At 45.4% G+C, this 57,671-nt stretch carries 43 protein-coding genes, 1 other RNA gene, 1 pseudogene and 1 other annotated feature (1 of these 46 only partly in view); of the genes and pseudogenes, 40 read left to right on the forward strand and 5 right to left on the reverse strand.

Going from position 1 to position 57,671, the window contains the following annotated elements; translation table 11 throughout:
- Positions 1 to 36 precede the first annotated feature (36 nt).
- From WJQ40_RS05435 to WJQ40_RS05500, 14 genes and pseudogenes are all read left to right on the forward strand, one after another.
- Positions 37 to 423, forward strand: coding sequence for an AAA family ATPase (locus WJQ40_RS05435; protein ID WP_337538441.1), 387 nt, complete (start codon positions 37 to 39; stop codon positions 421 to 423).
- Positions 424 to 488: 65 nt separating this feature from the next.
- Positions 489 to 728, forward strand: coding sequence for a DUF4143 domain-containing protein (locus WJQ40_RS05440; RefSeq protein WP_337538873.1), 240 nt, complete (start codon positions 489 to 491; stop codon positions 726 to 728).
- Positions 729 to 811: 83 nt separating this feature from the next.
- A complete protein-coding gene (locus tag WJQ40_RS05445; protein ID WP_337538443.1) occupies positions 812 to 2,281 on the forward strand; it encodes a TIGR02677 family protein in 1,470 nt (489 codons plus the stop codon).
- A 2-nt stretch (positions 2,282 to 2,283) separates the two neighbouring features.
- A complete protein-coding gene (locus WJQ40_RS05450; protein ID WP_337538447.1) occupies positions 2,284 to 3,420 on the forward strand; it encodes a TIGR02678 family protein in 1,137 nt (378 codons plus the stop codon).
- Complete coding sequence (locus WJQ40_RS05455) at positions 3,417 to 7,460, forward strand: TIGR02680 family protein (protein ID WP_337538449.1); 4,044 nt, start codon at positions 3,417 to 3,419, stop codon at positions 7,458 to 7,460. The genes WJQ40_RS05450 and WJQ40_RS05455 overlap by 4 nt, the downstream gene beginning before the upstream one ends.
- Positions 7,450 to 8,769: a TIGR02679 family protein gene (locus tag WJQ40_RS05460; protein ID WP_337538450.1), complete on the forward strand. Its 1,320-nt coding sequence runs from the start codon at positions 7,450 to 7,452 to the stop codon at positions 8,767 to 8,769. Before WJQ40_RS05455 ends, WJQ40_RS05460 begins: the two co-directional genes overlap by 11 nt.
- A 146-nt stretch (positions 8,770 to 8,915) precedes the next feature.
- Positions 8,916 to 10,664, forward strand: a complete 1,749-nt coding sequence (locus WJQ40_RS05465; protein ID WP_337538453.1) for an MATE family efflux transporter — start codon at positions 8,916 to 8,918, stop codon at positions 10,662 to 10,664.
- A gap of 12 nt (positions 10,665 to 10,676) precedes the next feature.
- Complete coding sequence (locus WJQ40_RS05470) at positions 10,677 to 19,661, forward strand: amino acid adenylation domain-containing protein (protein ID WP_337538456.1); 8,985 nt, start codon at positions 10,677 to 10,679, stop codon at positions 19,659 to 19,661.
- 24 nt (positions 19,662 to 19,685) lie between these two features.
- Positions 19,686 to 19,985, forward strand: a complete 300-nt coding sequence (locus WJQ40_RS05475; RefSeq protein ID WP_337538459.1) for an STAS domain-containing protein — start codon at positions 19,686 to 19,688, stop codon at positions 19,983 to 19,985.
- 147 nt (positions 19,986 to 20,132) lie between these two features.
- Positions 20,133 to 20,522 (forward strand): annotated as a pseudogene (locus WJQ40_RS05480) (4'-phosphopantetheinyl transferase superfamily protein); the annotation flags it as partial.
- 180 nt (positions 20,523 to 20,702) lie between these two features.
- On the forward strand, positions 20,703 to 21,362 hold the full coding sequence (gene cmk / locus WJQ40_RS05485; protein WP_337538874.1) for a (d)CMP kinase: 660 nt from the start codon (positions 20,703 to 20,705) through the stop codon (positions 21,360 to 21,362).
- A 13-nt stretch (positions 21,363 to 21,375) separates the two neighbouring features.
- Positions 21,376 to 22,224 carry a 4-hydroxy-3-methylbut-2-enyl diphosphate reductase gene (ispH, locus tag WJQ40_RS05490; protein ID WP_118796824.1) on the forward strand — a complete coding sequence of 283 codons (849 nt, stop codon included), beginning with the start codon at positions 21,376 to 21,378 and terminating at the stop codon, positions 22,222 to 22,224.
- Positions 22,205 to 23,341 (forward strand): 30S ribosomal protein S1, encoded by a 1,137-nt coding sequence (gene rpsA, locus WJQ40_RS05495; RefSeq protein ID WP_118796825.1) that lies wholly within the window; start codon positions 22,205 to 22,207, stop codon positions 23,339 to 23,341. Before ispH ends, rpsA begins: the two co-directional genes overlap by 20 nt.
- Before the next feature lie 106 nt (positions 23,342 to 23,447).
- The gene (locus WJQ40_RS05500) at positions 23,448 to 24,230 is read left to right on the forward strand and encodes a protein-glutamate O-methyltransferase CheR (protein ID WP_262573319.1); all 783 of its coding nucleotides are present in this window, start codon (positions 23,448 to 23,450) and stop codon (positions 24,228 to 24,230) included.
- 57 nt (positions 24,231 to 24,287) lie between these two features.
- Here the strand turns inward: WJQ40_RS05500 and WJQ40_RS05505 are convergent, their stop codons facing one another.
- Positions 24,288 to 25,391, reverse strand: a complete 1,104-nt coding sequence (locus WJQ40_RS05505; RefSeq protein ID WP_337404457.1) for a ribonuclease H-like domain-containing protein — start codon at positions 25,389 to 25,391, stop codon at positions 24,288 to 24,290.
- Positions 25,392 to 25,544: 153 nt separating this feature from the next.
- Here WJQ40_RS05505 and rsxC point away from each other — a divergent pair, with 153 nt between their 5' ends.
- Genes rsxC through WJQ40_RS05540 form a run of 7 tightly spaced genes read left to right on the forward strand, consistent with a single transcriptional unit; the run spans position 25,545 to position 31,535 of the window.
- Positions 25,545 to 26,864, forward strand: a complete 1,320-nt coding sequence (gene rsxC / locus WJQ40_RS05510) for an electron transport complex subunit RsxC (protein ID WP_337538463.1) — start codon at positions 25,545 to 25,547, stop codon at positions 26,862 to 26,864.
- Positions 26,865 to 26,876: 12 nt separating this feature from the next.
- Positions 26,877 to 27,809, forward strand: coding sequence for an RnfABCDGE type electron transport complex subunit D (locus WJQ40_RS05515; RefSeq protein ID WP_118796828.1), 933 nt, complete (start codon positions 26,877 to 26,879; stop codon positions 27,807 to 27,809).
- Entirely contained in the window at positions 27,806 to 28,417 is a 612-nt protein-coding gene (locus WJQ40_RS05520; protein WP_337538466.1) for an RnfABCDGE type electron transport complex subunit G, read from the forward strand. The genes WJQ40_RS05515 and WJQ40_RS05520 overlap by 4 nt, the downstream gene beginning before the upstream one ends.
- On the forward strand, positions 28,417 to 29,109 hold the full coding sequence (locus WJQ40_RS05525; RefSeq protein WP_118796829.1) for an electron transport complex subunit E: 693 nt from the start codon (positions 28,417 to 28,419) through the stop codon (positions 29,107 to 29,109). The genes WJQ40_RS05520 and WJQ40_RS05525 overlap by 1 nt, the downstream gene beginning before the upstream one ends.
- A complete protein-coding gene (rsxA, locus tag WJQ40_RS05530; RefSeq protein WP_118796830.1) occupies positions 29,096 to 29,680 on the forward strand; it encodes an electron transport complex subunit RsxA in 585 nt (194 codons plus the stop codon). Before WJQ40_RS05525 ends, rsxA begins: the two co-directional genes overlap by 14 nt.
- Before the next feature lie 12 nt (positions 29,681 to 29,692).
- A complete protein-coding gene (locus tag WJQ40_RS05535) occupies positions 29,693 to 30,493 on the forward strand; it encodes an RnfABCDGE type electron transport complex subunit B (RefSeq protein WP_337538470.1) in 801 nt (266 codons plus the stop codon).
- Positions 30,494 to 30,506: 13 nt separating this feature from the next.
- Complete coding sequence (locus tag WJQ40_RS05540; protein ID WP_337538473.1) at positions 30,507 to 31,535, forward strand: aldo/keto reductase; 1,029 nt, start codon at positions 30,507 to 30,509, stop codon at positions 31,533 to 31,535.
- A 12-nt stretch (positions 31,536 to 31,547) separates the two neighbouring features.
- Here the strand turns inward: WJQ40_RS05540 and WJQ40_RS05545 are convergent, their stop codons facing one another.
- Positions 31,548 to 32,522 carry an FAD:protein FMN transferase gene (locus tag WJQ40_RS05545; RefSeq protein ID WP_337538475.1) on the reverse strand — a complete coding sequence of 325 codons (975 nt, stop codon included), beginning with the start codon at positions 32,520 to 32,522 and terminating at the stop codon, positions 31,548 to 31,550.
- A 159-nt stretch (positions 32,523 to 32,681) separates the two neighbouring features.
- On the opposite strand from WJQ40_RS05545, the gene WJQ40_RS05550 reads away from it, so the two are divergent.
- Positions 32,682 to 33,833 (forward strand): GH25 family lysozyme, encoded by a 1,152-nt coding sequence (locus tag WJQ40_RS05550; RefSeq protein WP_337538478.1) that lies wholly within the window; start codon positions 32,682 to 32,684, stop codon positions 33,831 to 33,833.
- Positions 33,834 to 33,843: 10 nt separating this feature from the next.
- Here the strand turns inward: WJQ40_RS05550 and WJQ40_RS05555 are convergent, their stop codons facing one another.
- On the reverse strand, positions 33,844 to 34,638 hold the full coding sequence (locus WJQ40_RS05555) for a hypothetical protein (protein ID WP_262573302.1): 795 nt from the start codon (positions 34,636 to 34,638) through the stop codon (positions 33,844 to 33,846).
- Between the two features lie 122 nt (positions 34,639 to 34,760).
- On the opposite strand from WJQ40_RS05555, the gene WJQ40_RS05560 reads away from it, so the two are divergent.
- On the forward strand, positions 34,761 to 35,384 hold the full coding sequence (locus WJQ40_RS05560) for a cell wall hydrolase (protein ID WP_118796835.1): 624 nt from the start codon (positions 34,761 to 34,763) through the stop codon (positions 35,382 to 35,384).
- Positions 35,385 to 35,480: 96 nt separating this feature from the next.
- A complete protein-coding gene (thrC, locus tag WJQ40_RS05565; RefSeq protein ID WP_262573296.1) occupies positions 35,481 to 36,968 on the forward strand; it encodes a threonine synthase in 1,488 nt (495 codons plus the stop codon).
- Positions 36,969 to 37,043: 75 nt separating this feature from the next.
- Here thrC and WJQ40_RS05570 read toward each other — a convergent pair whose 3' ends face one another.
- Positions 37,044 to 38,411, reverse strand: a complete 1,368-nt coding sequence (locus WJQ40_RS05570; RefSeq protein WP_337538482.1) for a citrate/2-methylcitrate synthase — start codon at positions 38,409 to 38,411, stop codon at positions 37,044 to 37,046.
- Positions 38,412 to 38,704: 293 nt separating this feature from the next.
- On the opposite strand from WJQ40_RS05570, the gene WJQ40_RS05575 reads away from it, so the two are divergent.
- From WJQ40_RS05575 to WJQ40_RS05620, 10 genes are all read left to right on the forward strand, one after another.
- The gene (locus WJQ40_RS05575; protein ID WP_337538485.1) at positions 38,705 to 40,354 is read left to right on the forward strand and encodes a DUF5722 domain-containing protein; all 1,650 of its coding nucleotides are present in this window, start codon (positions 38,705 to 38,707) and stop codon (positions 40,352 to 40,354) included.
- A gap of 82 nt (positions 40,355 to 40,436) precedes the next feature.
- Positions 40,437 to 40,636, forward strand: a non-coding RNA gene (ssrS, locus tag WJQ40_RS05580) — 6S RNA.
- 121 nt (positions 40,637 to 40,757) lie between these two features.
- On the forward strand, positions 40,758 to 42,995 hold the full coding sequence (locus WJQ40_RS05585) for a SpoIID/LytB domain-containing protein (RefSeq protein ID WP_337538488.1): 2,238 nt from the start codon (positions 40,758 to 40,760) through the stop codon (positions 42,993 to 42,995).
- Between the two features lie 21 nt (positions 42,996 to 43,016).
- Positions 43,017 to 43,865: a YihY/virulence factor BrkB family protein gene (locus tag WJQ40_RS05590; protein ID WP_118796840.1), complete on the forward strand. Its 849-nt coding sequence runs from the start codon at positions 43,017 to 43,019 to the stop codon at positions 43,863 to 43,865.
- Between the two features lie 48 nt (positions 43,866 to 43,913).
- Positions 43,914 to 44,142: a binding site (T-box leader), on the forward strand.
- Positions 44,143 to 44,212: 70 nt separating this feature from the next.
- Positions 44,213 to 45,256 (forward strand): phenylalanine--tRNA ligase subunit alpha, encoded by a 1,044-nt coding sequence (pheS, locus tag WJQ40_RS05595; protein WP_118796841.1) that lies wholly within the window; start codon positions 44,213 to 44,215, stop codon positions 45,254 to 45,256.
- A 19-nt stretch (positions 45,257 to 45,275) separates the two neighbouring features.
- Positions 45,276 to 47,720, forward strand: coding sequence for a phenylalanine--tRNA ligase subunit beta (gene pheT / locus WJQ40_RS05600; RefSeq protein ID WP_337538493.1), 2,445 nt, complete (start codon positions 45,276 to 45,278; stop codon positions 47,718 to 47,720).
- Between the two features lie 16 nt (positions 47,721 to 47,736).
- Positions 47,737 to 49,149, forward strand: coding sequence for an aminopeptidase (locus tag WJQ40_RS05605; RefSeq protein WP_337538495.1), 1,413 nt, complete (start codon positions 47,737 to 47,739; stop codon positions 49,147 to 49,149).
- Positions 49,149 to 50,210 carry a tRNA preQ1(34) S-adenosylmethionine ribosyltransferase-isomerase QueA gene (queA, locus tag WJQ40_RS05610; protein ID WP_337538499.1) on the forward strand — a complete coding sequence of 354 codons (1,062 nt, stop codon included), beginning with the start codon at positions 49,149 to 49,151 and terminating at the stop codon, positions 50,208 to 50,210. Before WJQ40_RS05605 ends, queA begins: the two co-directional genes overlap by 1 nt.
- A gap of 40 nt (positions 50,211 to 50,250) precedes the next feature.
- Complete coding sequence (locus WJQ40_RS05615; RefSeq protein ID WP_337538503.1) at positions 50,251 to 50,595, forward strand: PilZ domain-containing protein; 345 nt, start codon at positions 50,251 to 50,253, stop codon at positions 50,593 to 50,595.
- A 32-nt stretch (positions 50,596 to 50,627) separates the two neighbouring features.
- Positions 50,628 to 51,101 (forward strand): VanZ family protein, encoded by a 474-nt coding sequence (locus tag WJQ40_RS05620; protein ID WP_337538505.1) that lies wholly within the window; start codon positions 50,628 to 50,630, stop codon positions 51,099 to 51,101.
- Here WJQ40_RS05620 and WJQ40_RS05625 read toward each other — a convergent pair.
- Positions 51,091 to 52,038 carry a LysR family transcriptional regulator gene (locus WJQ40_RS05625; protein ID WP_337538507.1) on the reverse strand — a complete coding sequence of 316 codons (948 nt, stop codon included), beginning with the start codon at positions 52,036 to 52,038 and terminating at the stop codon, positions 51,091 to 51,093. The two genes, WJQ40_RS05620 and WJQ40_RS05625, sit on opposite strands and share 11 nt — an antisense overlap.
- Positions 52,039 to 52,190: 152 nt before the next feature.
- Between WJQ40_RS05625 and WJQ40_RS05630 the strand changes: the two genes are divergently transcribed.
- The 6 genes in view from WJQ40_RS05630 to atpD are tightly spaced (at most 34 nt apart) and all read left to right on the forward strand, a layout consistent with a single transcriptional unit that may run on beyond the window.
- On the forward strand, positions 52,191 to 52,868 hold the full coding sequence (locus WJQ40_RS05630; RefSeq protein ID WP_118796848.1) for a F0F1 ATP synthase subunit A: 678 nt from the start codon (positions 52,191 to 52,193) through the stop codon (positions 52,866 to 52,868).
- A gap of 34 nt (positions 52,869 to 52,902) precedes the next feature.
- A complete protein-coding gene (gene atpE / locus WJQ40_RS05635; protein WP_118796849.1) occupies positions 52,903 to 53,130 on the forward strand; it encodes an ATP synthase F0 subunit C in 228 nt (75 codons plus the stop codon).
- A gap of 26 nt (positions 53,131 to 53,156) precedes the next feature.
- Positions 53,157 to 53,645, forward strand: coding sequence for an ATP synthase F0 subunit B (locus tag WJQ40_RS05640; RefSeq protein WP_262573271.1), 489 nt, complete (start codon positions 53,157 to 53,159; stop codon positions 53,643 to 53,645).
- Positions 53,632 to 55,650 (forward strand): F0F1 ATP synthase subunit alpha, encoded by a 2,019-nt coding sequence (gene atpA / locus WJQ40_RS05645; RefSeq protein ID WP_262573270.1) that lies wholly within the window; start codon positions 53,632 to 53,634, stop codon positions 55,648 to 55,650. Before WJQ40_RS05640 ends, atpA begins: the two co-directional genes overlap by 14 nt.
- A 1-nt stretch (position 55,651) precedes the next feature.
- Positions 55,652 to 56,587 carry an ATP synthase F1 subunit gamma gene (atpG, locus tag WJQ40_RS05650; RefSeq protein ID WP_118796852.1) on the forward strand — a complete coding sequence of 312 codons (936 nt, stop codon included), beginning with the start codon at positions 55,652 to 55,654 and terminating at the stop codon, positions 56,585 to 56,587.
- Positions 56,587 to 57,671, forward strand: partial view of a F0F1 ATP synthase subunit beta gene (gene atpD / locus WJQ40_RS05655; RefSeq protein WP_262573268.1) — the 5' portion only. It continues 313 nt past the right edge of the window; the window shows 1,085 of its 1,398 coding nt (coding positions 1–1,085); it begins with the start codon at positions 56,587 to 56,589; the stop codon falls past the right edge of the window. The genes atpG and atpD overlap by 1 nt, the downstream gene beginning before the upstream one ends.

Genomic DNA, 57,671 nt, shown 5'->3' on the forward strand with positions numbered 1-57,671 from the left:
TTAGACATCTCCTTAATAGAGAGTATCAGAGACCATGTGGATGTTTATATCACAGGTTCCAATGCATATATGCTGTCAAGTGAGCTTGCAACGCTTTTGTCAGGAAGGTACACAGAGATCAAGATGCTGCCGCTTTCTTTCCGCGAGTATATGACGGTGACAGGTATGGCAAAAGAGGAAGCTTTTGCAGCGTTTATGAAAACTGGCGGAATTCCGTATGTGGCAGTAATGAACCGAACGGATGAAAAAATAGATCAGTATTTGGAGGGAATCTACAATACCGTCATTGTAAAAGAAATTGAGCAGCGTCAGGCAAGAAGAGAAAAAGAGGGTGGAAAAAGAAAAATCACAGATATTGCGTTACTGAAGACAATTGCCAGGTATCTGGTAGGCGTTATCGGTAGCATATTATTCAAGTGTTGAATGGCTGGTTCGGGCAGATATGGTGCAATTATGTAAACTTGTGACGGATGTCAGATTTGACTTGGATGATTATGCAAGAGATGATTTTTTTCAGGGCATATACAACCGATTTATCACTGCTGATGGCGATGAATGATTTTTCTTTAAAACAGCATATTGTGGAAAACACATTAACAGGAAACTCAAAAGGTGGTATTTACGAATGTGCAATAGCTGATGCTCTTTATAAGAAGGGATATCCAATCTATTTCTATAAAAATAAGACAACGAAAAGAGAAGTTGAAAATTTGTGGATGGTAATATAGGTGTGAGCGAAGAGAGGATCGTAACGCTGCCATTGTATATGATTGCGTTTATTTAGCAGGATACTTGAGAGAGGAACAAACGGATGGATCATTTCGAACAGATCAACGAAACTTCCTACCTATCGGTACAGAATGCACCGGTATACCGGAAAATCATGAGATGCTTTTACCGGGAATATGAAAAGATGCATTTTCAACTATATAAAGAGGACGTTTTCAGGCTTTTAAAAGAGGATGAAGCATTTGACATGTATTCCATGGAGCAGCTGGTTCTGGATCTGGAAGCACTTGTAAAGTGGAAAAATCTTACGCCGATACAGGATCCGGGAAAGGTGTACACAATAGCGGATTACAAAAATAAGCAATATCGCTATACGATGTCGGAATACGCCGTGGAGATTGAACGTCTGACAGTACGTCTGGAAAATTTATTCCTGGAGTCAGGTAATCTGTCGATGAATTTCTTTGTCCGTCTGGAAAGAAGTCTGGATGAGACGGAGAGCATGGAGAATGCAGAGCTTCGTACTGTGAACGAATGGTGGCAGACGCTGCAGGAAGATTTCAAGCGGCTCAACCAGAACTATCAGGATTATCTGCGGGACTTCTATTCCGGGAAAACGGAAAAACTGATGAAATCGGTGGAATTCATGGTTCATAAGGATAAATTTATCAAATATCTGAATGAATTTGTGCAGGAATTGCAGCGGCATTCCAAACGGATGGAGCAGCTGTTGGAAAAGAATACGGAGCGTATGGAGAATATGATTCTGGAGCGGGTCGTAGAAAGCGAACTGGATATTCCTCATGCACTGCTGGAAATGCATGGTAATGCGGAACCAAGTGTTCGGGAAAATGTATATGGAAAATGGCATTCCCTGAAAAACTGGTTTGTGGACGGGCAGGGTCAGGAATGTGAAGCTAAAAAAGTATTGAAAATCACCAGTGATATCATACGCAATATTATTCAGAATGCGGCGTTGATCGTACAGGTCCAGAACTGGGGCATCAGTAGAAAAGATGATTATAAAAAGTTTCTGGAGCTGTTTTTGAAATGTGAGGATCTGGAGGAGGCTCATAAATTATCGGCTCATGTCTTTGGTGTGCAGCAGATCGAACATTATAAGATCAATTTTCCGAGAGAAGAAGACGGTATCAACAACAGTGTTTACCAGGAAGATCCCTCAATGTTTTTGCTGAAGCCTCACACGAGAGGGTATCGAGAGAAAAAAGACAGAACAGGATTTGCTGATAAATCATTGGAAAAGATGGCACAGCGGGAAAGCTACCTGCGCCGGGCACAGAGGCAGAAGGAAGTGGTACTCCGGTATATCAGGGAGCAGAAGATCCGGTTTGCAGAGATTGATGAAGTGGTTTCTGAAGACACAAGGACCATTTTCCTGCAGTGGATCGCACAGGCCAATATGAGTTCGGAAAAGACAGGGCGGACGGAATATGGGCAGGAGTATCGTCTGAAGAAAAAGGAAGGCAGTTGTGTCCTGAAATGCGAGGATGGAAATCTGAAAATGCCGGATTATATATTGGAGTTTAAATAAATATGAATGAAATCAGAACCTTAATGGAGAAATTCTGGATCTGCCGGGACAGTGACAAAGAGACTTTCTATAAAGTAAAGAGAGACATTCCGAACTTTCAACGATTTATCAGAGAACAACTGGGATGGAAGCTGATACATACAGAGAAGCTGTTAAAACTGGAAAAGAAGCCGGCACATGCAGAAGCATTTATGGGAATCAGCGAGTTTACGGACATTCGGGATTACTGCATACTATGTGTGGTGCTGATGTATCTGGAGGATGCCGAGGAGGGCCGACAATTCCTGCTGTCGGAACTGATTGACTATGTGGAGACGCAGCTGAAAAATTACATGCCGGTGGATTGGACTTCTTTTACACAGAGGAAATCACTGGTGCGGGTATTGCAGTATATGGAACGGCTGCAGATGATCCGGGTATATGAAGGGAAAAGTGAATCCTTCAGTCAGGAAGCAGGGCAGGAAGTACTGTATGAAAATACAGGATATTCGAAATATTTTACCAGCAGCTTTACAACAGATATTTCCGGCTATGAATCCTTTAGAGATTTTGAAAAAACCGATTTTGAAGAAGTCCAGGAGAACAGAGGAGCCCGGCGTATTAACCGGGTATACAGACAGTTGGCGGTCTGCCCGGCACTTTATTGGGACAGTGCTGAAGATGCCGATGCCTTATATCTGAAAAATCAGAGGCAGTGGGTTGGCAGATATTTGCGGGAAAATATGGGTGGTAATCTGGATATTTACCGCAATGCAGCCTTTCTTACACTGGATGCAGATGACTGTTACGGAACCGTACATCCCCGGGATGCCCAGATCTCGGAAAGTGTCCTGATCGTCTGTTCAGAGATACAGAGGCAGCTGGCAGAGGGAAAATTAAAATTACAGGAAGATGAAAGTATTGTCATGACAATACAGGCGCTTTCCGGGATTATCATAAACTGCAGAAACAAGTGGAAGAATGCATGGAGCAAGGAATACTGTGAAATGGACGAAGAAAGGCTTGTGGAAACTGTTTTAAAATATATGACAGACTGGATGATGGTGCGCTGTGAGGAGGAGTGGATCATCGTGTTGCCCGCTGTGGGCAGGCTGGCAGGACAGTATCCTTCTGATTACAAGGGAGACGGAGAAGAATGAACGAACGCTGGAAAATGAACCGGATCGGTTTTGTGAATTTCTGGTTATATGATGAAGAGGACTTTGAATTTGAGGATGGAAAATTGCTTTTGCGTGGGCAGAACGGTTCCGGAAAATCCATTACAACACAGAGCTTTATTCCGTTTGTACTGGATGGAGACCGTACACCCAGCCGTCTGGATCCTTTTGGATCCAGTGATCGCCGGATGGAATATTATTTTCTGGGAGAAGAGGGTAAGGAGGAGTCTACCGGCTATCTTTTCCTGGAACTTTGGAAAGAGGATTCCGGAGAGTATCGCACCATTGGAATCGGACAAAAAGCAAAGCGTGGGAAACCAATGGATTTCTGGGGCTTTGTGATTCTGGACGGACGCAGGGTAGGATATGATCTGTGGCTGTATAGGGAAGTGGGATCAAACAAAATTCCCAGGGATAAGCGGGAGATGAAAGCGGAACTGGGCGAAGATAATTTTTTTACAGACAGTCCGTCGGAATACAAGAAGCATGTCAACCAGTATATTTTCGGTTTTCGTAAGGAGGAGCAGTATGAGCAGTTTATCAAACTGCTTGTGAAGGTGCGTGCTCCCAAGCTTTCCAAGGAGTTTAAACCCACCAAAGTGTATGACATTCTGAATGATTCCCTGCAGACCTTGACGGACGAGGATCTGCGCCCTATGGTAGATGCCATGGAAAAGATGGATGAGATCCAGGACAGCCTGGAGATGCTCAATCGTGCCTTTGATGATGTGAAGATCATCCGCAATGAGTATACCCGTTACAATCAGTATATGCTGGCGAAAAAGGCTGTGGGTTACCTGAATAAGAAGCAGGAAGTGGAGAAAGAACAGGCAGTACTGGCAGAGCAGGAACAGCGGCAGAGTGAGGCACAGGAAGAACTGAGCAGGGCAGCACAGGATACGGAGAGACTTGCTACGGAGAAAAAGCTGAAAGAAACGGAGCGCAGCGCTCTCCTTGATCCGGAACTCGAGGATGCAGACCGGAAGCTTGGAAAACTAAAGACAGAGCACAAGGAGGCTGCAGAAGGAGAACATCGCTGGGAGAAAAAGATCGAAGATGGAAGAGAACGGATCCGGGAAGAGGAGACGACTCTGAAAAAGCTGGAGGAGCAGCTGGAACTCCGCCGGGATACCTTGAAGGAAAAACGGGAAGAACTGGAAGAACAGCAGGAGATCCTGCAATGGGAACATCATGAGAAGGCAAAAGAGAAAATCAGTCTGGAAGAATATAAAGAAAAAGATGAGATTGCAGAGTGGCTGCAGATATGGAAAAATCAACTGACAGCAGGAAGAACAGCGCTCAGACAGTATGAACTGATTTTAGGACAGTACGAGGAAGCTGCCAGTCGTCTGGAAGAGACAAAGAAGAAAAAAGCAGAGGAAGAACAGCATCTGGAAATGGCAGAAGAACAGGTGTCTGACAGAATTGATGCATGGATCACAGAGGTCTTTCACAGAGCGGAGTTATCCACAGAATGGCATCCGGAACGAGAAATTCTGCTGCGGGCAGAGCAAAAAGCAAGACAATACGAGACCGTAGCGGATGGTATGGAAATACAGCGGGATTTCCAGGCAGATTATGAAAGGCAGCGGCAGCTGCTTGTGGACGAAAAAAATGAGAAGCAGTATCAGCGGGAGATCAAGGAAGGAGACCTGAAAGAGATCTGCGGAAAGCTTAAGAAGATTCAGGAGCAGCAGGAACTGGAGCCGGAACGGGATGAGGCAGTCGAAAAATCCAGAGCATCCCTGGCACAGGCGGGGATCACAGCCGTTCCGTTTTACAGAACGGTAGAGTTTGCAAAGGATCTGGAGGAAACAGTCTGTGCGAGACTGGAGGCACAATTACAGATGTCCGGAATACTCGATGCTTTGGTTGTTACGAGAAAGGATTTCGCCAAAATAAAAGCAGAGCATCCGGAATTTCTGGATGCTGTTTTGCAGACAGACGGATCGGGCAGCAGCCAATTCTCCAAATTGACAGTAAGTGATGATCTGCCACAGGAATTAAGAACCCAGGTGCAGGAAATCCTCAGCAATATTTATGAAGAGGAAGGAAAGACACAGGGAATCTGTTTCGGCGCGGACGGCAGCTTCCGGCAGGGAATCTTAGCTGGTAAAGCAGATAAGCAGGCTGCTGAATATGTGGGATACCTGGCGAGAAAACGTAGAAAAGAACAGAAAATCCGGGAATTGCAGGAACAGGTAGAAAGTACCGGCAGGATCATAGAAGGCTTGAATTCCGAAATCGCGCAATTACAGGAACGCATGGAAAGATTACAGGTGGAATACCGGGAGATTCCTGATTTTTCGGAGATTCAGACCGCATTGTCAGAGAAAAGAGAACTGGAACGTATTCTGGAGGTGCTGGAGAATGAATATCTGAAACAGAAGGATCAGGAGCATAGACTTTCCGAACAGAAGAACCGGCAATATCAGGAGGTATTGAAGCTTTGTAAAATGCTGCCCTATGGCAGAACGGCAGAGGCGTATGAGGAAGCCTGCAATGCCGTAGAAGAATATGGAAGGATATGGCAAAGCACAAGGCAGGAGCTGCTGCATATACAGACGGAACAGATCAACTGCCGGGACAGAAAAGAACGGATAGAGCAATATCAGGAGAATCTGGAGGAAGCCTATACGGAAAAAAGGACTTACAGTACCCGTGCAAAAGCCTGTGAGATCCAGATCCGCCAGCTGGAAGAGTATTTGATGAGTCCGGAGCTGCAGGAAAAGGCAAATCGGCTGAAACGTTTGAAGGAGGAACTGGATCAGATCGACGAGGAACTGGAGAATCTGAAGCTTCTGGGGGCAACCTTGAAAGAGAGATTAGAGACATTACAAAAAGACCTCCCGCAACAAAAAGAAAAGCTGCAACGGTTCATTATAGAAGAAACCACACTCAGAAATTATTTTGAAGAAGAACTTGATCTGAAACTGATCCTGAACCGGGAAGGACGGACAGTCTATGAATGTGCCAGAGAAGCGGTGAAAATATTGCGGGAAAGTGATAGAAACAGGGAACCCGGGGAACTGCTTCAGGCATTACATACTGTATATCTGAAGCATAACGGAAGTCTTGCAAGCTATGGAACAGCCATGGAAGAGTGCTTTGGTGATACGGGGAACATAGATGCTGTACGTAAGCGGGTACGGATTCTCTCTACCTGGAATGGAAAAAAGGTATATCTGGAAGAGTTTTACAATATTCTGAAGGCTGCAATCGAAGAGACAGAACTGCTGATACAGAAAAAGGACAGGGAGCTTTTCGAAGATATCCTATCCCAGACGATCAGCCAGCAGCTTACGGACCGCATAGCAGAGAGCAGAAAGTGGGCGAAGGATATGTCTAAGCTCATGCAGGAAATCGATACCTCTATGGGACTTCGTTTTTCACTGGAATGGAGACCCTGCAAAGCCGACAATGACAAAGAACTGGATACAGCGGATCTGGAGCAGATCCTTCTACGCGACCGGGAACTGCTTACCCTGGATGATATTGAGAAAGTAGCAGGTCATTTCCGCAGCAAGATACGTGCAGAAAAGACAAAGCTGGAAGAGACGGGAACGATTATCAATTACATGGAGCTGGTAAGAGATGCTTTGGACTACCGGAAATGGTTTGAATTCCAGATGTTTTTCCGGCGTGGAGAAGAGACAAAAAAGCCACTGACCAATGCTGCGTTTAACAGGTTCAGCGGAGGCGAAAAAGCAATGGCTATGTATGTACCGCTGTTCGGAGCGGTAAATGCGCAGTACAAAAAGGCAGAGAATAAAGACCATCCCAGGATTATTGCGCTGGATGAAGCATTTGCCGGTGTTGATGACAAGAATATCAAAAGTATGTTTGAATTGGTTCATAAACTGGATTTCGACTATATCATGAATTCCCAGGCACTATGGGGATGCTTTGAAACGGTAAAGGGTCTCAGGATCGCGGAGCTGCATCGACCGGAGAACTCTCAGGTGGTATCGGTAATCCGGTATACATGGAACGGACATGAGAGGATTTTGGATGAACAATAATGAAGCATGTGCGGCATATTTTAAAGAAAATCCGGCGTACCAAAGGTGCTTTTCGGAATTTGAAAAGAAATGGAATTCTTACGGAAGAGTAACAGGAATCATTACACTGAAAAATACCTTCGAAGAAGAGCGGAGAGCTATAGGCGGAATACTGGGCAAGACATTTTATGAAGATACCGTGCGTTTTTCTTTTATAGAATTTGAAAAAGGACTGCAATGCACAAAATTTGCTCCTGTAAATTTTGAAGAAGTACTGGAAGTATATTTTGGCAGAAAAATGATAACCACGCAGGAAAAACAGAGGGAGGCAGAGCGGGAAAAGACAGAATTTTTTGAAAATGTGAAGAACTGTCTGACAGAGTGTGCAGATCCGGATTCAGCTGGTGTTTCCTGGCTTCGGGAAATGTTTTTTCAAAAAAAGTATGGCTATCAGACAGTAATCAGAGAATATGGAAGAGACAGAGAAAAGACAGAAAAACTACTGAAAACCGTGGGAAAGGCACTTCTTTTGCTGGAAGATATTCGAGAGACGGAGGAGGAATATCCGCTGGCGGTATTTTCCGCAGAAATATCCGGCAATCCTCATTACTTTGATCAGGGAACTACTGCGGGGCAATTATTAGTCCATGGAATGTGCTATGCTGCGCAGACAGATTATCCGGAAAATGCCCATCAATGGAGAGAATTACTGCTGTCTGGCGGAATTGTGCCGGATAATATCTCTTCTATCGTGCATATTTATGGATTGCGTCTACAGGTTCGCGGCGAATGGCACCCGGCATACGATGCCTTTTGCAGGAGGCAGGAGCCCTGTGCTGTAACCATGGAAAATCTGCAGGAGCTGACAGCGGTACAGCCGACAGGGGACAAGGTTTATATTGTAGAAAATGAGATGGTGTTCAGCTATCTGCTAAAGCATCTGAAACAAAAGAAGGTAACGTTACTATGTACTTCCGGCCAGCTGCGGAGTGCTGCCGTGAAACTGATACCCTTTTTGCTGGATAGCGGAGCGGAAATCTACTATAGCGGCGATGCTGATCCGGATGGGATCCGGATCGCCGACAGACTTTGGAAAAAGTATGGAGACCGGATTCATGTGTGGAGAATGTCAGTGGAGGATTACGTGAAAAGCCTTTCGGAGGAAGAAATTGGAAATGTATCCATAAAAAAGCTGGAAACTGTTGAGAATCCCGTTCTTCGTAAGACAGCGAAAGAGGTAAGAAAGAAGAAAAGGGCAGGGTATCAGGAGAATATATTAAAAGATCTGCTGGAAGATATGGAGCTTGAAAGGCCAAGCTGGAAGCAATGAAGGTAAAGAGTGCTGGAATTTACTGTATTTCTGAAATTGGATCATAGTCACATCTCTGCTTGTAATAGACACATTTTTATGATAAATTGTAGATTAATAGGGGAAAATCAAATATCATCTGACAGTATTTCAAAAAGGGGAACGAAATGACAAGTGAGAGAAATAACAGACTGTTAAATGCGAAGCTAAACAAGTATATTGTTCCGGGCATTATGATGTCACTGGCACTTCAGCTCGGGAACATAGTGGACACGATCTTTGTAAGTAATCTGATCGGTGTGGAAGCAATGTCTGCAGTTACGATGAGCCTTCCGGTTGAAACCATTGTGCAGCTTACCGGATACTGCCTTGGTATTGGTGGTTCCATAGCAGTGGGCAATATGCTTGGTAAGCGTGATAAAGAAAGTGCATCGAAGCTGTTTTCTGTTACATTTCTGGTGACGCTTCTGGTGGGACTTGTTTTTTCTGTCTGTGCGTTTCCGCTGGCAGGACCGATTGCAAGGCTCCTGGTACCTGGCGGCGGTGCTTTGGCAGACTATACAGGAGATTATATCCGTGTCAGCATGCTCGGTGCACCGGTGATCGGAATTGGCCTTATGATGGTCAATTATCTGGGTGTTGAGAATCATCCGGAGCTTGCATCTGCCTATCTTATCATTGCCAATGTCATTAACCTTATCCTTGATTATATTTTCCTTCGATTCACGCCACTTGGGATTACAGGTGCGTCGTTATCTACAGTGCTTGGCTTTCTGCTGGCAATGTTTGTTTTCCTGCTTTATATCCGTTCCGATAAAAGGAATATACGTTTTGTCAGGCTGAAGGCAAAGGACTTTGGGGTTCTTAGGGAAGCCGTTATTACGGGTGTGCCTATGCTTGTTTTCATGGCAACGAATTTTATCAAGGCACTTGGTCTTAATACGATCATTATCAATCAGATCGGAGAAGAGGGCATGGCGGTATTTACCGTCTGCGATAACGTACTGCTGATCGTTGAAATGCTGACAGGTGGAATTATTGGTGTGATACCAAATGTAGCCGGGATCCTATTTGGCGAAAAGGATTATGTGGGGATCAGGGTTCTGTGTAATAAAATGCTGAAATACAGTTACATCGTCCTGGCAGTGATATTCGCAGTTATCATGGCATTTACAGAACAGATCACGATCCTGTTTGGAAGCGGCGGCGGAGAGCTTGGCAGACAGATGGTGGATGCACTTCGTATTTTTGCCATCTGTGTAATTCCGTATCTCTGGAATAAATTTATTGTGAGCTATTATGAAACGATAGAGGAAACAGCCATAGCAAGCTTCGTTACCTTCCTTGAAAATGCGGTTGTGGTTCTGCCTGCGACCTTTGCCGGAATTCTGATCTGGAAGCAGATTGACGGGATCGGTATTGATGGAATTGCCATAGGATTTGTTGCCACAGAGCTCATTACGGTGATCGCAGCATGGATCTTCAGAAAGATCAAACACAAGAACTCCAGCTTTTATATTGTTCCTGACAAAAATCCCGGAACCAATCTGGATTTTTCCATTAAAAGCACTATGGAGGAGGCACAGGCTGTTCCTGTAAAGATCATGGAGTTCTGCAAGGAAAATGGAGTGTCTGGAAATAAAGCCAATCTGGCAGCGGTATGTGCCGAGGAGATGACCGTAAATATCATCAAATTTGGTGGGAAAACCTCCAACTGGATCGATATCAATCTCTGTCTGGAGGATGATCTGTGCAGACTGAGGATCAGGGATAACGGAGTTAACTTTAATCCATTGGAATACAGCCATGACAGTGATGAATTTGATATCCACGGGATAGAGCTTGTGAAAAAGATTTCCAGATCTATGGACTATATACGCGCGATTGATATGAATAATACTATAATATCATTTTAAGGAGGGGAAGAAATGTCTTCTATTAACGAGAAATCCGGTTTTGAATTTGTGTTTCAGCCTGTAACGAAGCTGTTCGAGGAACAGGTATGTCTGCACCCGGACAAATGTGCGGTCGCATCCAGTAAAGAACGCTTTACCTATGCCCAGCTGAATGAAAGAGCAAATAAAATCGCCCATTCTCTCATTGAAAAAGGGGTTCAACGAGAGACGATCGTTGGGGTAGTACTGGAGCGCTGCTGCGATTTTTATGCAGTACGACAGGGAATTCTGAAGTCCGGAGGTGCGTTTGCAGTAGCCTCCCCGGATTATCCGGATGACAGGATCCAGTTTATCTTTGAGGATGCCGGAGTGCCCTTTGTGATCACAACAAAGGAAATCGCAGAGGAACGTAAGGAGCTGTTTGAAAAGCTTCCCTGCATCGTGGTTCTGCTTGAAGAACTGCTGGCAAATCCGAATACAGCAAATCCGGATACAGAGATTGGCGAACATGATCTTTGTTATTGTATTTATACATCCGGGTCTACCGGAAAGCCTAAGGGGGTTATGATCGAGCATCTGAATCTTGCTAATTTCGTAAACCCTAATCCGAAAAATGCAGAAACCTACGGGTATGTGAGCAGGGGAAGTGTATCACTTTCTATGGCAGCGATGACATTTGATGTTTCTGTACTGGAAGAGTTTATTCCGCTGACAAACGGACTGACTGCAGTGATCGCAAGTGATGAAGAGATCCTGAATCCGGTCATGCTTGGTGATCTGATCGTAGAAAATAAGGTTGATATCATGACAACGACACCGACCTATCTGTCCAACATGATCGATCTGCCACAGCTTAAGGAAGCTGCTTCCCAGATCAGGGTATTCGACGTGGGAGCAGAAGCCTTTCCACCGGCTCTTTATGATAAAATACGTGCAGTAAATCCGGATGCATATATTATGAATGGCTATGGTCCTACAGAAACAACGATCAGCTGTACGATGAAGGTGATCACTGACAGCAAAAATATTACGATTGGTGAGCCAAACGGTAATGTTCAGGTATATGTGGTTGATAAGGATAATAAGATCCTTCCGGACGGAGAAACCGGCGAGCTGGTAGTTGCCGGTCTTGGAGTAGGCAGGGGGTATGTCAATCTGCCTGATAAAACAGCAGCCGTTTTCATTACGCTGAATGGTGAAAGAGCATATAAAACCGGAGATCTTGCAAGAATTACTCCGGAAGGTGAAATTGAATTCTTTGGAAGGATTGATAACCAGATCAAGCTTCGCGGATTACGGATTGAGCTTGGTGAGATTGAAGAGGTCATTAACAGCTTTGAGGGAATTATTACCAGTATTACGGTACCGGTCGATAATAAATATCTCTGCTGTTATTTTATGGCAGACCGTAAGATTGATGCCGATGAGCTTTCTACATATGCATCAGAATCACTGGCGCATTATATGGTACCGGATGTTTTCGTGCAGATGGAAAAGATGCCGGTAACAGCAAATGGCAAGATTGATAAAAGTGCGCTGCCAAAGCCTGTTTCACAGCCAAAGAACTTGAAAGAGCCGGAAACACCGATGCAGAAGAAGATTTTTGAGATCGTTTCCAGTGTAGTGGAAAATGATTTCTTTGGAATTGATACAAGCTTTTATAAAGCAGGATTGTCTTCCATCAGTGCTATGAAGCTCTGCGTTCTGATCTCCGATGAGTTTGGCATTACGGTAAAAACAAGCGATATCCATGAAAACAATACTGTTGAAAAACTGGAAAACTATGTCATGCTTGCACCCAAGATCAGAACCTATGAAAAGCGGGAAGTATATCCGCTTACCGGTTCCCAGAAGGGTATTTTTGCGGAGTGCAGCAAGAATCCAGAAAGCACCGTATATAACATCCCGTTCCTGTTTGAACTGGAAAGCTCCGTGGATGTACAGAAGCTGTCCAGAGCCGTAGAACAGATGGTAAAAGCACATTCCTATCTGCTTACTGAGGTATTCTTAAACGATAAGGGAGAGATGGTTCAGCGTCCTGGTGAGGAGAACTTCGTACCGGAAGTTATTGAGACAACGAATGAACAGTTTGAAGAGCTGAAGAAGGAACTGGTGCGTCCGTTTAAGCTGGAAAAGGGACGTTTATTCCGTGCGCAGATTTATGTTACCGAAGACAGGAAATATCTCTTTACTGATTTCCATCATATTATTGCAGACGGAAATTCCTATGATATCATTTTTGAGGATATCAACCGTGCTTATGTAGGAGAAAAGCTGGAAAAGGAGACATATACCGGATTTGATGCTGCCCTTGATGAAGAGCAGCAGATGCAGGAAGGAAAATATAAGAAAGCAGAGAAGTATTATGACAGTGTGTTCGGAGAGGTGGAAACCGAATCCCTTCCGCTTCCGGATGTAACCGGAAAGAACCCTGAAAAGGGATATCTGGAGAGAAAGCTTGCCGTTGCAGAAGACAAGATCCTTTCCTGCTGCGAGAAGCTTGGAGTGACACCGAATATTTTATTCACTGGTGTATTTGGTATTCTGATGTCCAGATATTCCAATGCAGACGACAGTCTCTTTTCCACGATTTATAACGGAAGAAATGATTCCAGACTGGAAAATACAGTCTGCATGCTGGTTAAGACGCTTCCGGTTTATTGCAGGTTTGAGCAGAAGACGACGATCCAGGCCTACATGACAGAGCTTTCCGGGCAGCTCCTGTCCTCCATGGCAAATGATATTTTCCCGTTTTCTGATATCTGTGCAAAATATGGATTCAATTCCGATCTTACCTTTGCTTATCAGGCAGAATTAAGTGACGATTACCCGATTGGTGATACCGTTGCAAGGGGACACGATCTTTCCCTTGATATGGCGAAAATGCCGCTGCTCATCCAGGTAAGAGAGTACAATAATGAATATGTGCTTACAGCGGAATTCCGCAGTGACATGTACAGTGATGCTTTTGTAGACGGTATGCTGGACGCCTATGAAGCAGCTATGGACTCTGTACTGAAAAACAAGTACGTTTCAGAGGTTTCCATTATCTCAGAGAATGCAGTTAAAAAGATTGCAGAATTTAATGATACTGCCTGTGAATATGACAGGACGAAAACTATTTCCAACAGATTTGCGGAAATGGTACAGACTATACCGGAGCATACGGCTGTTGTATTTAAGGACAAGAAGTTCACTTATAAGGAACTGGATGAGATCAGTGACAGGCTTGGAAAATATATTGCTTCTTTTGGAATTGGAGCAGAAGATGTCGTGTCTATTCTGATTCCCCGCTGCGAGTATATGGCCATTGCGCCTATGGGCGTTATCAAAGCCGGCGCAGCCTATCAGCCGCTCGATCCGTCTTATCCGAAGGACAGATTGATGTATATGCTGGAGGATTCTGCTGCCAAACTGCTGATCGCAGACAGAGAGCTTCTGCATCTGGTAGATGGTTATCAGGGACCTGTTTTATATACGGATGAAATCATGCAGCTTGAAGATGTGGATGCAGAACTGAAAAGGCCGCAGCTCCATGACCTGTTTATCTTACTCTATACCTCAGGCTCGACCGGTGTACCGAAGGGATGTATGCTGGAATATGGAAATATTACCGCATTCTGCCACTGGTACTGGAAATATTACAGTATTGATCCTGATTGTAAGATAGCTGCCTATGCGTCCTTTGGCTTTGATGCTTCCATGATGGATATTTACGGTGCACTTACGAATGGTGCGCAGTTACATATTATTCCGGAGGAGATCCGTCTGGATTTCATCGGACTGCAGAAATACTTTGAAGAAAATGGCATTACCCATTCCTTCATGACGACACAGGTCGGAAGACAGTTCGCACTGGAAATGGATTGTAAGAGTCTCCGTTATCTTTCCGTTGGTGGAGAGAAGCTGGTTCCCTGTGAGCCGCCCAAGGGTTACAGATTTGTCAATGTTTACGGGCCTACAGAAACGACTGTTCTTGTAACAGCATTTGAAGTGGATAAATACTACCCTAACATACCAATCGGCAAGGCACTGGACAATGTCAAGCTTTATATTACGGACAAGGCAGGTCATATGCTGCCCTATGGTGCCTGCGGAGAACTGATGATCTCAGGCTTCCAGGTTTCCAGAGGATATCTCAATAAGCCTGAGAAAACGGCTGAGGTTTATACAAAGAATATTTATGATGATACCGAAGGTTATGAGGTTCTGTATCATTCCGGAGATGTGGCAAGATACCTTCCGGATGGAAATATCCAGATCATCGGCAGAAAGGATTCCCAGGTCAAGATCAGAGGCTTCAGAATTGAACTTTCCGAAGTGGAAGAGGTCATCAGAAGATATCCTGGTATCAAGGATGCGACAGTTGTTGCATTTGATGATCCGAATGGCGGAAAATATATTGCAGCCTATGTGGTATCCGACAGTGAGGTGGATATTAATGGATTAAATGATTTCATTAAGGAAACCAAGCCTGCCTATATGGTGCCTGCAGTTACCATGCAGATCGATAAGATCCCGCTGAACCAGAATCAGAAGGTAAATAAAAAGGCACTTCCTGTACCTGAGAGAAAAATAGAAGAGATCATAGCACCGAAGAATGAGATCCAGCAGAAATTATTTGACTGTATCGCAGATGTCCTTGGCTATCAGGAATTTGGTATTACCACAGATATTTATGAGGCAGGACTGACTTCCATCAGTGCGATCAAGCTGAATATCCTGATCTCCAAAGCGTTTGATATTGTCATCAAGACATCGGACATCAAGAATCATCCGACGATCGAGATGTTGGAGGGCTTTGTCCAGACTGCAGGAAAAGAAACAAAGAGAGAAATACAGGAAAATTATCCGCTTACCAATACACAGGAGGGAATCTTTATTGAATGTACAGCCAATATGGGCTCTACCATTTATAATATTCCTTACCTTCTGAAGCTGGATAAAAAGGTAGACCTTGAGAAGCTTGCAGAGGCCATTGACAGTACGATAGAGGCACATCCTTATCTGAAGACCCGTCTCTTTATGGACGAAAACGGGGATGTCCTGCAGAAGCGTGATGACAGCTTAAGCTGCAAGACACAGATCATCAATGGAATGAACAGGGAAACGCTGGTCCGTCCGTATATGCTGTTTAATGATCAGCTTTTCCGGTTTGAAATTTACAGAACCTGTGACGGAAATTATCTGTTCCTTGATATTCATCATATTATCGCGGACGGTACGTCCCTTGGTATTATCCTGAATGATATCAACCGGGCTTACAGCGGAGAAAAGCTGGAGACAGAAAAGTATACCTCCTATGATCTCGCACTGGATAACCGCGATGCCCTGAAGAGTGATACCTATAAAAATGCAGAGAACTATTATAAATCGGTATTTGAAAATAAGGGTGGAAGCATAAGCTTCTATCCGGATAAGAACGGAGCAGTTCCGACTGCGGCGACTTATCACAGAGAGGTTACGGAGATTTCTGTGCAGCAGGTAAAGGATTTCTGCAAGAAGCATGGAATCACAGAAAATGTGTTCTTCATTTCTGTATTTGGCCTTACACTTGGTAAATATAATTTCAGAAGGGATGCGGTATTTACTACCATCTATCATGGAAGAAATGATTCCAGACTTTCTGAGACAGTTGGTATGCTGGTAAAGACACTTCCTGTTTACAGTGATTTTTCAGGAAACTTAAAGGATGGACTGCTTGCTGTACAGCAGCAGCTGATCGATTCCATGAACAACGATATTTATCCGTTCTCACAGATCAGCCATGAGTTCAACATCAAAGCAGATGCAATGGTGATCTATCAGGGAGATAATTTTGCGTTTGATACGATCGGCGGTGAATACGCACAGGAGGAGCCGGTCAGCTTAAATGCGGCAAAGGCACCGGTTTCCATCAGCATTTCCATCGAAAGGAATAAGTTTGTCTTTGAAATTGAATATCGTGGTGACATGTACTACGAAGAAACCATCAAATATCTTGCAGACAACCTGGAACTTGCTGCAGGTGGAATCCTGAAGGAACAGGAGCCGGAAGACATCAGGCTGATGTTTGAGGAAGAGACAGAGATGGAGGATGATCCGGAGCATACAGGCAAGACCTTTGTGGATCTGTTCCGGGAGGCAGCAGCAAAATATCCGGACAGACCGGCAGTAAGAGATGGCTCTGGCGAAATTACTTACCGTGAACTGGACAGAATGTCCGATTACGTTGCACAGAAGCTTACTGAAAATGGATTTGGCAGAGAAAAAGCGGCAGGCATTCTGTGTGGAAGAACCAAAGAATATGCAGTTGCCTATGTGGGTGTCATGAAGGCCGGCGGAGCCTATGTACCGCTGGATCCGGAGTATCCGCAGAGCAGAATTGAGTACATGCTGAAGGATTCAGGAGCAGAGAACCTGCTTGTAATGAATCAGTATCGGGATCTGGTCAGCTTCTATGAAGGAAATGTGATCAGTCTTGATGATGTCGCAGAAGAAGCAAAAGACTTTACCCTTTCTGCAGAGCTTACAGCGCCGAAGCCTGAGAATCTTGCTTACATGATTTATACATCAGGTTCTACCGGAAAGCCTAAGGGTGTTATGCTGGAGCACAGGAATCTGATGAACCTGATCGAATATGTCAGACTGACCAGAAAAACAACGCCGGATGATATTGTGGCTGAATTTGCAAGCTTCTGCTTTGATGCATCGGTAATCGACCTGTTTGCTCCGCTTACCGCAGGTGCATTACTGTATATCTTCCCGGAGGATATCCGCAAGGATGCCGTTGCAGTTACAAAATGTATACAGGATCAGAAGCTGACCAGTGTTACGTTCCCGACTCAGATGGGTGAACTGGTAGCAGAACTGCTTGAGGATGCCCCGCATCTTAAATTTGTTACCCTTGGCGGTGAGAAATTCAAGCATTACAGAAACCGTACTTACCAGATGATCAATGGCTACGGTCCCACAGAGGATACCGTATCTTCCACAGAGTTCTGGGTTGATAAACAGTATGACAACATACCAATCGGAAAATCCCAGAGGAATGTACGCAGCTACATTGTCAGTGAAGACTTAAAGAGACTTCCGGTAGGCGCATCCGGCGAGCTCTGTCATGCAGGACGCCAGATCGCAAGAGGATATCATAACCTTCCGGAGAAGACCGCATCAGTATTTGTGGAGAATCCGTATTCTGTATGTGAAGATGACAGACGTCTTTACAGAACCGGCGACATGGTAAGAATGAAGGGTGATGGAAATATCGAGTATATTGGCAGAATTGATTCCCAGGTTAAGATCAGGGGTTACCGTGTGGAGCTTGGTGAGATCGAAGGCGCTGTCCTGAAGCATGAACTGGTGAAAAATGCTGCTGTTACCGTGGTTGAGAAGGGTGGAAACAAGTATATCACTGCTTATTACACAGGAGAAGACATCCCGGATGAAGAACTGAAGACCTTCTTAGAGCCCCTGATCCCTGATTATATGATGCCGTCCTTCTTCGTCCATATTGATGAAATGCCTGTGACACCGGGTGGTAAGATCGACAAGAAGGCACTCCCGATGCCGGAAGTAACCGTAGACAGCACAAGCTATGTAGAGCCGGTTACTGCGGTTCAGAAAGTGCTCTGCGAGATCTTTGAAAAAGCACTGGGAATTGAAAAGGTGGGAATCGAGGATAACTTCTTTGAACTGGGAGGTTCCTCACTGACCGCATCCAAGGTTGCCGTGATGTGCCTTTCCAAGAATATTTCCATTGTATATGCGGATGTATTTAAATACCCTACAGTCCGTGAACTGGCAGCGATCGTAGATGATCAGGCATCCGATCAGAGTGCACAGAGCAATAATGAGTTTGCTGGCTACAATTATAATAAGATCCAGAGTGTTATCAGTGGAAACGTGGAAGAAAATGTGGACAGGATCACCAGGGAAAAGCTGGGAGATATTATGATCACAGGAGCGACCGGCTTCCTTGGAATCCATATCCTGAAGGCATACCTTGACAATTATGATGGTAAGGTTTACTGTCTGGTGCGTAAGGGTGCCTATGAGTCCATGGAAAAACGGATGATGCACATGCTGATGTATTATTTCGATAATCCATGTGAGGAGCTGTTCAAAGATCGTATTGTCTGTGTGGACGGTGATATTACTTCAAAGGAGCAGGTGGAAAGCTTTGCAGCCTATAAATTCCAGACGCTCATTAACTGTGCAGCCTGCGTAAAGCACTTTGCGGCCGGGGATGTGCTGGAAAAGATCAATGTACATGGTGTCGAAAATCTGATTGATTTCTGTAAGAACAATGGACGCAGACTGATCCAGATTTCCACAGTATCCGTTGCAGGGGAAGGCTCAGAGGGTATTCCGCCAAAGGACAGAGTCTTCTGTGAAAACGACCTGTATATCGGACAGAGTATTACCAATGAATATATCCGTACCAAGTTCCTGGCAGAAAGAGCGGTACTGGAAGCTGTTTCCGGCGGACTTGACGCAAAGATCATCCGTGTGGGTAATCTGATGAGCAGAAACTCTGACGGTGAATTCCAGATTAACTTTATTACAAACGGATTCCTGCGGAGCCTCAGAGGCTATAAGGCGGTTGGCAAATTCCCGATGGGCAGCATGCATGAAATCGCAGAGCTTTCTCCGATTGACTCGACTGCACTTGCTGTTCTGAAGCTGGTACAGACAGACAGAAGATTCACTGTATTTCATGCCTGCAACAGCCACCATATCTATATGGCGGATCTGATCTATGCAATGCGTAAATATGGCTTTAAGCTGGACATTGTTAAGGATGAGGAATTTGAGGAAGCAGTTAAGGAATTTGCAAAGAACGGCAATGATTCCGATGCCGTTTCCGGACTGATCGCCTATACCTCACACAATGAGAACGAGATTTACACGATGGAATACAGCAACCGGTTTACAGCACAGGCGCTTTACCGGCTGGAATATAAATGGCCTGTTACAGATGACCGATATCTGGAAAGTGCGATCGGAGCACTTGACAGACTTGCATTTTTTGACTAATAACTGAAAAAGGAGAGAATAAGAATGGAAATTACAAGCAGAACTGAAGGAAACAAGGTAACCATGGAGATCAGTGGCTGGCTGGATACACTGACAGCGCCAAAGCTAGAGGAGGAACTGTCCCATCTAGATGACAGTGTAACAAGTCTTGTGTTTGATTTTGCAAAGCTGGAATATATTTCTTCTGCAGGATTACGACAGGTGATCTCTGCATACAAAAAAATGGCAGGCAAAGATGGCTTTAAGATCATCCATGTTTCTGATGAAGTGCTTGATGTCTTCAGACTCACTGGATTTGACCAGAAGATCCAGATTGAGAAATAAAAAACACTCTCAGCCTGGAATCTTCAAAAAAGTAAAATGATGAAATTATACAGAATAAATATTAATATGCTTGATGATCCACTGGAGAACAAAAGGCTTCTTGAACTGGTAGGTACAGAGCGGAGGAAAAAGGTCATCCGGTATCGCATGCCGGATGACCGGAAGAGAAGCGTTGGAGCAGGTATTATTATAAATAAAATTCTGGATGAAAACGGACTTTCTGAAAGCTGTCTGAAGTACTCCGAAAATGGAAAACCTGTTGCAGACAATCTTTTTTTCAATGTATCCCATGCAGGAGATTATGTTGTTGGTGTGTCATCAGACTGTGAGGTCGGATGTGATATTGAAAAAATTGTGAATGCACCGCTTAAGATCGCAGAACAGTATTTTAATGAGGGAGAAGAACGGTACATAAAATCTGCGTGTGATCCGGATAAGGCCTTTTTTACACTTTGGACGCTGAAGGAAAGCTATATGAAAATGACAGGAAAGGGAATGAGCCTTTCTCTTGACTCTTTTGAAATTATCCGGACAGAAACTGGCTTTGTACTTGGAAAAGCACCGGAGAAGCGGTGCTTTTTCGGGACTATGGAATTTGATGGATACAGCTTTTCGGTCAGTAACGAAACAGATTTTGATTTAAAACAGCTGGAGTTTTATGATATAATGAGCGCAGTGGAAAACCAGGCGGCTGTAAAAACAGAAAGGAATCATAAGATGAGTTATCAGATTGCCATAGATGGACCGGCAGGTGCCGGTAAAAGTACCATAGCCAGGAGAGTGGCCAGAGAGAAGAATTTTATATATGTAGATACAGGTGCCATGTATCGTGCCATGGCGTATTATCTGCTTAAGGAGAAGGCGGATCCCTCCGATGAAAAAGAGATTTCTGAGAAATGTACCGGTGCACATATTACGATCCGGTATCAGGATGGGGAGCAGGTTGTTCTGCTAAATGGTGAAAATGTGAATCCCGTGCTCAGGACAGAAGAAGTGGGAAATATGGCTTCTGTTACCAGTAAAAATAAAAAGGTGAGGGAGAGACTGACCCAGCTTCAGAAGGAACTGGCAGAAAAGAACAGTGTTGTTATGGATGGCAGGGATATCGGAACCTGTGTCCTTCCTCAGGCAGATGTAAAGGTATATCTGACAGCCAGCGCAGCAGTCCGCGCAAAGCGCAGATTTGACGAACTGACTGCCAAAGGGGAAAGCTGTGATATTCAGAAGATAGAAGCGGATATCGTAAAAAGGGATGAGCAGGATATGACAAGAGAGATCGCACCGTTAAAGCAGGCAGAGGATGCAGTCCTTGTAGATTCTTCGGATATGAGTATTGATGAAGTGGTAGAAAAGATCCTTTCCCTGACAGAAGCATAAGGAAGGAAAGCAGATGGAAGTTATTTTAGCGAAGAGTGCCGGCTTCTGCTTCGGTGTAAAACGGGCTGTGGAAACAGTATATGAACAGACAGGAACAGAAAACAGGATTTATACTTATGGTCCTATTATCCATAATGAAGAAGTGGTGAAGGATCTTGAAAGTAAGGGTGTTACTGTACTGGAGGGAGAAGAGGATCTGAGAAAGCTTGATAAAGGAACTGTAGTGATCCGGTCCCACGGAGTACCGAGAGAAATCTGTGAAATGATAGAAAAAAAGGGACTGACCTGTGTGGATGCTACATGTCCCTTTGTAAAAAGGATCCACAGGATCGTTGAAAAAGAAAGCGGAGAGGGCAGGAGGATCATCATTATCGGAAATCCGGGACACCCGGAGGTAGAGGGGATCATGGGATGGTCACATACGCCTGCAGCTGTTATAGAATCAGCAGAGGAGGCAGAAAAATTCACCTGTTTACCGGGTGAGAAACTGTGCCTTGTATCCCAAACGACATTTAACTACAACAAATTTAAAGAATTAGTTGAAATTTTTCAAAAAAAAGGTTACAATATTACCATTGTTAATACTATCTGTAATGCAACGGAAGAACGACAAACTGAGGCACGTGAAATTGCGGACAAGGTCGATGCGATGATAGTAATAGGTGGGAAGCACAGCTCCAATACCAGAAAGCTCTATGAGATCTGCAGGGAGAGATGCAAGTCTACCTATCTTATACAGACACTGGATGATTTGCATTTGGAATTGCCTGAAACTGCTGCTCTGGTGGGTATTACTGCGGGGGCTTCCACCCCCAACAATATAATCGAGGAGGTTCAAAATTATGTCAGAATTAACTTTTGAACAAATGTTGGAAGAATCATTAAAAACAATACATACAGGAGAGGTAGTTGAAGGTACAGTCATCGATGTTAAGCCCGAAGAGATCATCCTTAATATCGGCTACAAGTCAGATGGTATATTGACAAGAAATGAATATACCAATGAACCCAATGTAGATCTGACTACTGTAGTTAAGCCTGGAGATACCATGGAGGTTAAAGTCCTGAAGGTAAACGATGGCGAGGGACAGGTTCTCTTAACCTATAAGAGACTGGCAGCTGACAGAGGAAATAAGCGTATCGAAGAAGCGTTCAATAATAAAGAAGTCCTTACTGCAAAGGTATCGCAGGTACTGGAAGGCGGATTAAGCGTTATTGTTGATGAAGTAAGAATATTTATTCCGGCAAGTCTTGTATCTGATACTTACGAGAAGGATCTTTCAAAGTATGCTGGACAGGAGATCCAGTTCGTGATCAGCGAGTACAATCCTAAGAGAAGAAGATATATCGGTGACCGCAGACAGCTCCTTACTGCTGAGAAGGCAGAGAAGCAGCAGCAGCTTCTTGAGAGCATTCATGTAGGAGATGTGGTTGAAGGCGTTGTTAAGAATGTAACTGACTTTGGTGCATTTATTGATATCGGTGGTGCAGATGGACTGCTTCATATTTCTGAGATGAGCTGGGGTCGAGTAGAGAACCCGAAGAAGGTATTCAAGGTTGGTGATAAGGTTAAGGTATTTATCAAAGATATCAATGGTACCAAGATTGCACTGAGCCTTAAGTTTGAAGATGCAAATCCCTGGAAGGATGCAGCAGAGAAATATGCAGTAGGCAATGTTGTAACAGGCAGGGTTGCCAGAATGACAGATTTTGGTGCATTTGTAGAGCTTGAACCCGGTGTGGATGCACTGCTTCATGTATCACAGATTTCCAAGGAGCACATTGAAAAACCTTCTGATGTTTTAAAGGTTGGTGACGAGGTTACTGCTAAGGTTGTTGATTTCAATGAGGCAGATAAGAAGATCAGCTTAAGCGTTAAGGCATTACTTGCACCGGAACCGGCTAAGGAAGCAGAAAAGGAAGATGAAGACGTTGTTTCTGTAGATATTGATGCAGTAATTGCAAACGAAGAGAATTAATTACCGGACAGGTATAATAAAGAATGGCATGCAGGAAGTACGTAGAAACGTACTTCCTGTTATTATTGAATGGAATTTTTCAAGATAAGAAAGATGGTGAAGGCTGATGGCATACGATTATGAAAATTTTAAAACGGCAGTGTTTCAATTAACGAAGATCGATCTGAATGCATATAAGGAAAGACAGATGAAGAGAAGAATCGATTCGCTGATTACCAAGAATGGATTTAAAGGGTATGAGGATTATATAAAGGCTCTGAAAACAGATCGTGAAAAATTTGAGGAATTTGTTACTTATCTGACGATTAATGTATCTGAGTTTTATCGGAATCCGGAGCAGTGGAAGCTGCTTGATGAAACGATCATACCGGATCTGATCACAAAATTTGGTAAGAACCTGAAGGTTTGGAGCGCAGCCTGCTCTACTGGTGATGAGCCTTACTCTCTGGTTATGGCGCTTTCCAGACATATTCCGCTGAACATGATCCGTGTTTATGCAACAGATCTTGACAAGCAGGTTATAGCTAAGGCGAAGGTCGGACTGTATGGAGAGAAAAGTATTGCTTCCGTACCGGATGATTTTAAAAAAAAGTATTTTACGAAGGTAGGTCCGTCTTATAAGATTTCCGATGAAATCAAAGCAAGAGTGGAATTTAAGGAGCAGAATCTGCTGGATAATAATTATCCGTCGGGGTGTCACCTGATCGTCTGCCGGAATGTTCTGATTTACTTTACAGAAGAAGCCAAGGATGAAGTGTTCAGGAAATTTTATTCCTCACTGGCTCCTGGTGGGGTACTTTTCATAGGAAGTACGGAGCAGATCATCAACCACAGAGAAATGGGATATGAGCGGAAGAATTCCTTCTTCTATGAACATCCGAAGCAGTAAAATGAAAAACAGGCGGCATTTCCGAAAAGAAATGACCGCCTGACTTAGTGCTTGGCATTATGGCTGTACCGCCATGATATTCAGGATATGGCTGGCATAGCTTGAAAAAAGCTGCCGGTCTTTTTTAATTTCATCAGTCAGTTCGAAGAACAGGTCGTGACTTTTATAATCACGCTTGAAGAAAGGCTCTGCCAGAATCTCCCACTGGGGAAGATAGCTGGAAAATTTCCTTGTATAGCAGTTGGAGGCTGATGCCTGCTCCCGGTATTCCTTGTCTACAAAGGAAGCAATAGATTTATGGATCGCAGTATCCTCTGTGGGAAGATAATAATAATCCTTGTAGTTGGCATAGAAATATTTCAGCTCTTCTTCATAGATCGGTACGATCAGGGTGCCTTCATGTTCTTCGCCTTTGAAATGACACCCTCTGGCCATGGCACTGACGGATACAGGCAGAGGAGAGGCGAAGATCAGCTTCATCATCAGTTCTTTACGCAGAATGCCATGAATATCATTGTAATAATTTGCCTGTACCTTGCGGGCTTTCAGACTGTTATTGAACAGATCGTAATAGGACAGGATGGGAAGAACCTCCAGCATGCCCTTCATATCATCTGAATTGTGCAAAAGAAGGATATGATACAGGTTAAAATCATGGGAAGAGAGATAATCCTTGTAAACATTGATCAGCTCACCACCGGTATATCTGTCCTCACGTCTGATATTCAGGAAGGATTCGACTGTTTTCTGCTTACAGTTGGGGAGCTTTAAGAAGCCCCGGTAGGGATGGATCCTTTTGTAAATATCGATACCCTCAAAATGGTTGAAATCATAAGGAAGCTGATACTGAAGCAGCTTCTTGCGAAGATAAGGCAGATCAAAGGAATTACCGTTATAATGGATCAGAAATGAATAGTCTGCGGCGAATGTGAAGAAGGATTTTAACAGTTCAGGCTCTTCTTCAGCAGACTGTGCAAACCACTGTCTGATCTGCCAGTTTCCTTCTTTATAAAAGGCGCATCCAATCAGATAAAGCTGGGAATTGTCCGCAGAAAGTCCGGTAGTTTCGATGTCCAGAAACAGGATCTGATCAAGGGGAGCAAGACGCTCTATCGGGTATTTTAAAATGAAATTATTTAAGATAATTTCTTCGGTTTTCATAGAATGTTCTCCTTCGCAAAATCACATCTTCAGTGTAGCATATTTTTCAAAAATGCAGTAGTATTTTCGACAAAAAAATAGTATATTTAAAAGATAAGAATGAGAATTTTCATCAGCTTGATGGAAGAGAAATCAAGGGAAAGAAGGAAAGTTATGGCAAAACTAACGTTTATTGGAGGAATCCATCCCTATGACGGTAAGGATTTGTCGAAGGATAAGCCGATACGTGAGGTCCTCCCTAAGGGAGATCTGGTCTATCCACTGTCCCAGCATATCGGGGCACCGGCAAACCCTATAGTGAAAAAAGGTGACAGGGTTCTGACAGGACAGAAAATTGCAGAGGCATCAGGGTTTGTTTCCTCACCGATTTATGCTACCGTATCAGGAACAGTCAAGGCAATTGAGCCAAGACGTGTGGTGACTGGTGATAATGTCATGAGTATCGTTATAGAGAACGACGGGCTGTATGAGGAAGTAGAGTGGCCTGAGGTAAGACCATTTGAAGAACTGACAAGAGAGGATAAGATCAATATCATCAAAGAAGCTGGTATTGTGGGAATGGGCGGCGCCGGATTCCCGACCTTTATCAAGCTTTCTCCCAAAGAGCCCGAAAAAATAGAATATGTGATCGTCAACTGCGCAGAGTGTGAACCCTATCTGACCTCTGACTACCGGAAAATGCTGGAAGAGCCGGATAAGCTGATCGGAGGACTGAAGGTTTCCTTAAGCCTTTTCGAGAATGCAAGAGGTATTTTGGCAGTAGAGGATAATAAGCCTGACTGTATCGAACGCCTCCGTGAGATGACAAAGGATGAACCGAAGATTGCAGTGAAGGCACTGAAGACCAAATACCCACAGGGGTCAGAGCGTCATTTGATCTATGCGGTAACAGGCAGAGCCATCAACAGTTCACAGCTCCCTGCGGATGCGGGGTGTGTAGTGAATAACGTGGATACCGTGATCTCCATTTATAATGCAGTGATGAAAGGCCGTCCCTTGATGCACAGGATCGTTACCGTGACAGGAGATGCGGTCGCAGAGCCCTGCAATTTCAAGGTAAGGATTGGAACCAATTATCACGAGCTGATAGAGGAGGCCGGCGGCTTCAAGACACCTCCGGTTAAAATTGTTTCCGGTGGTCCCATGATGGGCTTTGGAATTTTTGATCTGGATGTACCAACAACCAAAACATCATCTGCGCTGCTCTGCATGACGAAGGATGATGTATCCGCCATGGAGCCTTCTGCCTGTATCAACTGTGGCAAATGTGTGGAGGCCTGCCCGGGAAGAGTGGTGCCAAGGCTTCTTGCTGACTGTGCTGAGCACTATGATGAAGAAGGCTTCCTGAAAAACAATGGTATGGAATGCTGTGAATGCGGCTGCTGCAGCTATGTCTGCCCGGCTAAGCGTCCGTTGACCCAGGTGATCAAGTCCATGCGCAAAATGCAGCTTGCCAAGAAAAAGAAGAAGTAGGAGGAACAGAAAATGAGTGATTTGATGAAGGTGTCATCTAATCCGCATATCAGGTCTAAGGTGACGACAAAGAGCATTATGCTGGCTGTCGTAGTAGCACTGCTTCCTGCTGCTGGCTTTGGTATTTACAATTTTGGACTGGATGCACTGATTTTAATTTTAGTAACGATAGCAACGACAGTATTAACAGAGTATCTTTATGAAAAGGCCATGCATAAGCCTGTGACGATCGGGGATTTCTCGGCAGTAGTAACGGGACTTCTGCTGGCATTGAACCTGCCGTCCACAGCACCCTGGTGGATCGCTGTGATCGGTGGTGTATTTGCCATTCTGGTCGTAAAGATGCTGTTTGGAGGTCTTGGACAGAACTTCATGAATCCGGCGCTGGGTGCCAGATGCTTTCTTTTGATCTCCTATACATCTATTATGTGTAATTTCCAGACAGATACATACACAGGGGCGACTCCGCTTGCTGCACTGAAGGCAGGGGAGGATGTGAATATCCTTGATATGGTGATCGGAAGAACAGCCGGAACTATTGGTGAAACCTCCATGATTGCCATTGTGATCGGTGCGTGCTTCCTGATCTTACTTGGTGTTATTGATCTCCGGATCCCCGGCACCTATCTGGTAAGCTTCGTGATATTCCTGAGCCTCTTTGGAGGACATGGCTTTGATCCTGCCTTTATCAGTGCCCATCTGGCAGGCGGAGGTCTGATGCTGGGTGCTTTCTTTATGGCAACAGATTATGTGACGAGGCCCATTACCAAGAAGGGACAGTATCTGTATGGTGTTTTCCTTGGTGTATTAACCGGAATCTTCCGTATTTTCGGACCTTCTGCGGAAGGAGTTTCCTATGCCATTATCATAGGCAACCTGATCGTGCCGCTGATTGAAAAGGTGACACTTCCCAAAGCATTTGGAAAAGGAGGGGAAAGGTCATGAGTGATAAAAAAGGAATGATAAAGGATGCATCGATCCTGCTGCTGATTACGGTAGTAGCAGGACTTATCCTTGGATTTGTATATCAGATCACAAAGGAACCGATAGCGGTTGCAGAAGAAAAGGCAGCAAAGGCAGCTTATCAGGAGGTATTCCCGGATGCGGCTGGATTTTCTGATAAGCTGGAGCTGGCAATGCCGGAAGGTGACAGCACCTGGGAGCAGAATTATGCAGGAGTGGATCTTGACATGGCTCTGATGGCGACAGATGCTGAGGGAGGCTGCCTTGGATATGTGCTGACGATGACGAGTCATGAGGGCTATGGCGGGGATATTACCTTTACCATGGGGATCCAGAACGATGGTACATTAAATGGGATCTCCCTTCTGAGCATTTCAGAAACAGCCGGACTTGGCATGAAGGCCGGTACCGTACTGGTTCCCCAGTTTGCCGGAAAGCAGGTATCGCAGTTTACCTATACGAAAACAGGATCTACGATGGACAGTCAGATCGATGCCATCAGCGGTGCAACGATCACAACGAATGCAGTGACAACGGCCGTGAATGCCGGTCTTTACATTTTTGAAACGCAGCTTGGAGGTGACAGGTGATGAAAGAGAACAGTGCTCTGGAGCGATTAAAAAACGGTATTATCACTGAAAATCCGACCTTTGTGCTGACACTTGGTATGTGTCCGACACTGGCCGTTACCACGTCAGCGGTCAATGGTCTTGGTATGGGACTGACTACCATGGCGGTACTGGCACTGAGCAATATGTTTATTTCCATGCTCAGAAAGGTGATCCCTGATAAGGTCAGGATTCCTGCCTTCATAGTGATCATTGCCTCCTTTGTTACAGTAGTGGAGCTTCTGCTGAAGGCTTTTATTCCATCTCTGTATGATGCCCTTGGCTTATACATTCCACTGATCGTTGTAAACTGTATCATCCTTGGAAGAGCGGAGGCCTATGCTTCCAAGAATAAGGTGATCCCTTCCCTGTTTGATGGAATCGGTATGGGACTTGGATTTACCCTGGCACTTACGATCATCGGCGCTGTCAGGGAGCTGCTGGGGGCTGGACAGCTCTTTAATATGCAGGTGATGCCTGACAGCTATGTACCCTGCAGCATTTTCGTGCTGGCACCCGGTGCCTTTTTCGTACTGGCAGTCCTGACTGCTATTCAGAATAAGATCAGGATAAACGGAGAGAAGAAGGGCAAGGATATGTCAAAGATCCAGTCCGGATGCGGCGGCGACTGTATGAATTGCAATAAGGAGGAAGCAGAACATGGAAACTGTTAAGGATCTTCTGATCATACTGGTCTCCTCATCGCTGATCAGTAATGTTGTATTGAGCCAGTTCCTTGGACTTTGTCCGTTCCTTGGAGTATCCAGGAAGATGAATACAGCGGCAGGAATGGGAACTGCAGTTATCTTTGTCATTACACTGGCATCCGCAGTAGCAGGCGTTATTTACAAGTTTATTCTGGTTCCCTTAGATCTGACCTATCTGCAGACCATTGTTTTCATTCTGGTCATTGCGGCACTGGTACAGTTCGTGGAAATGTTCCTGAAAAAATTTATGCCGGCATTATATAAGGCACTTGGCGTATATCTGCCTCTGATCACAACCAACTGTGCAGTACTTGGGGTAGCCCTTACCAATGTGCAGAAGAACTACGGTATCCTTCAGGGTATCGTGAACGGATTTGCTACAGCAGCCGGATTCACCATTTCCATTGTGATCCTTGCAGGAATCAGAGAAAAAATGCAGTATAATGATATCCCGAAATCCTTCCGTGGTATGCCCATCGTGCTTGTGACAGCAGGTCTGATGGCGATTGCCTTCTGTGGATTTTCAGGACTCTTATAGGAGGTATGACAGGTGGATATAACAGGAATTTTACTGGCAGTTGCTGCAGTAGGAGGCGTTGGCCTTTTCGTAGGAGTATTCCTCGGGATTGCGGCAATCAAATTTAAGGTAGAGGTAGATGAAAGAGAAGCAGCCGTATTGGAGGCACTTCCCGGAAATAACTGTGGTGGATGCGGATTCCCCGGCTGCAGCGGTCTTGCGGCTGCTATTGCCAAAGGAGAGGCGCCGGTCAATGCCTGCCCGGTAGGTGGAGAGCCTGTAGGAAGGGTGATTGCTGGTATTATGGGAGTGACAGCAGAAGAAAAGAAGAGAATGGTTGCCTTTGTACAGTGTCAGGGTGACTGCGACAAGACCTCTTCAGATTATGAATATACGGGGATTCATGACTGCCGTATGCTTTCTTTTGTGCCAAATGGAGGTGCAAAAAGCTGTAACTACGGATGTCTTGGATATGGCTCCTGTGTCAGTGTCTGTCCCTTTGATGCGATCCATGTAGTGAACGGAGTAGCAAAGGTAGATAAGGAAGCCTGCAAGGCATGTGGTAAATGTGTGGAGGTCTGCCCGAAGCACCTGATCAGCCTGATCCCTTATGATGCAAAATATGCAGTTGCCTGCAGCTCACAGGATAAGGGACCGGTAGCAATGAAGGATTGTACGGTGTCCTGCATCGGCTGTCAGCTCTGCAAGAAGAACTGTCCGGCAGAGGCTGTAAGCGTTGAGAATTTCAACGCAACGATCCTCTATGACCAGTGTGAGGGATGCGGTATCTGTGCACAGAAGTGCCCCAGAAAATCCATCGTGGCACATGAATAAAGGGGAGAATATCATGGTACAGGTAAGACTGGGAAAAACAGAAATAGTGGTAAACAAGAATGGATTCGGAGCGCTTCCGATCCAGAGGATCAGTGATGAGGCTGCAGCAACCCTCCTGAACAAAGCCTATGATGGAGGGATCCGGTTCTTTGATACGGCAAGAGCCTACAGTGACAGTGAACACAAGGTGGGGCTTGCTTTTGAAAAGAAAAGAGAGAGCCTTTATATCGCCACCAAAACGGGGGCACAGACAGGAGAAGGACTGCGTGAGGATCTGAAAAAGAGCCTTGAGAATCTTCGCTGTGATTATATTGATATCTATCAGTTCCATAATCCGGCGTTCTGTCCAAGACCGGGAGATGAAAGCGGACTGTATGATGCAGCACTGGAAGCAAAGAAGGAAGGAAAGATCCGTCATATCGGAATCACCAATCACAGACTGTATGTAGCGAAAGAAGCCATAGAGAGCGGCTTATATGAAACACTGCAGTTTCCCTTCTGTTATCTGGCGACAGAGAAGGATCTGGAGCTGGTAGAAGCCTGCAGGGAAAAGGATATGGGCTTTATTGCCATGAAAGCACTGTCAGGAGGACTTATTACCAATTCGGCAGCGGCTTATGCGCATGCGGCACAGTATGAAAATGTACTGCCAATCTGGGGTGTGCAGAGAGAATCGGAGCTGGATGAATTCCTTTCCTATATAGAAAATCCTCCTGAAATGACAGAGGAGATCGCAGAGCTGATCAGAAGGGACAGGGAAGAGCTGTCAGGAGATTTCTGCAGGGGCTGTGGTTATTGTATGCCGTGTCCGGCAGGGATCGAGATCAATAACTGTGCCAGGATGTCACTGCTGCTCCGGAGATCCCCGTCAAAGCTGCAGCTTACAGAAGAAGTACAGGCGAAGATGAATAAGATCAAGAACTGCCTGCACTGTAATAAATGTAAGAGCAAATGTCCGTATGGACTGGATACACCGGCACTTCTTCAGAAGAATCTGGCAGATTATGAAGAGGTTCTTGCCGGGAGAGTATCTGTATCCTGATCGGAAAAAGAATCAGCCGGTGATCAGTTCACCGGCATCACTTATGAAGACAGCCTCTGTATCAGGGAGGCTGTCTATTAATTTGCGTCCTTTTTCATAGCCGAGAATAAAGCAGAGCGTGGAGAGAGCATCTCCGTCAACAGAGTTCTCGCTGATGATAGTAACACCATTTAGACCACTGTTTACAGGGTATCCATCTCTCGTAGAAAGAATGTGATGATAGAGGATACCATCCTTTTCAAAGTAACGTTCATAGTTTCCGGAGGAAACAAGGGATCTGTCACGGACAGTCAGTGTTGTCAGGGCAGTGCCGGTCTCAGCAAAGGGCTTCTGCACACCGATATGATAATCGGATCCATCCGGTTTCGTGCCGATCGTAAGCACATTTCCGCCAAGGTTGATGATACCGTTTTCTACGCCGTTTTTTGTCAGAAATTCCTTCAGCTTGTCGGCAATATAGCCTTTGGCAATGAAACCAAGATCCAGTCTGGCTTTTGGATCAAGAAGAGTAACGGTATTGCCGGAGAGCTTTACCTTTGTATAATCAATGTGGGAGAGTGCTTCTTCTATATCTTCTCTGGAAGGGACAATTCCCTCATTGGTATCTCCAAAGCTCCAGAGATCAGAGAGGGTACCAATGGTAGGATCCACAAGACCGTCTGAAAGAGAGGCGTAGGACAGGGCAATGGACAGAAGCTCTGCTGTCCGGGCATCTACTTCTACCGGAGAACCGTCTGCATGGTTGATACGGTAAATATCGCTTCCCACCGCTGTTTTGCTGAGGAGACTGTCATATTCCCCGATCAGAGACATGGCTTCGTCAAAGAGGGGATCCTCACCTGATCTGTCGTAAAGAGTGATGGAAACAACTGTATTCAGGTAAAAACCTGTTCGGGTTGTTTCAGCAGCATTTCTCTGACAGCCAGTCAGGGAAAAGGGACAGAGGGAAGCCAGTATAAGACAAAATAAAAAATAAGCTTTTTTCATGGTTAAAGTCCTGTATGGGATCCTCTGCTGTAGGCAGTACAGGAGAATCCGCCTGATATTGATTTGAGAGTTAATGCTTTTGGAGTTGTAAAACCAGGGCAGAATATTGTATACTCATTTCACAGGTAGTAAACACCTTTCAGAAAGTGGAGTGAATGTATGTATTTACCAGAAGAACCGGAAGACCGTAAGGTCAGTGCACCGGTGATCTATACAATAGCAGCGATTTCAGCCCTGATCTTTATTATATTAGCGGTGGTGCTTGTTAGCAACAGTCAAAGCAGATCCGGGGCAAAAAAAAGAGCAGAGGCGCTTGCTGCGGCATCAGCTACGTCAACACCTCTGCCGGAGGAAGAAACGGAAGAGGATTATGGAGATGCCAGCATAGAAAAGCTGTACCGGGAGCATAAGCTCCGGGCAGAGGATCTGGATTTCTGGGATATGTATGACGGAGCAGGAACAGTGGTAGAGGAAGAGGCAAGTCCGTCACCATCGGCAACACCGGATCCGACGCCGACCCCTTCACCGACGGAGGAGGAGCTGGCAGCGGACGGCAGGCATATCCAGGTTACCTATAAGGACGGGACAGAAGAGTGGATCGAAATCGATGATAAGCTTCCAAAGGCAGATTACGATTTTACGAAGCTTAAGATCACCAATGGGAAGATGGCCTATTACAGCGGAAATAAAAAGCTGTCAAGGCTTGGCGTGATGCTTTCCAGTGAGAACGGTACCGTGGATTTTGACAGGCTGAGTGAAGACGGAATAGATTTTGTGATGCTTAAGGTAGGCGGCAGAGGATATGGAACCGGACTGATCTCTCTGGATCCTGATTTCACAATAAGGATCGAGGCAGCACAGAAAGCAGGACTTTCTGTTGGATGCTATTTTTCTTCCCAGGCAGTTACTGTGGAAGAGGCAGTGGAGGAAGCAGCCTTTGTAAAAAACCAGCTTCTTCCGTATAAGATCAGTTATCCTGTCGCATTGCAGATGGAAAGCATTGAAACAGATACGGCAAGAACAGATATCCTGGATGAAAAGGACAGAACAGAGATTGCACAGGCTTTCCTGAAGGATATAGCGGATGCCGGATATCAGGGTATTCTTTATGGAGACACCAATTTTCTGCTGACTGATGTCATACCCTCTGAAATGCTGAAGGATTATGATGTATTTCTGGAGGATGAAGAGGCAATACCTGCCTATCCCTATCAGTATAAGATGTGGGAATATGCCGCACAGGAAAATATAAATGGTGTGGAAAAGCCGGCATCGTATGTGATCAGCTTTACTGATTATGCGAACAGGTAAAAGAGCAGGATTATGGCTTATAGTGCATGATCCTGGAGGAAATGGGGAGCTTTCTATACAGTTCTGCGTAGGCAGATGGAGAAAGCTCCTCGATGTAATTTACGACAAATTGCCTGCGTACACCTGACCTGTGAAGAATATCGGCAGCCTTATTATAGGCAATGGCTGCTTCTATGGCACTGTCATAGGTGCCGATCGTATAATTCCCGTTGATATGGATCCGTGCTGTGTAACGGACCGTATTCTTTTCCTTTTTCTCCCTGACACCGTGGTAACGGTTCAGAATCTCTATGTTTTCATATCGGAAATCGTTACAGTCCCCATTGACAAAGCGGTAATCCCGGCCGAAAACGGCATAGTTCTTGATGCCATAGCGTCCGGCAATATTGGTCTGCATACCATATTCTGAGACGAAGAAATGACGTCCCCGCTGCATGATCTTGTGACTGGAATAATAAAACAGGTCATCAATATCAAACTTCAGGATTTCATGGGCGCTAAGGAAGTATTCAAAGTATCTTGGATGAAGATAGATTGGATTGGCAATATAGATGCCATTGTCCCTGAAATTGATCAGACATACCCACTTTCCAAAGGGCAGGATCCGGAGATCCGAGTGTTCTTTAAAAGACAGTGATGGATCCTTCAGAAGGGAGTCTGCTTCCAGATATGCACCAAAAGCCCTGGCAGAGGTGTCATAACTGCCAAGGCTGATATGTTTCTGATGATAGGTAATAGAAGAACGGTAGTAAATGCTGCCGTCTTTTTTTGTTGTTTCATATACACCGGGAAGCTTTTTTTTCATAAAAATAGTATAGCATAGAGTTAATAATTTTGAAATAAATTACAGAAAAATGAAATTTTAGAAATATTTCCAGGCATCCATGTATAGAATAGTTAGTGGACAGAAAGGAACAGGTAAAAAGAATGTATAAAAATTTTATTATTCGGTTATTTCTGTGTAATACGCTTTTTCTTGCGGGGTGGTTCTGCGTGACAGGAGTCAGGGCAAACCTGTTTGCTGCATCACCGGCATTTCAGCTTACCAGTGTACAGGAAAGCAGGCCTGTTAAGGAGCATTTCTTTGGTTATCTGAAAAGAGCTTCCTCAGGACAGCGTATTGTGGATTATGAAGTGATGGAAAAGCCGGAATACAGTAAGCTGTCAGATAAAGATTACGAGATCCTGCTTAAGATTGTACAGGCTGAGGCCGGGAGTGAAGATGAAAAAGGGAAAATGCTTGTAGCCGGAGTTGTGATGAACCGTGTGGAAAGCAATAAGTTTCCGGATACAGTGGAAGAGGTTGTGTTTCAGAATGAAAATGGCGTTTATCAGTTTTCACCCGTAGCCAATGGAACCTATCAGAGCGCAGTGGCAACAGAAGAAACCAGGAGAGCAGTGGACAGGGTGCTTGAGGGGGAGGATGTCACGGAAGGAGCGCTGTATTTTGCAGCCAGAAAATATGCGGAAGAAGGAAAAATGAAGTGGTTTGATAATTGCCTGATACGCCTCTTTTCCTATGGAGGACATGAGTTTTTTAAGGCAGGATAAAGAGTGTATTGCTTGTCAAGCAATTCCGTTTATGCTAGAATGATAAAAAATTATAAATCCAGATTACAAAGGAACGAACACGGAAGGAAGAAAAACATGGAAATCTTGTATCATAGCACGAGAACTGAAGGAAATCCGGTTACAGCATCAAAAGCAATTCTGAAAGGACTGGCTGACGATGGCGGATTATTCGTGCCGGAGAGGATACCGGCACTTGATAGATCACTGGAAGAGCTGTCGCATATGACATATGGTGAAGTTGCCTATGAGGTTATGAAGCTTTATTTTACGGATTTTACAGAAGAAGAGCTGAAAGGCTGTATAGCAAGAGCGTACGATTCCAAGTTTGATACAGAAGTGATCGCTCCACTTGTGGAAGCGGATGGCGCTTATTATCTTGAACTGTTCCATGGTGCGACCATCGCCTTCAAGGATATGGCACTGTCTATCCTGCCACATCTTCTGACAACCTCTGCCAGAAAGAATCACGTGACAAAGGAGATCGTGATCCTGACAGCAACCTCCGGAGATACCGGCAAGGCAGCACTTTCAGGTTTTGCAGATGTTGAAGGTACAAGGATCATTGTATTCTATCCAAAGAATGGTGTCAGTCCGATCCAGGAGAAGCAGATGGTGACCCAGAAGGGTAAAAATACATATGTGGTAGGGATTCATGGCAATTTTGATGATGCACAGACCGGAGTCAAGCAGATGTTCGCTGACAAGGAACTGGCTGCTTATATGGCTGAGAAGGGCTTCCAGTTTTCATCCGCCAATTCTATTAACATTGGAAGGCTGATCCCCCAGGTTGCCTATTATGTTTATGCTTATGTGAAGCTTCTTGAGGAAGAGAAGATTAAAGCCGGGGAGGCTGTTAATTTCGTAGTTCCAACTGGTAACTTTGGCAATATTCTGGCAGCATTCTATGCAAAGCAGATGGGACTTCCGGTTCATAAGCTGATCTGTGCGTCCAATGAGAATAAGGTTCTGTATGATTTCTTTACCACAGGTACCTATGACAGAAACAGGGAGTTTATGCTGACAAGCTCACCGTCCATGGATATTCTGGTATCCAGCAATCTGGAACGCCTCATCTACAGGATCGCCGGAGATGATCCGGATAAGAACAGAGAGCTGATGAGTGAACTGAGGCAGGATGGCAGGTATACTATTACAGAAGAGATGAAAGCACAGCTTGCTGACTTTTATGGTAATTATGCAAGTGAGGAGGAGACAGCAAGGACGATCCATGACCTGTATGATAAGACAGGCTATGTGATCGATACCCATACAGCAGTGGCCTCCTGCGTTTATAAGAAATATCTGAAGGATACCGGTGATGCAAGTGTTTCTGTCATTGCATCCACGGCAAGTCCGTATAAGTTTACAAGAAGCGTGATGAAGGCTATTGATGAGAAGTATGATCATATGAGCGATTTCGATCTGGTGGACAGGCTTTCTGAAATCTCAGGAACTGCCGTACCCAGAGCTATTGAGGAGATCAGGACAGCACCGGTGCTTCACGACCATGTCTGTGATAAGACGGAAATGAAGCAGACAGTTCTGGAGTTTCTTGGGATCTGACCGTATTTTTCAGTTCTAACAGTACTAAGACTTTAAATTAAAATTATGAAGAAAAGGAGCTGATGCAGATTTGCATCAGCTCCTTTTTTCAATAGGAACATAGTCCTTGTCTTCACAGATTGGTTTATAAGCCGGGCGGATGATCTTGCCGTTATTGGCAAGCTCTTCCATTCTGTGGGCGCTCCAGCCGGAGATACGTGCCATCGCAAAGATGGGGGTATAAAGCTCCAGAGGAAGCGAAAGCATATTGTAAACAAAGCCGGAGTAAAAGTCCACGTTGATACTGACACCCTTATACATTTTACGCTCCCTCGCAATGACCTCGGGGGCAAGACGTTCCACCATGGAATAAAGAGCAAATTCCTTCTGAAGTCCCTTTTCCTCGGAAAGCTTCTCTACGAAGGACTTGAGGATGACAGCTCTCGGGTCTGATTTGGAATAGATCGCGTGGCCGACACCGTAGATCAGGCCGGCATGGTCGAAGGCTTCCTTATGTAGGAGACTCTTTAAGTAGCCAGCTACCTCATCCTCATCCGTCCAGTCGGAAACAGACTGCTTCATATCTTCGAACATCTGTACTACCTTGATATTGGCACCGCCATGTCTTGGACCCTTCAGGGAACCGATAGCCGCAGCAATAACGGAGTAGGTATCGGTCAGGGAAGAGGTCACAACGTGAGTCGTGAAGGTGGAGTTGTTTCCGCCGCCGTGTTCCATATGGAGTACAAGTGCGATATCAAGCAGCCTGGCTTCCAGTGGTGTATAGGAGCTGTCTGGTCTCAGGATATGCAGGATATTCTCCGCAGCAGAAAGACCTGGATCCGGCTGGTGGATGAAAAGGCTTTTGCCATCATGATAGTGGCAGTAAGCCTGATAGCCATAAATAGACAGCAGGGGAAACAGGCTGATCAGCTGCAGGCACTGGCGCAGCACATTGGGAAGGGAAACATCATCAGCCCTGTCATCATAGGAATACAGAGTCAGAACACTTCTTGACAGAGTATTCATCATATCCTTGCTGGGTGCTTTCATGATGATATCGCGTACAAAGCTGGTAGGCAGAGTACGGTAAAAGGCGAGGAGTTTACGGAAGGAAGCAAGCTCTTCTGCATTCGGCAGCTTGGAGAAGAGAAGCAGATAGGTGATCTCTTCAAAGCCGAACCGGTTATCAGAGGTAAAGCCGCTTACCAGATCCTTTACATTATAGCCGCGGTAGAAAAGCTGTCCATGCGCAGGAACCTCTTCCCCGTTTATGATTTCCTTGGCACGGACATCGGAAATGTTGGTCAGTCCGGCAAGGACACCCTTTCCATTCAGGTCACGGAGACCACGTTTGACGTTATATCTGGTAAAAAGTTCTGTATCTATCACGTCAGCGTTCTGTGCAAGCGAAGATAGACGTACGATATCGGGTGTAACCTCAGAGTATACATTATGATCCATGGATTGTCTCCTTTCTGCGATGGTCAGGACAGTTACAATTGTGAATGAATATTGACATGTATCAGAATATGTCAGAAAAAAGTATATATAAACTATGATATCATGTGAAAAGAACGAAAACAAGTAAAAATTTTGAGTTTATAGTTTTTTTACATTTTTCAGGAGAAAGATAGCGGCGGTAAAAGGCAGAAGGGAAAAGAACGACAGGAAGGGCAAGTGTATGTTGCCAAATACAGCTGTTTCCGTTTATAATGGTAAAGGTAATAAAACAAAAGAAAAAGTGGGGAAGACAGGTGGAAATCAAAAAAAACAACTATCGTTCCAATAAAATCGTGATGGGGATCGCAGCCGCAATACTGACAGGTCTTGTATTCTTTGCAAAGCCCATGGAGGTATCGGCAGAAGGCAGGCCGGTGTCCATTACTTCCTGTGTGATCAGCGGGGATCAGGTGGTCTGCCAGCTTTCGGCAGGCAGTGTTCCTTACGGAGATGATGGCAATTATTATATTTATGCGGATGAAGTATGGCAGGATGGTCCAAGAGGACAGGCAGTAGCCAGGGCTTCAGCTGGGAGATCGGTTTCTGTGAGCTTTCCACTGAATTATAATACAGACAGCTCCAATCTGAGCCGTAAATTCCTGGTAGCCGTAAAGCGCGGCGGGCAGATGGTACAGGTCAGTGATGAGCACTACATCACCAATCCGGAAGCGATCGCAGCCTACAGTGCAGCAAGAAATGATCATGGGATCAAGGGAATCCTTCCGGATGTGACCAGGATCTCTGATGGACAGCTTCAGGATCTTGGTATCCAGCAGATTGTTTACAATATGGATCTCGGAGAACTCTGTTCTGCAGAAGGACAGCCGGATGCCATTGCCTTTTCCTATAATGGAAAGACCTTCTATTTTAACGGGGAAGTCCTTTCCCGCTATGACTCCACGATCCGGAGCATCAACCGGTTTGGAATCCAGGTGACGCTGGTGCTTCTGAATGGAGGGGAGGGAGATTTTGGCAAGGATCTTATCCATCCGCTGGCAGCTGGCGGTGACTGCCCTGGCTATGCCCTGAATGTAGCAGATGAAGCAGGAACCGGACATCTGAAGGCAATCGGTGCTTTCCTTGGCCAGCATTATTCCGGACATATGGGAGCAGGGCAGGTAGATAACTGGATCATCGGGAATGAGGTCAATGCCAGAACCTCCTGGTGGTATACCAATTCTACGAATATGGATCTGAATGTGAATATTTATGTGAAGGCGTTCCGCATTCTGTATAATGAACTGAAGGCACAGAATGCCAATGTCCGGATTTATAATTCCATTGACCAGGAATGGGGCAGAAAGTCCAACCCTGGCAGCTTTCTGGCAAAGGGATATCTGGATCAGTTTAATTATTATATGAACAGGGAAGGAAATATTGACTGGGGGCTTTCCTATCATCCTTATAATTCACCGCTGTACGACCCTTATGCATGGAACGGTCCGGCAGTATGGGTAAAGGAGAGCATTTCCTCACCATATATTACCATGCAGAATATAGATATTCTGATCAATTATATGCATCAGAAGCAATTTTTAAGTCCTTCCGGAGAAGTACGAAGTATTTCCCTTGCGGAGATCGGCTATACCTCTGCCTTTGGATCAGAAGCACAGGAGGCATCTATTGCCTACGGCTATCTGAAAGCAGCCTCCCTGCCGGATGTAGATGCATTTATGCTCTTCCGTCAGACAGATGAGGCTTCCGAGATGGAAAGTCATCTGAATCTTGGACTATATGATCTTTCCGGAAATAAAAAGCCGTCCTATGAGATCTATAAGAATCTCGGAACGGCAAATGAGGCGGCAGCCAAGGCAAGGGCATCTGAGATCATCGGCATGGATATTGATGAGATGGTCAGTAAAAATATTATCTGGACCAGAGGCGGCAATGGCGTAGTCCAGTAAGAGTGCAGAATGCTTAAGGCTGCGAAATTGATAAAGATAGAAAGTTAGAGTTGTAATTTGAGACTGGATTGGATATAATAAAAACAACCTGAGATGTGCGACAACTCCTGCTATTTTTGAACCTACAGATACTTTAAACGGGATTCCTATATCATCTGGCGGCTGTCAAGCCCTCACTCACCAGCCCGGTGAGGATTGGAAGGGAAGGCAAAAGCGCAGATTGCGGTCACCCACCTAGCATTGCTAGGAGTCAAAAGGCAGGAACCGGCATTTTGGGGATACGAAAGAAGAGCAGCCAGACTGGCTGCTCTTCTTTTGGCTTTAAGAGCTGCAGCACAGGATATCAAAGGGTGAAAGAAAGTCCGGCAGGGCATTGCCGGATAAAAGAGTAAGGAAAAGTGTAATGAAAAAATGGGAAAAGCTGGCGGCAAAAGCAGGAATGATCCTGCTGCTGTTATTACTATTTTGTATTCTTATAAAGAAAGACAGACAGGAGCGGGGAATGCTGGTACCGGAGGGTGAAAAGATACAGATAAAGGATGCCATCAGCCTTGTCATGGCCTTTGGAAGAAAGGCATCTCTTTCAGAAGAGCAGAGAGAAAAACTGGAAAACTGGAGCCTTCAGGTGAGTGAAGCTCATGGAGAAGGTGAAAGCAGCCTTCTGACTTATGGAGATTACATAGAACTGACAGCCATATGGGATCAGGACAGGGAGCCAGAAAATACAGAGAAGGATCCGGAAAAGGAGCTGGATCAGAAATACAGAAAAGAAGATCTGCTTCTGTTTCAGGATTTTGAAGAGGGGTATCAGAAAAGGCTGGAAGCCTTTCAGATCCAGGATCAGATTGTAAGGGAAACACTGGAGCTTCTTGGAAAGGGATCAGATGCCAGTGTCATAGACAGCAGAGGAAATACATACGGATATGAAAATGTGGAGGCACCTGTGTACTGCGTGGCTGAAGCCTATGTGGAAAGAAATGAAGGAGAGGATGACAGGATTCTTGTCCTGACAGAAAGAAAGAAGAATTCCTTTACCCTGAAAAATGCACTGATCACTGAGAATGACGCAGATGGATTTTATTTTCTGTGGTCCGGCGAGGAAATGTACTGCCCTTTGAAAAATAATGAGATTTTCCAGGAGAAGGTTGCAGATCTTACCTTTGCAGAGGGAAAAGCTCTTGACAGAAAAATAAAGAATGAAAAGGTGGGCGGTGTTCTCCTTGGAGTGGCAGAAGAAGGCATTGAACTGGAGGACAGGGGCTTTTTGCCATTTGCAGAGGATTACAGAGTATATCAGCTATATGGTTCCTGCAAAGAATCAGACAGGACGGAGCTTAAGATAGGATATGACTTTGCTGATTATGTTATGGATAAGGGGAAGGTCTGTGCAGTTCTTCTTGTAAAGGATCAGAATATGGAAAACATACGGGTGGCTGTCAGCAATCAGGCTTATGATGGGATTTATCATGAGGAAATAAAGCTGAAGGCGGACTGTGAGCTGAACCTTATCTATGGAAGCTACGGGGATAGACAAAGCAGAAGGATCCCGGCAGGAGAAGAAGTAATGGTAGACAGTGACAGCATGCTTGTCCAGGGAGACCGGCTTATGATCGAACCTTCAGCAGCCTCTTCCAGGATTCAGGTGCTCTCCCTGAAAAGGGCTTATGGCATTCCGTCCTATAGAGGCAGGATGGAGATCGTAAAGAAGGAACAGGGCCTTTTGCTGATCAATGAGCTTTTGCTGGAAGAGTATCTTTATTCAGTAGTTCCAAGTGAGATGCCTTCCTCTTATCCGGCAGAGGCACTTGAGGCGCAGGCTGTTTGTGCAAGAACCTATGCCTACCGGTATCTTCTGAAATCCGGGCTCCCAGAGGAGGGCGCCCATGTGGATGACAGTGTACGGTATCAGGTTTATAACAATATCGAGGAGAGCAGAAATGCCAGAAGAGCGGTGGGAGAGACTGCCGGAGAAATGCTTTTCTATGATGGAGTACCGATCCATGCATATTATTATTCTACCTCCTGTGGGAGCGGCAGTGATGAAAGAGCCTTTGGAAGCACAGAAGACCTGCCCTATCTGAATACCAGACGGATTTCACATGAAGAAGAGGAAGAAGACCTCAGGGAAGAAAGTGCGTTTCAGGATTTCCTGAAGGAGGAGCACCCCGGGGATTATGAAAAAGAGGAGGCCTGGTATCGCTGGCAGTATGAGGTACAGGAGATAGATGCTGCAAAGATGGCAGAGATCATGAAGGAAGCTTTTTCAGAAATCTATGATATTTCTGTTGAGAAGCGGCTTGAGAGCGGTCTTGCCACAGTGCTTTCCGTAAAAACAGATACAGGTGATTATGAGGTAAAGGGAGAGTATCAGATCCGGCAGGTATTATCTCAGGGCGGGGAAGTGATCCGGGCAGATGGATCTGCGGTAACCACCGGGAAGCTGCTTCCCAGTGCGTATCTGATCATTTCTGTTGAAAAAAAGAGGGGAAATGTGATAGGATATACTATATTTGGCGGCGGATACGGTCATGGTGTCGGGATGAGCCAGAATGGGGCTGCCGATATGGCACGTGCCGGAAGGAAGAGAGAGGAGATCCTTTCTTTTTTCTATGAAGGTGCAGACCTCGTAAAAATGTATTAAACAGGCTTGGAGCAGGATATCGTGATCAGAAGATTAATATTTATCGGCTATGATTTCAGTAAACACATGGGAAAAAAGAATATCAGCGCATTTGCTGCCAGTACAGCTTTCTTTCTGTTCCTGTCCCTGATCCCCATGCTGATGCTGCTTTGTGCCCTGATTCCCTATACCCCGCTGACAGAAGCCAATCTGATGACTGTGGTGACGGCAATAGCACCGGATAATATGGATGCATTGCTGACGGGGATGATCGCTGAGGTTTATGATAAGTCTGTCGGGATCATTTCTGTGACCGCCATAGTGACGTTGTGGTCGGCAGGAAAGGGAATGTTAGCCATGATGCGCGGGCTGAATGCCATTAATGATGTGGAGGAAACGAGAAATTATATTCTGCTTCGGTGTGTGGCATGTCTGTATACGATTCTGACGCTGATCCTGATGCTGGTTTCCCTGATCGTCATGGTCTTTGGAAATACACTGGTATCCATTATCGAGGGACAGATTCCGCAGACTTCTTATTTTTTTGATCTGCTGATGAATTTCAGACTGCTGTTTACCTGGTGTATCCTTACTTTGTTTATCGCACTGATGTATACCTATGTACCGGGCGGCAAATATGGTTTCAAGATGCAGCTCCCGGGAGCTGCAGTAGCGGCTGTTGGCTGGAGCGTGATCACATTTGTTTTTTCCATTTATGTGGATGAGTTTAATGGCTTTAGTGCCTATGGGAGCCTGACGACGATCATTGTACTTATGCTGTGGCTGTATGCCTGTATGTATCTTGTCATGACGGGAGCCTTCCTGAACCGGTATTTCAAGCCGGCATTCCAGTTTTTTGTCGGGAAGAGGAGAAAGGAAAAAGCCGTATAAGGCTTGACAAGCAGAAGCATGGCGGCTACAATAATAGCAGATTTATGAGATAAGGCGTTGAAGGTGTATCAGTAGTCAGTTATCTTCATCCAGAGAGAGGAGGCCACCGGCTGTAAGCTTCCTTATGTTCAGGTAAGCTGATGAATTTCCCACCGGAGCTTTCGGGTTGAACAGATTTATCAAGTAGATCCGGACGTTGTCACACGTTACGTGAATAGAGAGCCCATTATTTATGATGGGAACCTGGGTGGTACCGCGGATTTGATTCGTCCCTTGTATTCATTGGAATACAGGGGATTTTTTATTGCAGACCACATTCAGTAAAATAACAAAGAGAGGTAAAACGTATGCAGGATCAGGTATTATCAGACAAGCTGTCTTCCCTGAAGGAAAAGATCGAGGGCGAGCTTAAGGAGATGAAAAACTCCAAGGAATTATATGAATTTAAAAATCTTTATCTGGAAGGCAAAAAGAGTAAGATCAGTGAACTGATGAAGGAAATGGGGAAGCTTGCACCGGAGGAGAGGGCAGGCTATGGCAAGTCTGTCAACGAGCTGAAGACATGGGCCTTTGACCGTTTCGCCGATATGGAAGAAAAGATGAAAAAGCTGGAGCTTCAGCACAGATATGAGAGAGAGCGGATCGACCTCACCGTTCCGGCTCAGCCGGCAAAGATCGGCAATCTTCATCCTGTAACACTGGTGCGCAACCAGCTGATCGATATTTTTGCTGGAATGGGCTTTGAGGTATTTGAGGGAAGTGAGATTGAAACGGATTATTATAATTTTACTGCACTGAATACACCACAGGATCATCCGGCAAGGGATATGCAGGATACCTTTTATCTTTCCCCGGAATTCCTGCTCCGTACCCAGACATCCGCAGGACAGATCCATGTCATGGAAAAGAAGCAGCCGCCGATCAAGATTTTGTCTCCTGGCAAGGTATTCCGCTCAGATGATGATGCAACCCATTCTCCCATGTTCTCCCAGATGGAAGGACTTGTAGTGGATAAGGGGATTACCCTTGGTGACTTAAAGGGGATGCTGGATGTGTTTGTACAGAAAATTTTCGGAGAAGGTGTTACAACAAGACTCCGTCCTTCCTATTTCCCGTTCACAGAGCCTTCTGTAGAAGTGGATGTAAGCTGCTTTGAATGCGGAGGTAAGGGATGCAGCCTTTGTAAGGGAACCGGCTGGATCGAGGTACTTGGTGCCGGCGTGGTCAATAAACGTGTTCTTGAGAACTGCGGCATTGATTCCGAAGAGTACAGCGGATTTGCTTTTGGTATCGGTCTTGAGCGTATTGCCATGCTGAAATACGGAATTAACAATATCAAGCTGTTATTCAATTCCGATTTGCGCGTGTTAGAGCAGATCAACGAGAAATAAGCGGGAGGAAAAAAGGATCATGATATTACCATTAAGCTGGTTGAAAGAATATGTAGATGTAGATGTAACACCGGATGAGCTGGAAAAGAAGCTGTTTGATGCCGGTTTTGAGGTAGAAGAGAAATATGAGGCAGGTAAGGATATCAGCAATATCGTTGTCGGACTGGTAGAATCCTGTGAGCCGATTCCGGATACCCACCTTCACGTATGTCAGGTAAATGCCGGTACCCATGGAACCATGCAGGTATGCTGCGGTGCAGACAATGTATGTACAGGAGGAAAATTCCCTCTTGCATTACCGGGAGCCTCTGTTTATGCAACAGCAAAGGATCACAAGACAGTAGAAGGTGTTATGACGATCAAGAATGGCAAGCTGCGTGGCTATGAATCCAACGGTATGCTGTGTTCGGGTGTGGAACTCGGACTGACAGAGGATCTGTATCCGGGAGCAGAGTATAACGGACTGCTTGTGCTGCCTGAGGATGCACAGCCTGGAGATGATGTAAAGAAGCTGACAGGACTTGATGATGTGATCTTCGATATCGCCCTGACAGCAAACAGACCGGACTGCCAGAGTATTCTCGGCATGGCAAGAGAGGTTGCTGCCATGCTTGGTAAGCCGCTTAAGATGCCTGCCTGCGATTATACTGAGACAGAGGTTAAGAAGGATGGCTTCCAGGTGACTGTGGAGGCACCGGAGCTCTGTCCTCGTTACAGTGCACACTATGTTTATAATGTAAAGATCGGGGAATCTCCGCTCTGGATGAAGAGAAGACTTGCCCTTGTCGGCATGTCCTCTATTTCCAATATCGTAGATATTACCAATTATGTATTAAAAGAGATCGGACAGCCTATGCATGCGTTTGACTGCTCTTATCTGGAGGGCAATGCGATCTGTGTCAGAAGAGCAAAAGAGGCAGAGAAGATCATTACCCTGGATGAGCAGGACTATGAGATGACACCGGATAATCTGGTGATCTGTGACGGCGTGAAGCCGGTAGCCCTTGCAGGCGTTATGGGAGGACTGAATTCTGAGATCCGTGATACAACAGAAAGCGTTATGTTCGAGTCTGCCAAGTTCGCAAGAGACAGTGTCAGAAAGACGGCAAGAAGCCTTGGCAAGAGTACGGATGCCAGTGCCCGTTACGAAAAGGGTGTGGATGAGTATTCCACTGTCCTTGGCATGAAGCGTGCCCTGCATCTGATCGAAGAGCTTGGCTGCGGTAAGGTATCCTCTACCCATGTGGATATCAACACCGGTAATTCCATAGAGCCGACAGAAATGAAGGTAAGTATTTCCAAGGTCAACGGTGTCCTTGGTATTGAAGTGCCGGAGGCAGAGATCATCCGCATTATGAAGAATCTGGATTTTGATCCAAGCGTACAGGATGATGAGCTGACCATTCATGTACCGGCATACAGAGAAGACATGCTGCCAAATGGCGAGGGGGATGTGGAACGTTATCCCGACGTGGCAGAGGAAGTGATCCGTATGTATGGCTATGACCATATCGTTCCGACCTTCCTTTCTACCGCACAGGTTACCATGGGAGGTCTAAACAGAAAGCAGAAGGGAGAGCTGGCATTAAAGAAGACGCTCTGTGCCATGGGCATTAACGAATGTATGCACTATTCGTTCTTCTCCCCGGCGGATCTGGATCTGCTTCGCCTTGGACCGGATGCTGAGGAAAGAAATGCGATCAGGCTTCTGAATCCGATCAACCAGGATCTTTCCCTGATGAGGACCACACTGGTACCTTCCATGGTCAATGCTATTGCCAGAAATGAGAAGAACGGTATCCTTGCAGGAAGACTGTTTGAAGCAGCCAAGAGGTTTATTCCAAAGAGCCTGCCGCTGACAGAATATCCGGAAGAAAAGGATACTCTCTGTATTGGTATCTTCGGCGCAGAGGAAAGCTTCTACACCATGAAGAGTATTGCTGCAACGATGGCAGAAAGCCTGGATATCACATTCACCTATGAACAGGCACAGAAAACCTTCCTCCATCCTTATCAGACGGTGAAAATTTTCTGCGAAGGGGAAGAGCTTGGATATTTTGGAAAGCTTGCTTATGATATTCAGAACGAACTGAATATGAGGACAGGCGCCTTTGTCCTGGAAATGGATCTTGAGAGACTTTCCAAATGGTATAACAAAAAGAGAGTATTTAAGGCATTATCCAGATTTCCTGAAGAAAAACGTGATCTGGCATTTGTCATGAATAAGGATATTACATTCGGCCAGGTGGAAGAATGTATTAAAAGGGCAAATAAGTATATTAAGGAGATCAGACTCTTTGACGTATATGAAGGCGGGCAGATCCCGGAGGGAAAAAAGAGTATGGCCTACACCATTACCTTTGCCCCGAAGGATGAGGCTTTGGATGCAGAAACGGTTCAGAAATTTGTAGATAAGATCTGCAGAACGTTAAAGAATGATCTGGATATTGACCTGAGAGCATAAATAAGGAGTATAAAAAATGGAACAGAAAAATGTATGGGAAACCTACAGTGAAAAACAGCTGAAGGAATTGGAAAAGCTGAATAAAGAGTACCGCGAATTCCTTTCTGACTGTAAGACAGAGAGAGAATGCGTAGATTATATTGTAAACGCAGCAGAAGCAGCAGGATATAAGGAGCTGCAGGAGATCATCAAAGAGGGCGGCAGCCTGAAAAAGGGAGATAAGGTTTATTCTGTATGGATGAACAAATCCGTTGCCCTGTTTCATATCGGTGAGGAAAAAATGGAAAAGGGCATGAATATACTTGGTGCCCATATCGATTCTCCAAGACTCGATATCAAACAGAATCCCCTTTATGAGGATGGAGGCTTTGCTTATCTTGACACCCATTATTACGGTGGTGTCAAGAAATACCAGTGGGTGACGATCCCGCTTGCCATTCATGGTGTGGTAGTAAAAAAGGATGGTACAACCATTGAACTGAATATTGGTGAGAACGAGGATGATCCGGTGTTCTTTATTTCTGATCTTCTGATCCATCTGGCACAGGAGCAGCTTGAGAAAAAGGCTGCCAAGGTGATCGAAGGGGAAGCACTGGATATCATCATCGGAAACAGGCCGCTTACCTTTAAGAAGGATGAGAAAAAAGAAGAAGGTGTCGGCAAGGATGCGGTGAAGAAGGGAATCCTTTCTATCCTGAAGGATACCTATGATATGGATGAGGAAGACTTCATTTCCGCAGAGCTTGAAGTAGTTCCTGCCGGAAAGGCAAGAGAAGCAGGTTTTGACCGCAGCATGATCTTAAGCTATGGACAGGATGACAGAGTATGTGCCTTTACCTCCCTGAAGGCCATGCTGGAGATGAAGAGTGTGAAGCGGACATCCTGCTGTCTGTTAGTAGATAAGGAAGAGATCGGCAGTGTGGGAGCTACCGGTATGCAGTCACATTTCTTCGAAAATATGGTGGCAGAGGTAATGAACCTGCTCGGTGAATATTCTGAACTGAATGTACGCAGGTGCCTTTCTTCATCCTGTATGCTTTCCTCTGATGTCAGCAGCGCTTATGATCCGTCTTACGCATCAAGCTTTGATAAGAAGAATGTAGCTTATCTTGGTGGCGGTATGGTGTTTAACAAATTTACAGGCTCCAGGGGAAAATCAGGCTCCAATGATGCCAATGCAGAATATCTGGCATATCTGCGCAGTATTTTTGCAGAAGAAAAGGTTCACTTCCAGACAGCAGAGCTTGGAAGAGTTGATCTTGGCGGCGGCGGAACAATTGCTTATATTCTGGCACTGTATGGCATGAATGTGATCGACAGCGGTGTTGCCGTTTTAAATATGCATGCGCCTTATGAAGCGACCAGCAAGGCTGATGTATACGAGACAAGAAGAGGCTACGAGGCTTTCTTAAAAGGAGCAGGAATCTGATGACAGAGGGATTAAAGACTTCTGATTTTAATTTCGAGCTTCCAAAGGAGCTGATCGCACAGGATCCGCTGGAAGACCGGAGCGCATCGAAACTTCTGATGGTGGATAAAAGGACCGGGGAATGGAAGCACGAGATCTTTCATAATATTGCAGATTATCTCCATCCGGGTGATTGTCTTGTCCTGAATAATACCAAGGTACTTCCGGCAAGACTGCTTGGTGTAAAGGAAGATACCGGGGCAGCGGTAGAGGTGCTTCTTCTAAAACGACGTGAAAATGACATCTGGGAAACTCTGGTAAAGCCGGGTAAGAAAATGAAGCCGGGGGCAAGACTTGTCTTTGGGGATGGTCTTCTGAAGGCAGAGGTTCTTGAGATCGTGGAAGAGGGAAACCGTCTGGTGCAGTTCCACTATGACGGGATCTTTGAAGAGGTGCTGGATCAGCTTGGAGAGATGCCACTGCCTCCCTATATCACACACAAGCTGCAGGATAAGAACCGCTATCAGACGGTTTATGCGAAGTATGATGGTTCTGCTGCGGCACCGACAGCAGGTCTTCATTTTACAAAGGAGCTGCTGAAGCAGATCGAAGAAAAGGGTGTAAGACTCGCTTATGTGACACTGCATGTGGGACTTGGCACATTCCGTCCCGTGAAGGCTGATAATATTCTGGAACATCATATGCATTCTGAATATTATCAGATCACCCAGGAAGCAGCGGATCTGATCAATCAGACAAAGGCAGAAGGAAAGCGTGTGATCTGTGTGGGAACCACAAGCTGCCGTACGGTAGAAAGTGCAGCAGATGAGAACGGTCATCTGGAAGAATGCTGCGGCAATACGGATATCTTTATTTATCCGGGATATCAGTTTAAGGTGCTTGACTGTCTGATCACCAATTTCCATTTGCCGGAATCGACACTTGTCATGCTTGTATCCGCACTGGCAGGAAGAGAACATGTGCTTGCAGCATATGAGGAAGCAATCCGTCAAAAATATCGGTTTTTTTCCTTTGGAGATGCCTGCTTTTTTACAGACAGCTTTACAAAAGATGAAGATTAGTTTATGATAGGCAGTAAGTGATAGTTGTGGGAGGATCCTTATGGAAGAAAGAAGAAAATGTAACCGGATGAAGCTGATTTCTCAGATCGTTATCAAAAGGATTGATGAAGAGAAACCGGATGAATTAGTAGAAATCAATATTCTGGATGTATCAAGGACAGGGATCGGATTTGCCTGCAGCAAAGCACTGGAGATTGGTGCTATATATGAGGCATACTTAAGAATATGGACACAGGAAGTGCTCCATGCCTTTATCGAAATTGTAAGAATTGAAAAGAAAGAACAGGGATTCTCCTATGGTGGTATTTTTATTGGAATGCCTGCTGTAGATGGTGCAAGAATAGAGGTATACAATACAGTGGAAACCCTGGGTAAGAATAATTAACCATGACCGTTAATAAAAAATGGAAGATCGGAATGACAGCAGTACTTATCGTACTGCTGTTTCTGATATATGTGATGATTTTTAATTTTTCAGCGGAGAACGCGACTGCCTCTTCCGGCGTCAGCCAGAAGGTGACGAGGTGGCTTTTGCGGATCTATTACAAGCTGCAGGGAAATACGGGGGGTCTGACCGTGGTGATCCCGGCAGGAGAAGTAGACGAGGCAGAAGCAGTGATACGGAAGCTGGCGCATTTTACAGAATATATGTTGGTAGGCCTGATTTCCCTGTGGATATGGCTGCTGTGGAAAGCTAAGAGGCTGCGCTGCGGTGCATTCGTACTGGTACAGCTTGTGATCTCTGCTTCACTGGATGAGTTTCACCAGTATTTCGTGCCAGGCAGATATGCCAGTATCAGAGATGTACTGATCGATACGGCTGGCGGTCTGACCGGGATGCTGCTTGTCTTTCTTATCAGCCTGTGTATCAGAAAAAGCACTAAAAGCTGATGCCGCTGTCTGTGGAATAGGAGAACAGGGGATCGGTAGCCGATCCCTTTAACATATCAATGAGGATCTGAGCCGGAGTATTCTGCGGGTGCAGAGGGTTACGGATCAGACAGATCTGTCTTTTGGGTACAAAAAAGTCTGTTTTCAACTGGATAATTCCATAATTAATTAAATAGTGACGTGCAAACTTATAGGGGACAAGACCTATGCCCAGATTGTGGACGGTGGCAGGAGCAATCAGGTCATTGGAATTGAGCTCGATATTAGGACTGAGCTCAAAGCCATGCTCCTCAAACAAAGAATCCCAGAATCTGCGGCTCGCGGTGCCATGTTCCATGGAAATGATCGGGAAGGAAAGAATATCTTCCATGGAAAGCTGCTTGTCTTCCAGATAGGAATAACGGCTGCCGGCGATCAGTATATCCTGAAAATCAGAGACAGGTGTGATCTCAAAATCACTGAAGCTTTCAAGGGGTGTGATACTCAGGGCGAAATCGACTGTTTCGTCATTCAGAGAGGTGATCATAGCAGGGAAAGAGTGCGCGTGGATCTGCAGTCTTACATTGGGAAAGCGGTGCTGAAAGCGTTCCAGAAAGGGAAGCAGGAAATATCGCATAGTCAGCTCAGTGGCACTGATCGTGATTTTTCCATTCTGATTTGTGGTACACTCTCGGATGATTTCCTGAGCCTGTCCCATCTGCTGGCAGGGGTGGCTGATCTGCCGGAAAAGACGCTGGCCTTCTTCTGTCATGGATACACCCTTCTGTGAACGTACAAACAGCTGACAGCCAAGGGCAGCTTCCAGGTTCTGGATATACTTTGTTACGGTAGGCTGCGTCAGACAGAGATGACTGGCAGCAAGCGTGATGCTATGGCTTCTTGCCACTTCATAAAATACTTTATAGTAGTCAAAACTGATCTCCATAAGATTCTGCATAATAGATCTCCTGTTTACCTTTGATAAAATATTTTTTTATTATAATACAGTTCATTCAAAATATCTATGGATATTACAAAAAAAGTGAATTATGGAATTATATTTTTCTGTATTATAATGGCACTGAACTAAAAAAGAAAGGAAGTGCGAAGATGGGTAATTTGGGTGAAGCACTCAGGGAAGAGCTGAACTGTGAAAGTGCTTTTACGATCGGTGGGATCGGTATTTCCGAATCTGTAGTTGTCACCTGGATCATAATGGCGGCAGTACTTGTCCTGTCATTGCTCCTGACAAGAAAGCTTAAGGTGGAGCATCCAAGCAGAAGGCAGCTTCTTCTGGAACAGGCCGTCACCTCACTGGAGGGTATCACCGAAGGGATCCTAGGATCTGAGGGAAAGCAGTATGCGGCATACCTGGCATCCGTACTGATGTATCTCGGTATTGCAAACCTGATCGGTATTTTTGGTTTTAAACCGCCGACGAAGGATATGAATGTGACAGCAGCGCTTGCGCTCATGAGTATTATCCTCATAGAGTATGCTGGCATTCACAGAAAGGGTGTAAAACGCTGGTTTAAGAGCTTTGCAGAGCCGATCGCATTGATCGCACCGATCAATGTTCTTGAACTGGTCATCAAACCGCTGTCGCTCTGTATGCGGCTGTTTGGAAATGTTCTTGGCGCATTTGTCATTATGGAACTGATCGAATACATAGTACCGGTTGGTGTGCCGGTAGTATTCAGTATGTATTTTGATATTTTTGACGGACTGATACAGGCATATGTATTTGTATTCCTGACAGGTCTGTTCATGAAGGAAGCAATGGAATAAAGAAAGAGTAAAGTAAAGAAGAGGAGAAAAGATTATGAACACAACACTTATTGCAATTGGTGCAGGTATCGCAGTTTTGACCGGTATAGGTGCCGGCGTTGGTATTGGTATAGCAACCTCAAAAGCAACAGAGGCAGTTGCAAGACAGCCTGAAGCAGAGGGTAAGATCACAAAGCTTCTTCTGCTTGGTTCAGCACTTGCAGAGGCAACAGCTATTTATGGCTTTGTTATCGGTCTTTTGATCATTATTCTGCTTAGCTGATCAGACAGGAAAGGAATGAAAAGCATATGTTAAGACTAGATATCAATCTGCTTTTTACCATAATCAACTTACTGATCTGGTATCTTCTGATTAAGAAATTCCTTTTTAAGCCGGTGAATAATATCATCGCCAAAAGAGAAGAGGCGATTGAAGGCCGTTACAAGGAAGCAGAGCAGGAGAAGCTTGAGGCGGGACAGCAGAAGGAAAAATATGAAGCACTGCAAAGCGGCATCCAGGATGAAAAAGCTCAGGTGATGAAGAAAGCACAGGAAGATGCGAGGGCAGCTTACCAGCAGATCGTGGAAGAAGCAAACAGGAAAGCCGGGCAGATCATTGAGGATTCCCAAAAAACTGCTGAGCTGGAGCATAGCAAAATGGTCAGCCGTGCAGAAAAGGAAATCCGTTCCCTGCTATTCTCAGCTGCGTCAGAGGGAATGCAGAAGGAAGAAGATAACAGTGAACTATATGACAAATTTTTGACAAAAGCAGGTGAGAGTGAGCATGCAGAATCTTAATATTTATCTGGAAAAAATGATAGGTGAGCAGATTGCAGACCGGGATATAGATGAGGCACTTGACCTGCTGCAGATCGTACCGGAGATCCAGAAGCAGCTGGATGATCCGACTGCCTCACCTGAAAATAAAGAAAAAATCATCCAGAAGATCTTCCCGCTGCAGATCAGAGGACTTTTAAAGCTTCTGGCTGCCCATTGTCAGGTTTCTGAGCTTGAAATGCTGAAGGAGGAGTATCATACTCTGTCAGCAGAAGAAAAGCAGCCGCTTGACTGTGTCCTTGAATATGTAACAGAGCCAAGTGACAGACAGCTTAAAGGCATTGTCAGCTTTTTGGAGGAAAAATACCCGGGAAGAGTCCTGAACCTGACCAGAAAGCAGAATGAAAATCTGGGAAGCGGATTTATCCTTCGGGCCGGAAGCCAGGAATACGACTGGAGTACAAAGGGCCGGGAAGCACTTCTGAAAAAAAAGATTGATTCCATGGAGCTGTCCGGAAAAGATTCTCTTTTGGTTCAGAAGGGAATTATCAGTATTCTTAGGGACAGCCTTGAAAATATTGATGTATCCGGAAATGAAGTAGGTATTGTCAACAGTGTTGGTGACGGGATCGTCTATGTGGATGGAATTGACCATGCCATGTATGGAGAGGTTGTGATCTTCGAAAATGGACAGAAGGCCATGGTGCAGGATATCAGGGAAGACGAGGTCGGCTGTATCCTGTTTGATGATGAGGAAGAAATAGAAGAAGGCACAAAGGCTGTACGAAGCGGCCGTATGGCAGGAATTCCGGTAGGAGATGAATTTATCGGAAGAGTTGTGAATGCTCTCGGAGCCCCGATTGATGGCAAGGGAGAGATCAGTGCCTCGGATTACAGACCGATCGAGCAGCCTGCGCCCGGTATTGTTGACAGAAAGTCTGTGGATACACCGCTTGAGACCGGTATTCTTTCCATCGATTCCATGTTCCCGATCGGACGTGGACAGAGAGAACTGATCATCGGAGACAGACAGACAGGAAAAACCTCAATCGCAGTGGATACGATCCTGAACCAGAAGGGAAAAAATGTGATCTGTATTTATGTGGCGATCGGACAGAAGGCATCTACGGTTTCCAAGCTGGTACATACACTGGAAAAGCATGGGGCGATGGAATATACGATCGTGGTATCTTCTACAGCCAGTGATCCGGCACCGCTCCAGTATATTGCGCCCTATTCAGGAACTGCACTGGCTGAGTATTTCATGTACAGAGGGCAGGATGTGCTGATCGTTTATGATGATCTTTCCAAGCATGCCGTTGCTTATCGTGCACTTTCCCTGCTGCTTGAGAGATCCCCCGGACGTGAGGCTTATCCCGGTGACGTCTTTTATCTGCATTCAAGACTTCTGGAGAGATCCAGCAAGCTCAGCGATACCATGGGAGGCGGTTCCATTACGGCGCTGCCGATCATTGAAACACAGGCAGGTGATGTATCAGCCTATATCCCGACCAACGTGATTTCCATTACAGACGGACAGATCTTTCTCGAAAGTGATCTGTTTTTCTCGGGAATGCGTCCAGCTGTCAATGTAGGTCTTTCTGTATCCCGTGTAGGTGGTGCAGCACAGACCAAGGCCATGAAAAAGGCGGCAGGAAGCATCCGTATTGATCTTGCCCAGTACCGTGAAATGGAAGTCTTTACCCAGTTCAGCTCAGATCTGGATGCTGTTACCATGCAGCAGCTGCAATATGGAAAAGGGCTGATGGAGCTGTTAAAGCAGCCGCTGGAGCATCCGATGTCACTGCATGAACAGGTGATCACCCTGTGCAGTGCAACGAATAAGCTGTTTTTGGACATTCCGGTTCCGAAGCTGAAGGAATTTCAGGGAAATATGCTCACCTATATGGATGAAAAGCATCCAGAGATCGGAAATGAGATTGAACAGATGAAAACGCTGAGCGATGATCTGATAAAGAGGATTGTTTCAGCTGTGAAGGAATATAAAAGTCAGGTGGTGAGCTGACATGGCGGGCTTAAGAGAAATTCAGAGCCGGATCAGAAGCATAGAGGATACCCGTAAGATCACGGGAGCCATGTACATGATCTCATCCACGAAATTGAAAAAAGCAAAAAGAGATCTGGAAAGGACAGAGCCATATTTCTATATGCTGCAGTCCACCATTGAGCGTATCATGCGGCACCTGCCGGAAATGGAGCATCCCTACTTTGAAGACTCTTCCAGAAAATGTACTAGGATCGGGCTGCTTGTGATCACCGGAGACAAGGGACTGGCTGGAGCCTATAACCACAATATACTGAAGCTGGCACAGCAGTTTCTGGATCAGTCAGAAAAGCAGATCAGTCTTTTTGTGGTGGGTGAGCTTGGGAGGCAGTATTTTGCCGGAAAGCATATTCCCATTGCAGAGAATTTTACCTATACGGTACAGGATCCTACCTTTGACAGAGCCAGATGGATCAGCGAGATCCTGAGAGAAAAGTATATGGCGGGAGAGATCGAAGAGCTGCATGTGATCTATACCCGTATGGAAAACAGCATGCTGTGTCAGGCAGAGGATAAACGGCTGCTGCCCCTGTCAGGAAAGCAGCTTCCTCAGCCGCCGACAGATGTCTATCAGGAAGAGTTTATGCTGGAACCTTCAGCAAAGGACGCAGTGGATATGATCGTACCCAATTATCTTGCCGGCTTTATTTATGGAGCACTGGTAGAAGCCTTCTGCAGCGAGCAGAATGACAGGATGATGGCAATGGAAGCTGCTACAGATAATGCAGATAAGCTGCTGCATGATCTGAACATCATGTATAACCGGGCAAGGCAGGCACAGATCACGCAGGAGATCACAGAGGTTTCAAGCGGTGCGCGGGCACAGCGTAAGAAGAGAGAAGCGAAAAAGAAAAGGGCTGCGAGGCTGCAGCAAAGAATAAAAGAGGTGAATGTGTGATGGAAAAAGGAAAAATCATACAGATATCGGGACCTGTAGTTGATGTACAGTTTGAAAAGGGACCGCTCCCCCATATTAAAGAGGCACTGACAGTAGAAAATCAGGGAAAAAAATGTGTCATGGAGGTGGCGAAGCAGCTTGGCAATAATGTGATACGGTGTATCATGCTGTCAGCCAGTGAAGGACTTTGCAGAGACATGGAGGTAACCCCAACAGGAGCCGGAATTACGGTTCCGGTGGGAGAAAAAACGCTGGGAAGGCTGTTCAATGTCCTTGGAGAAGCCATAGACGGAGGAGATGCGGTTACGGACAGTGAAAAATGGTGTATCCACAGAAAACCGCCAACCTTCGAGGAACAGAGTCCTGTGGTTGAAATACTGGAGACCGGGATCAAGGTCATCGATCTGCTTGCTCCCTATGCAAAGGGCGGCAAGATCGGATTGTTTGGCGGTGCCGGTGTAGGAAAGACTGTCCTGATCCAGGAGCTGATCCGGAATATTGCAACAGAGCATGGCGGATATTCTATTTTTACCGGTGTTGGTGAACGTTCCAGGGAAGGAAATGATCTGTGGACAGAAATGAAGGCATCTGGAGTCCTGGAAAAGACAGCCCTGGTATTCGGACAGATGAATGAGCCCCCCGGAGCCCGTATGAGGGTAGCGGAAACAGGTCTGACCATGGCGGAGTATTTCCGTGACGAAATGAATCAGAATGTACTTTTGTTCATAGATAATATTTTTCGTTATGTACAGGCTGGAAGCGAGGTGTCTGCACTGCTTGGACGTATGCCGTCAGCAGTAGGCTATCAGCCCACACTGGCTACTGAAATGGGAGAGCTTCAGGAGAGGATCGCTTCTACAAGAAAGGGATCAGTTACCTCTGTGCAGGCAGTTTATGTGCCGGCAGATGATCTGACTGACCCGGCACCGGCAACCACCTTTGCCCATCTGGATGCAACTACCGTCCTGTCCAGAAAGATCGTGGAACAGGGAATTTATCCTGCGGTAGATCCGCTGGAATCTTCATCCCGTATATTGGAAGTAGATGTGGTAGGACAGGAGCATTACGAGACAGCAAGAAGGGT

Source organism: Suilimivivens sp. (assembly GCF_037359455.1).
In the GTDB taxonomy this organism is placed as follows: domain Bacteria; phylum Bacillota; class Clostridia; order Lachnospirales; family Lachnospiraceae; genus Suilimivivens; species Suilimivivens aceti.

Coding starts and splice junctions, on each gene's coding strand:
- pheS (WP_118796841.1), top strand. CDS start 44,213: ATGCAGGATCAGGTATTATCAGACAAGCTGTCTTCCCTGAAGGAAAAG.
- WJQ40_RS05585 (WP_337538488.1), top strand. CDS start 40,758: ATGAAAAAATGGGAAAAGCTGGCGGCAAAAGCAGGAATGATCCTGCTG.
- WJQ40_RS05465 (WP_337538453.1), top strand. CDS start 8,916: ATGACAAGTGAGAGAAATAACAGACTGTTAAATGCGAAGCTAAACAAG.
- WJQ40_RS05515 (WP_118796828.1), top strand. CDS start 26,877: ATGAGTGATTTGATGAAGGTGTCATCTAATCCGCATATCAGGTCTAAG.
- atpA (WP_262573270.1), top strand. CDS start 53,632: ATGCAGAATCTTAATATTTATCTGGAAAAAATGATAGGTGAGCAGATT.
- WJQ40_RS05525 (WP_118796829.1), top strand. CDS start 28,417: ATGAAAGAGAACAGTGCTCTGGAGCGATTAAAAAACGGTATTATCACT.
- rpsA (WP_118796825.1), top strand. CDS start 22,205: ATGTCAGAATTAACTTTTGAACAAATGTTGGAAGAATCATTAAAAACA.
- WJQ40_RS05630 (WP_118796848.1), top strand. CDS start 52,191: ATGGGTAATTTGGGTGAAGCACTCAGGGAAGAGCTGAACTGTGAAAGT.
- WJQ40_RS05455 (WP_337538449.1), top strand. CDS start 3,417: ATGAACGAACGCTGGAAAATGAACCGGATCGGTTTTGTGAATTTCTGG.
- WJQ40_RS05460 (WP_337538450.1), top strand. CDS start 7,450: ATGAACAATAATGAAGCATGTGCGGCATATTTTAAAGAAAATCCGGCG.
- rsxA (WP_118796830.1), top strand. CDS start 29,096: ATGGAAACTGTTAAGGATCTTCTGATCATACTGGTCTCCTCATCGCTG.
- WJQ40_RS05545 (WP_337538475.1), bottom strand. CDS start 32,522: ATGAAAAAAGCTTATTTTTTATTTTGTCTTATACTGGCTTCCCTCTGT.
- WJQ40_RS05640 (WP_262573271.1), top strand. CDS start 53,157: ATGTTAAGACTAGATATCAATCTGCTTTTTACCATAATCAACTTACTG.
- WJQ40_RS05620 (WP_337538505.1), top strand. CDS start 50,628: ATGACAGCAGTACTTATCGTACTGCTGTTTCTGATATATGTGATGATT.
- ispH (WP_118796824.1), top strand. CDS start 21,376: ATGGAAGTTATTTTAGCGAAGAGTGCCGGCTTCTGCTTCGGTGTAAAA.
- WJQ40_RS05470 (WP_337538456.1), top strand. CDS start 10,677: ATGTCTTCTATTAACGAGAAATCCGGTTTTGAATTTGTGTTTCAGCCT.
- WJQ40_RS05520 (WP_337538466.1), top strand. CDS start 27,806: ATGAGTGATAAAAAAGGAATGATAAAGGATGCATCGATCCTGCTGCTG.
- WJQ40_RS05615 (WP_337538503.1), top strand. CDS start 50,251: ATGGAAGAAAGAAGAAAATGTAACCGGATGAAGCTGATTTCTCAGATC.
- WJQ40_RS05450 (WP_337538447.1), top strand. CDS start 2,284: ATGAATGAAATCAGAACCTTAATGGAGAAATTCTGGATCTGCCGGGAC.
- WJQ40_RS05550 (WP_337538478.1), top strand. CDS start 32,682: ATGTATTTACCAGAAGAACCGGAAGACCGTAAGGTCAGTGCACCGGTG.
- pheT (WP_337538493.1), top strand. CDS start 45,276: ATGATATTACCATTAAGCTGGTTGAAAGAATATGTAGATGTAGATGTA.
- WJQ40_RS05570 (WP_337538482.1), bottom strand. CDS start 38,411: ATGGATCATAATGTATACTCTGAGGTTACACCCGATATCGTACGTCTA.
- WJQ40_RS05555 (WP_262573302.1), bottom strand. CDS start 34,638: ATGAAAAAAAAGCTTCCCGGTGTATATGAAACAACAAAAAAAGACGGC.
- WJQ40_RS05560 (WP_118796835.1), top strand. CDS start 34,761: ATGTATAAAAATTTTATTATTCGGTTATTTCTGTGTAATACGCTTTTT.
- rsxC (WP_337538463.1), top strand. CDS start 25,545: ATGGCAAAACTAACGTTTATTGGAGGAATCCATCCCTATGACGGTAAG.
- atpG (WP_118796852.1), top strand. CDS start 55,652: ATGGCGGGCTTAAGAGAAATTCAGAGCCGGATCAGAAGCATAGAGGAT.
- queA (WP_337538499.1), top strand. CDS start 49,149: ATGACAGAGGGATTAAAGACTTCTGATTTTAATTTCGAGCTTCCAAAG.
- WJQ40_RS05445 (WP_337538443.1), top strand. CDS start 812: ATGGATCATTTCGAACAGATCAACGAAACTTCCTACCTATCGGTACAG.
- WJQ40_RS05625 (WP_337538507.1), bottom strand. CDS start 52,038: ATGCAGAATCTTATGGAGATCAGTTTTGACTACTATAAAGTATTTTAT.
- WJQ40_RS05500 (WP_262573319.1), top strand. CDS start 23,448: ATGGCATACGATTATGAAAATTTTAAAACGGCAGTGTTTCAATTAACG.
- thrC (WP_262573296.1), top strand. CDS start 35,481: ATGGAAATCTTGTATCATAGCACGAGAACTGAAGGAAATCCGGTTACA.
- WJQ40_RS05440 (WP_337538873.1), top strand. CDS start 489: ATGATTATGCAAGAGATGATTTTTTTCAGGGCATATACAACCGATTTA.
- atpE (WP_118796849.1), top strand. CDS start 52,903: ATGAACACAACACTTATTGCAATTGGTGCAGGTATCGCAGTTTTGACC.
- WJQ40_RS05505 (WP_337404457.1), bottom strand. CDS start 25,391: ATGAAAACCGAAGAAATTATCTTAAATAATTTCATTTTAAAATACCCG.
- WJQ40_RS05540 (WP_337538473.1), top strand. CDS start 30,507: ATGGTACAGGTAAGACTGGGAAAAACAGAAATAGTGGTAAACAAGAAT.
- WJQ40_RS05475 (WP_337538459.1), top strand. CDS start 19,686: ATGGAAATTACAAGCAGAACTGAAGGAAACAAGGTAACCATGGAGATC.
- WJQ40_RS05605 (WP_337538495.1), top strand. CDS start 47,737: ATGGAACAGAAAAATGTATGGGAAACCTACAGTGAAAAACAGCTGAAG.
- cmk (WP_337538874.1), top strand. CDS start 20,703: ATGAGTTATCAGATTGCCATAGATGGACCGGCAGGTGCCGGTAAAAGT.